The following is a 57,671-nucleotide window of genomic DNA, read 5'->3' as shown; positions in this document are numbered from 1 at the left end:
CTGCCAAGGGCGGCAAGGGTTCGCTATTGGCCTGGGCTTGCACGGGCGCCGAATCGTTGAGCAAGAAGCCCCAGGTGACAAGCCCCGCCACGCTGGCCAACACGGCGACAGCCTGGACCAGCGTGGCCGGAGCGAGGCGATGGAAATGGCGCATGAGCGGATCCTCCGTGACGTCCAGTGCTTCAGGCTACCAGCGCTTTCTCACGGTTTTATTGCAAATTCACCCCAGCGCAAGGCGTAGCGACCATGAATGAATGGCGACACCGACAACGCGGCTTCACGCTGATCGAATTGATGGTCGTGCTGGTGATCATCGGCATCGCCAGCGCCGCCATCAGCTTGAATATCCACACCGACGCGGCAAGCGGCCTGCGCGAAGATGCCAAGCGCCTGGCCTTGCTGCTGGAAACCGCCCAGGCCGAAGCGCGCAGCGATGGTCGTCGCATCGCCTGGGTCGCGGACAGCCAGGGTTACCGTTTCGTACGGCTGGACGCCGTCGGCGCACAGGATCGGGAGTTCATCAACGACCCGCAACTGCGCCCCAGGCACTGGAGCGCGGGACCGGTGCAGGTGCGCATCCACCCAGGAAAAACGCTGGTGCTCGATGCCGAATGGATTGCCGCGCCCCTGCAAGTCATTCTGTCCAGCAACCAGGCCAGCGTATCGGTGACGCGCACGGCGGCTGGCCGCATCGAGGTGCATTGATGGTCCGGCAGAACGGCTTCACGCTGATTGAAGTGATGGTCGCCATCCTGCTCATGACCATCGTCAGCCTGATCGCCTGGCGCGGGCTCGACGGTGTGACCCGCGCCGACGCCCACCTGCAGGACAGCGCCCAACAGCACGCGCAACTGATGCGCGCATTCAACCAGCTGCAGCGTGACTTCGCCCTGCGAGCCACCATTGAACTGGCCGAGCCGCCACCGCCCGATGAACCCGCCGCCACCCGCCCCCTGGCGCCTGCCGCGATCAGCATTCGCAGCAGCGACAGCGACCCTTTGCAGTTGGAATTGATACGCGCCGCGGCGGACCAGGACGGCAAGATGCAACGGGTGAGGTGGTGGATTGAAAACGGCACGCTTTTCCGGGCCTCGGGCGTCGCCCGGTCACGCTATCCCCTCCCCGCGCCCAAGGAGCGTGTCGCGGTGTTGAGTGAGCTTGAACGCGTTGATGTGCGGGTATGGCACACCGACCGGGGCTGGCGCCATCTGACGGGCAGCAAGGAGGAAAATCCCGCGGGTCTGGAAATCAGCTTCAGCCGTCGCACGGCACACGGCACCGAGCGCTACCGCCAGGTGTTGGCAGCGTTTCAATGACAGGCCGCTGGATGAAAACGCCTAGCTGACCAGCACCACGCCGCCCGGTAGCTCGGTGATGGTGGCGCCGTAGGCATCGCGAATCAGTACGGCGACATTCGCCAGTTGCGCCAGGCTGAAGCGCGCCTGCACCTTGCGTCGCCCGAGCTCGGCGTTCATCAGCACGATCATGCCGGGACGGTAGCGGTTGATCTCATCGATCACGCTCGCCAGGGGGGCATCGTTGAACACCAGCAACTGTTGACGCCAAGCCATGACTTGCTGGGTATCGAAGGGGGTGGGTTGGCCTTGTCGCTGCGCGGTATAGGTCAATTGTCGGCCCTGCTCCAGGCTCACGCGCCGCCCCTGATGCTTCAGTTGCAAGCGGCCCTCCAGGCACGTCACGCACACGCTACCCTCGGTGGCCCGCACATTGAACCGCGCGCCATCGGCGAACAATTCGCCATTGCCGGCGAGCACACGCAACGCCGTGCCGGCCTGGATTTCCACTTCACCGCTCAATATTTCGATGGCGGTGTCGCCAGGGGCGTCGCTGCGCTGGCTGATGCGCGTCTGGGTATTGAGTTCAAGCACCACGCCCTGCGTCAGGTCGACGTGGCGTTGCTCGCCGACACCGGTATGAAAATCCGCGCCCATGGGCCAGCCATCCAGCAGTGACGGACGCGCGACCAGCACCGCAACCGACGCGGCAATCGCGCCGCCGAGAAACGCTCGGCGCCCGAAACGCCGCGGGTGGTTGATGACCTTTGCCGCCTGCTCCTGCTGGAGCTTTTGCTCGGCGGGCGCCATGGCCTGCCACAACTGGCGGGCCAAGAAAAAGGCCCGGGCGTGCTCGGAACTTTGCGCACTCCAGCGCCGGAACGCCTCGGCGTCGGCGTGGGTGGCGTGACCTGAAGTCAAGCGCACCAGCCAATGGAACGCTTCTTCCCGGAGCTGGTTAGCCGTGGCAGTGGCCGATTTAGATGCGCTTATAGACATGTTTTTCAAACGTGAGATGACTCAAGAAGGTACGCGCGACAAGCGCCTCATCACCTAAGACTGTTTTCCCGCGCCGGGACCGAACCGCTGAATCACTTTTCTTTCCAGGCGATCGGCACAGTATTGCAGCGCAGCCTTGAGTTCCTTCTCGACCATCCGGGTGGAGATGCCGAATCGCTGGGCGATCTCCTGATGCGGTGTTTGCTCCATGCGTGATGCCATCAATATTTGCCGGCGCCGGGGTGCGAGCTCGGTCAGCGCCTGCATCAGCGCGCGAATTTCAATCTGGCCACCGACGATCACCGCCGGGTCCTGATGTTCGTCGGCGGTTTGCATCAGTTCTTCGATTTCCGTGCCGGTGAGCAAGCGCGCATCTTGCGCACGACGATCAGCAGCGATGTTCAGGGCCATGCGGAACAGGTAGGCGCCCGGCTTCTGCACATCCACCGGCTGTTCCATACGGTCTACCCGAAGATAGGTTTCGTGCAATACGTCGTTGGCCAGGTCATCGGAACCCAGACGCCGGCGCAAGCGTGCGCGAAACACATCATAGGAAGCCAGGAACACCTTGAGCAGGGTGCTCTGCTCCTTTTCCGTCATGGCTTTACCGCTCCTTCCCATGGGTTGCATTCCGTGCCTGCCGAAGCGGCGCCCGGCACCACCAGCACCGTCACCGGCTGCGGCAACGAAGACGGCGGGACACGGCCGATGTCCAATGTGCTCAGCCCCTCGATAATCGCCGCATCGCGCCGGGCGTCACCGGTGGACGCCAGCAAGCGACTGTGCCGCACCTCGCCCGATCCTCCGACCCACAGCTGTAGCGCCGCTCGATAATGGCCCGGGCGAGTCACCGTAGATCGACAAAGCGCCTGCTCCAACGCGGCCTGTAACGCACGGGCAAAATTGTCCTCGCGCACAGCAGGACCACCGTTGCGCGAAGACGCATCGGCGCGGCGGGTCAGCTTTGCCTCTTTCACGGTGAAAGCGTCTGCGCCGGTATAGAGCGCCGCCAAGCCGCTACCGGCCAGCAATTGCTCCAGCGCCTGGCGGGCATTCAGACGCCCGTGCACCGCAGTCGATCGGCGCCCATGCGCCAGTTGACGATCCACCAGGATCGCCATCCCGCTGGCCCTGCTGTACAGGTCCAGGGCGACGGTCATTTCCTGGGCGGGTATCGCAAACTCGACAGAACGCGCCAGCCTGTCGCCCGCCTCGTGGGGCGCAGGCGTGGCAGACCACGCGTCGCGTTGCGGCATCAATGCATGGAGCAACAAGAACAGTACCGTGGGCGCGAGGCAGCACCGGCTCAGCGCTTCTCTTGACATAGACATCTTCCGGCCCGAACGGCGTGTCGACGCCCTGCGTTGGCGCATCATGAGACGTGTACATGTCGTTTGTGTGACGGGCGTTGCAAAAAAAACATCGTCATACCTTGCCCCAATACGAGGTAGATTCAGGCTTCTACCGTTGGAAAAGGAGCTTCGCCATGGACTGTCGCGTATACGCACTGCTGCTTGTTGCCCTTCCCTTGTGGGCCCAAGCCGCCGAGCCGGCGAATGAGGGCTGCATCAATGTCGAGGTGAACGGATACAAGGCGCTGTCCTACGAATGCCTGAGCGAACAGATGGCCAACCCGAAGGGTACGGCCGCAGCGCGCAAGAACCAGGAGGCGTTGAACGTGCCGATAGACCAGCGAGCGCCGAACAAGCTGGGTCTGTACAACCAGTCGGCCACGCGGATTCGCATGGGCAATACGTTCGGCCACTCGGCGTTGCCGCAACGTCCGCCGCAGTAGGATGGACGTTTAATCCAGCGACAGAGTACCCGGTGTGTTTGCCCCCCTGATCGAATCGATCAACCAGGCCCTGAACGCCTCGACCTTTTTCGAGTGGGCTGCTTCGACGGGTGTCACCAGATAGAAACCGAGATCGGACTTCAGCTTCAGGTCAAACGGCGCGACCAGTCGACCCGCCTTCAGATCGTCGTCGACGTAGGTCGAGCGGCCGATGCAAACGCCCAAGCCGTCGATGGCCGCCTGCACGGCCATCATCGCCAGGTCGAAGGTCAACCGTGAGCCTTCGGCCAGGGCGCTCGGTTGGCCGGCGGCCCCCAGCCAGAGGCTCCAATCGTCCCGCGTCATGCCACTGACCTGCAACAGGGTGTGATGGGTCAGATCGCCGGGCGCCTTCAGGGCATTGGGCCCCACCAGCAGCTTCGGACTGCACACTGGAAAAACCTCATCGGCCATCAGCCAATCAGCGCGCAAGCCCTTCCAATGTCCGGTGCCGTAACGAATGGCCGCGTCGATGCCACCCTTGCGAAAATCCACCATGTCGGTGGAGGCCGAGACACGTACATCGATGTTGGGATAGGCCTCCTGGAACGAGGCCAAGCGAGGCAGCAGCCATTTGGACGCAAACGACACCAGGGTACTCACCGTCAGCGCACTGTTGTGGACCGAATCCAACAAGGTTTCCGTGCAATGACGCAACTCATGGAAAGCAGAACGAACGCCTGGGAAATAGGCGCGACCTTCATCGGTCAACGCCAGGCCGTCCTTGAGCCGCAAGAACAAGCGCACCCCCAGTTCCTCTTCCAGCCGCCGGATCTGATGACTGATCGCCGTTTGGGTGACATTCAATTCGAGGGCAGCCTGGGTGAAGCTCATGTGGCGGGCGGCTGATTCGAACGCCTTCAGGCCGTTGAGCGAGGGGATTTTGACGGCCATTGGAGGTCAACGCTGCTCATGAGATTTTGTCATACGCTAGCACTCGAAATGTCCTTTGAAAATCTTCCTGTTGGCGCCGATCCTCAGCGGCACTCAACGCCATCAGGAAAACCCCATGAAATTGTATTTCGCGCCCATGACCTGTTCATTGTCCCCACACATCGTGCTGCGAGAGCTGGACATTGCCTTCGAGCTGATCCGCGTCGACAACAAGACCAAGCGAACCGCCGACGGGTTGGATTTCCTCGCCATCAATCCCAAGGGCTACGTCGCGGCGCTGATGCTGGAAAATGGTGAAGTGCTCACCGAAGGTCCCGCCATCGTCCAGTACCTGGCCGATCAGGTTCCGGGCAATCACTTGGCACCGGCCAATGGCACCTGGGAGCGGGTTCGGTTGCAGGAATGGCTGAACTTCATCAGTTCTGAAATCCATGGCGGCTGTGCCCCGCTGTTCAACGCCGAGATTCCAGAAACGACCAAGGCCATCTTCAAGCAGAAGCTGTTCAAGCGTCTTGATTTCCTGGCCGGTGCTCTTGAACAACGCGGCTATTTGCAGGGGGATTTCGGCCTTGCCGACGCGTATTTGTTTACGGTGCTCAGATGGCTGCCGTTTTTCGCGATCGACATCCAGGACTGGCCGACGCTGGCGTCGTACATGGCTCGGATCGAGACGCGACCCAGCGTCATGGCCGCGATCGAAGCCGAGGCGAACGCCGGCCAAGGCTGATCATTGGGCCACGAATGGATAATGCTCGATACGACAAGGATGTTCGTTGCCGTCGCCTTTGCAGATGCCGTCCAGGTAGCGGTATTTGATCCGGATCGCCTGGCCTTTCGCAGGCCATTTGCGCCGGGCAAGCGTCGCCTGATAGTCAGCGGTTTCCGGGATGAAACTGATCACCGCACCCTCTTGCGGACATTCCACGCCGGGCGAGGCAGGGCTGGTTTTCAGAACCTGGGCGCGTAGACCAGGGAACGGCTGCTTCACCACCTCAATGACCCGCAACTGCATGTCGCAGATCTGCCACGTCGCGGCGTGAACCGGAGCGCATAGGGCAGCGAACGTCAGGAGGAATGGCACGGAGTGCGCGGGGAACAGGTTCATCTCAGTCCTTTTTGTCGAGGGTGGCTTCGCATGGGCCATCCTCTCACACCACGATACGCAAGGCGCGCCGGACAAAAAAAAGCCCCGCGACCGAATACGGTGCGGGGCAAGGGAATTGGTTGGTTGCGGCCAACCAAAGGAGCACGGAGAAAAGCGTTTACGGGCCGGTCAGATGCAATCCTGTGCGGCGCGCTCAAAATTCGAAGGCAGGAAGTTGGAAGCCAGCAAATGCCGCTCATAGACGAACACCTTGCCGCCGTTACCCGCCTTGTAGGCTTCCAGCACATTGTCCGCCGCCACTTTGCTCGGCACGACGATGCGGTAGCTGCGCTGGGTCTGTGAAACCATCGGATTCAGCGCGCTGCCCTGCAACTTCGGCACGACGCATTCGGCGTATTCGGCCGGCGTCTTGTTGGTCTGCAAGGTCAGGGTCGGATCGTTCGGAGCCGAGGCACATCCGGCCAGCAACAACGGTGACAAAGCCAGGGCAAGGAAAAATAAAGGGCGCATGATTCAGGTCCTGCAGTGTTGGGCTGCGTTTCGATGGGGCTGATTCTCCAATGATCGTGGGCAAAGCAGAACTTGCATTTCGTAATGGTCACTATTACTGATGGCAATAGTTGCAAGCCCTGAAAGACGGATGAGGCCTTTAATGAGAACGTTTGATCTGATTCGCGGTGCGGTGTTGCCCGACTTCCGGGAGCGGGTGGCGGAATATCTGATCCCGTACGAAACCGTACTATTGAGCACCACCGAAACCGACCCGCAACTCAAGCGGGACACGGCCAATCAACTGCGTGGTTATCTACGCGGCCTGAATACCACGCGGGTGTTGGGCATGGCGGATTGGGAGGAGCTGGATCGGCGGGTCGTGAATACGTGGTTATCAAGCTGAACGGCCTGGCCCTCGGCGGAGGGAATCCGTCACTGATTGGCAAAACCTCAAGCCAGGAAGCGGAGGATTGATGCCTCACAACCGCCTGTGACGAGCTAGCCTATCCCGCTCGGCCTGTGGCAGCTGTGTAGGAGCTGCCGAGCGAAGTGAGGCTGCGATCTTTGTAGGAGCTGCCGAGCGAAGTGAGGCTGCGATCTTTTCCCAGACACTTGAGTCCCAAAAGATCAAAAGATCAAAAGATCGCAGGCTTCGCCAGCTCCTACAGAGCCCAGCGGGAGCAAGCTCCCTCGCCGGTGCTGTTCGCTCGGCCATTTGTGCCCTGTTGGTACTCCCGAGGCGTACAACCGAACTCCCGACGAAACACCGTGAGCAGGTACCGCACCGACTCGGCCTATGGCAGCCGCGTAGGAGCTGTATACGAGCTGTGTAGGAGCTGCCGAGCGAAGCGAGGCTGCGATCTTTGTAGGAGCTGTCGAGCGAAGCGAGGCTGCGATCTTTTTCCAGACACTTGAGTCCCAAAAGATCAAAAGATCAAAAGATCAAAAGATCGCAGGCTTCGCCAGCTCCTACAGAGCCCAGCGGGAGCAAGCTCCCTCGCCGGTGCTGTTCGCTCATCCATTTGTGCCCTGTTGGTACTCCCGGGGCGTACAACCGAACTCCCGACGAAACACCGTATGCAGGTACTGCGCCGACTTGAAGCCACAATTACGGGCGATGTCGGCGATCGCCGAGTCAGTGTTTTCCAATCCATTGGCGGCCGCCGCCAGCTTGAAGCGCAGGATTTCGTCGTGAACGCTGCAGCCGCGTTCCTTGCGGAAATGCGCTTCCAGCGATGAACGCGACACACCGACATACGCCGCCACCTGGGCGGTCTTGATGCCCTGGCAGGCGTATTGGCGGATGAACAACAGGGCCTGCATGACATAAGGATTGCCCAGCGGCTGGTGCAAGCTCGACGCCTGGACGTTGATCGCCTCCGGCGGGATCAGCAGCTGCATGCCCGTGGACGGCATGCCATGCAGCATCTGGTGGAGCAGTCGCGCAGCGGTCCGGCCCATGGTTTCGGTGCCCTGCACCACCGAGCTCAGCGGCACCCGCGTCAGGCTGCGGGTCAGTGGATCGTTATCGATGCCGATCAGGGCCACCTGCTCCGGCACGGCAATGCCTGCGGTCAGGCAAGCTTGCAGCAGCTGCCGGGCCCGCGCGTCGCTGACGGCGATGATGCCGATGGGTTTAGGCAGGCTTTGCAGCCAGGCGATCTGCTGCTCGACGGCGCTGTCCCACAGCGGCGCACTGGTGCCCATGCCGCGATAGACCTCGGTTTGCAAGCCATCGCGCTGCATCAACCGGCGAAAGGCTTTCTCCCGTTCCTGGGCCCAGCGATTGGCTTGGGATTCCGGCAGGCTGAAGCAGGCGAAGCGCGTCAACCCGGCTTCGATCAGGTGCTCGTAAGCCAACTTGATCAGCGCATGGTTGTCCGTGGCGACATAGGGAATGCCCTTGGGATAGGCGCGCTCGTCCTGGTACGAGCCGCCCACCGCCACCACCGGCATCTTGATCCCGGCCAGCGCCTCGCCGATCAGCGGGTCGTCGAAATCGGCAATGATCCCGTCGCCCTGCCAACGCTCGATCCCCTTCAACCGACAGAGGAAATCTTCCTCGAGGAACAAGTCCCATGACGCGCGGGTGCTGCTCAGGTAGTTGCCGATGCCGCTGATGATGCCGCGGTCGTAGATCTTGCTGCCGTTGAACAACAGGGCGATGCGGTGGACGGGCGGGACGATTTTCATTATTTGAACCCTGGGCCGATGGACAGAGCCTAGGCGCGTCGGCGGCGAATCTCAATACTCAAAATCGAACTGTCCTTTGGTGATTTTCATAATCAGCAGGCCCAGGGCCGGCGTTAGTATCGGGACACCGCCAAGAATAAAAAGGAATCCGTCCATGCCGTACTTTCCCGATGTCCAGCCGATTCGCTTCGAGGGCCCAGGCAGCGACTCGCCGCTCGCCTTCCGCCATTACAATGCCGACAAGATCGTGCTCGGCAAACCCATGCGCGAACACCTGCGCATGGCTGTGTGCTACTGGCACACCTTCGTCTGGCCGGGGTCCGATGTGTTTGGCGCCGGGACCTTCAAGCGCCCGTGGCAGCATGCCGGCGATCCGCTGGTGTTGGCGATCGGCAAGGCCGAGGCGGCGTTCGAGTTTTTCTCCAAGCTGGGCATCGACTACTACTGCTTCCACGACACCGATGTCGCGCCGGAAGGCCAATCGCTCAAGGAGTACCGCAACCACTTCGCACAGATGGTCGATCACCTTGAGCGCCACCAGGAACAGACCGGGGTCAAGCTGCTCTGGGGCACCGCCAATTGCTTCAGCAACCCGCGTTTCGCCGCCGGCGCCGCCAGCAACCCGGACCCGCAGGTCTTCGCCTGTGCCGCCGCCCAGGTGTTCAGCGCCATGAACGCCACCCAGCGGCTCAAGGGCTCGAATTATGTGCTGTGGGGCGGTCGCGAAGGTTATGAAACCCTGCTCAATACCGACCTCAAGCGTGAGCGGGAACAGCTGGGCCGGTTCATGCGCATGGTGGTCGAGCACAAATACAAGATCGGCTTCAAGGGCGACCTGCTGATCGAGCCCAAGCCCCAGGAGCCGACCAAGCACCAATACGATTACGACACCGCCACGGTGTTCGGCTTCCTACAGCAGTTCGGCCTGGAGAAGGAGATCAAGGTCAACATCGAGGCCAACCACGCGACCCTCGCCGGGCACAGTTTCCACCATGAAATCGCCACCGCGGTCTCCCTGGGGATCTTCGGCAGCATCGACGCCAACCGGGGCGATCCGCAGAACGGCTGGGACACCGACCAGTTCCCCAACAGTGTTGAGGAAATGACCCTGGCCACCTACGAAATCCTCAAGGCCGGGGGCTTCGGCAACGGCGGTTTCAACTTCGATTCCAAGGTCCGTCGCCAGAGCGTGGACGGCGTCGATCTGTTCCACGGCCACGTTGCGGCCATGGACGTGCTCGCGCTCTCCCTGGAACGCGCGGCGGCCATGGTGCAGGACGACCAACTACAGAAATTCAAGGACCAGCGCTACGCCGGCTGGCAGCAACCGTTTGGCAAGGCGTTGCTCGCGGGTGACTACAGCCTCGAAACCCTGGCCGAGCACGCGTTCACCAACGACCTGAATCCGCAAGCCGTCAGCGGTCGCCAGGAGATGCTCGAAAACGTCGTCAACCGCTTCATTTACTCCTGACAGCGGACAACGTTGCGGGCGCGGCGAGGCTGTTACATTCGCGCGACAAATCTGTGCCCGCAACGCCAAGCAACGCTCTACAGTTCTACCGGCATCACGTTCATCGTCAGGCAGTGTCTTTCAAAAAACAATAAAAGGACGCACCACCATGAAAACATTCAAACGCACCCTGCTCGCCGGCGCCCTCGCCCTGCTATCGCTTCCCGTCATGGCCGACGCCGCCCACCCGAAAATCGGTTTCTCCATCGATGACCTGCGCCTGGAACGCTGGTCGCGGGACCGTGACTACTTCGTCGCGGCGGCGGAAAAACTCGACGCCAAGGTCTATGTCCAGTCCGCCGATGCCAACGAGCAGAAGCAGATTTCCCAGATCGAAAACCTGATTTCCCGTGGCGTCGACGTGATCGTCATCGTGCCGTTCAACGCCACCGTGCTGACCAACGCCGTCGCCGAAGCCAAGAAGGCCGGGATCAAGGTCGTGTCCTATGACCGGCTGATCCTCAACGCCGACATCGATGCCTACATTTCCTTCGATAACGAAAAAGTCGGCGAGATGCAGGCCGGCGGCGTATTGAAGGCAGCGCCCAAGGGCAACTATTTCCTGCTGGGCGGCGCACCGACCGACAACAACGCGAAGATCCTGCGCGAAGGCCAGATGAAGGTGCTGCAACCGGCCATCGACAAGGGCGACATCAAGATTGTCGGCCAGCAGTGGGTGAAGGAATGGAACCCCACCGAAGCCCTGAGCATCGTGGAGAACGCCCTGACCCGGAACAACAACAAGATCGACGGCATCGTCGCCTCCAACGACGCCACCGCCGGCGGCGCGATCCAGGCCCTGGCCGCGCAAAAAATGGCCGGCAAGGTGCCGATCTCCGGACAGGACGCCGACCTGGCGGCGGTCAAGCGGGTGATCGACGGCACCCAGACCATGACCGTCTACAAGCCGCTGAAACTGATCGCCTCCGAGGCCGCCAAACTCTCGGTGCAACTGGCGCGCAATGAGAAACCCACGTACAGCTCCCAATACAACAACGGCAACAAAAAGGTCGACACCATCCTGCTCACGCCTACCGCGCTGACCAAGGACAACATCGACCTGCTGGAAAAGGACGGGTTCTACACCAAGGCGCAGATCGCCGGGCAGTGACCTGACCAGGCAATCAAGGGAAAAACTGTGGGAGCGAGCTTGCTCGCGATGACGGTGGTTCAGTTTGCATCAATGCTGGATGTACTGCCGCTATCGCGAGCAAGCTCGCTCCCACAGGTTCAGTGATATCCGGAGCTTTTTTTACGAGCCCTCGCCATGTCCGAATACCTGCTGCAAATGAACGGCATCGTCAAGACCTTCGGCGGTGTCAAAGCCCTCAACGGCATCGACATCAAGGTCAGGCCGGGTGAATGCGTCGGCCTGTGCGGCGAGAACGGTGCCGGCAAATCCACCTTGATGAAAGTCCTCTCGGCGGTCTACCCCTTCGGCACCTGGGAAGGCGAGATCCTCTGGGAGGGCCAGCCGCTGAAGGCGCAATCGATCAGCGAAACCGAAGCCGCCGGCATCGTCATCATCCACCAGGAACTGACCCTGGTCCCCGACCTGTCCGTGGCCGAAAACATCTTCATGGGCCATGAGCTGACCCTGCCCGGCGGCCGCATGAATTACCCGGCGATGATCCACCGCGCCGAAGCCTTGATGCGCGAACTCAAGGTGCCGGACATGAACGTCTCGCTACCGGTCTCGCAGTACGGCGGCGGCTACCAGCAATTGGTGGAGATCGCCAAGGCCTTGAACAAACAGGCGCGCCTGCTGATCCTCGACGAGCCCTCCTCGGCCCTGACCCGCTCGGAAATCGAAGTGCTGCTGGACATCATCCGCGACCTCAAGGCCAAGGGCGTGGCGTGTGTCTACATCTCCCACAAGCTCGATGAAGTGGCCGCCGTGTGCGACACCATCTCCGTGATCCGAGACGGCAAACACATCGCGACCACGGCCATGGCCGACATGGACATTCCGAAGATCATCACGCAAATGGTCGGACGGGAAATGAGCAACCTCTACCCCACCGAACCCCATGAGATCGGCGAGGTGATTTTCGAGGCGCGCCACGTCACCTGCTACGACATCGATAACCCCAGGCGCAAACGGGTCGACGACATTTCGTTCGCGCTCAAGCGCGGTGAAATTCTGGGCATCGCCGGGCTGGTGGGCGCCGGCCGCACGGAGCTGGTGTCAGCGTTGTTCGGCGCCTACCCCGGTCGCTACGAAGGCGAAGTCTGGCTCAACGGCCAACAAATCGACACCCGCACGCCGCTCAAGTCGATCCGCGCCGGCTTGTGCATGGTTCCGGAAGACCGCAAGCGCCAAGGCATCATCCCGGACTTGGGCGTGGGCCAAAACATCACCCTGGCGGTGCTGGAAAATTTCTCGAAAATGACCCGCATCGACGCGGAGGCCGAGCTGGGCAGCATCGACCGGGAAATCTCGCGCATGCACCTCAAGACCGCGAGCCCGTTCCTGCCGATCACCAGCCTTTCCGGTGGCAACCAGCAGAAAGCCGTGTTGGCGAAGATGCTCCTGACCAAGCCCCGGGTATTGATTCTCGACGAGCCCACCCGAGGCGTGGACGTCGGCGCCAAGTATGAGATCTACAAGCTGATGGGCGCGCTCGCGGCCGAAGGCGTGTCGATCATCATGGTCTCCTCGGAATTGGCCGAAGTGCTGGGGGTGTCCGACCGCGTGCTGGTGATCGGCGAGGGGCAACTGCGCGGCGATTTCGTCAATCAGGAACTGACCCAGGAACAGGTGCTTGCCGCCGCGCTCAGCCATCCCGAAAGCAATAACAACAATGATCGGAAGTCCGCGTAGATGAATCAGGTCAAACAAGTCTTCACCCGCTACAAAATGCTCGCCCTGGTGATCGCCGTGGCGGTTATCTGGCTGTTCTTCAGTTGGCAGACCGAGGGCGGATTCCTGACCCCGCGCAACCTTTCCAACCTGCTGCGGCAGATGTCCATTACCGGCATTCTTGCCTGCGGCATGGTGCTGGTGATCATCAGCGGCGAGATCGATTTGTCGGTGGGCTCGTTGCTCGGTCTGCTGGGGGGACTGGCGGCGATACTGGATGTGGTCTATCACATTCCGCTGCTGGCAAACCTGAGCCTGGTCGTCCTGTGTGGACTGATGATCGGCCTGGCCAACGGCTATATGACCGCCTACCTGCGCATCCCCTCTTTCATCGTCGGCCTGGGCGGCATGCTGGCGTTTCGCGGGATCCTGCTGGGCATCACCGGCGGCACCACCATCGCCCCGGTGTCGCCGGAGCTGGTCTATGTCGGCCAGGGTTATTTACCCCACGCGGTCGGCACGGGCTTGGGGGTGTTGCTGTTCGCGCTGACGCTGTTCCTAACCTGGAAACAGCGCCGCAATCGCGCCCTCCACGGTCTGGCAGCCCATTCGCTGGTGCGTGACGTGGTGCGGGTGGTGTTGATCGCCGCGGTGTTGGCCGGGTTCGTCTACACGCTCAACAGCTACGACGGGATTCCGGTTCCGGTGCTGCTCCTGCTGGTCCTGCTGGGGGTGTTCAGCTACGTGACCAGCCAGACCGTGTTCGGCAGGCGCGTCTACTCGGTGGGCAGCAACATGGAAGCCACGCGCCTGTCCGGGATCAACGTGCAGGCGGTGAAACTCTGGATCTTCGGCATCATGGGCGTGATGTGCGCCCTCGCCGGCATGGTCAACACCGCGCGCCTGGCCGCCGGTTCGCCCTCGGCCGGCAACATGGGCGAACTGGACGCCATCGCCGCCTGCTTCATCGGCGGCACGTCCATGCGCGGTGGCTCGGGCACGGTCTACGGCGCGCTGCTGGGGGCGCTGGTCATCACCAGCCTGGACAACGGCATGTCGATGCTCGACGTCGACAGCTACTGGCAGATGATCGTCAAAGGCAGCATCCTGGTCCTGGCCGTGTGGGTGGACGTCAGCACCCGCACCGCCCGACGCTGATCCACGCTGTTTCGAGGCGGCCAAGGATGGGCCGCCCCGCTCGCCCGTCATGATTAATCACAATCCGTGTGCAACGCCTTCACTCCAGTGCGCTTGATGCGACGTCGGCAGTCAATATGCTGTGTGCAGACCCGCCTGGAATGAAGAAGAGCCTGCATGAACAGCCCCCGAACGCTTTATCAGAAGCACATCGACAGCCATACCGTATGCTCGCTGGATGACCAGGGCCACGTGCTGTTGTACATCGACCGCCAGGTCGCCAACGAATACACCAGTCCACAAGCCTTCAGCGGCCTGCGTGAAACCGACCGCAGCGTGTGGCGGCCGAGCGCGACGCTGGCGGTGGTCGACCACGTCAACCCGACGGCGCCCCAGCGTATCGCAGCCATGCCGGATGCCGGCGGCGCCCGGCAGGTGTCGTACTTTGCGCAGAACTGCCGCGACTTCGGCATCGAGCTGTTCGATGTCCTGGACAAACGCCAGGGCATCGAGCACGTCGTCGCCCCGGAGCAAGGCTTCATCCTGCCGGGCATGGTCGTCGCCGCAGGCGACAGCCACACCACCACCTACGGTGCCCTGGGGGCCTTGGGCTTCGGCATCGGCACGTCGGAAATCGAACATTTGCTGGCCACGCAGACGCTGGTCTACAAGCGCCTGAAAACCCTGCGCGTCACGGTCGATGGCACCCTCGGGGCAGGCGTCACCGCCAAGGACATCATCATGGCGCTGATTGTAAGAATCGGCGCCTCGGGTGCCACCGGTTATGCAATCGAGTTCACCGGCCCGGCGATCACCGCCCTGAGCGTCGAAGCCCGGATGACCATTTGCAACATGGCCGTCGAAGCCGGCGCCAGGGGTGCGTTCATGGCGCCGGATGACAAGGTCTTTGCCTACCTGAAAGACAAACCCCGTGCGCCCCAGGGCGAGCTGTGGGAACGGGCCGTGGCCAAATGGAGAATCCTGCACAGCGATGAAGGCGCGGTCTTCGACCGGGAAGTGACGCTCGATGTCGATGCGTTGGAGCCCATGGTCACCTGGGGCACCAGCCCTGACCAGGCTGCAGCGATCGGCAGTCGTGTACCTGACCCCACAAAAGAACCCGACTTGATCCTGCGCCAAGGCCTGCAGCGCGCGCTCGACTATATGGGCCTCAAGCCAGGCATGCCGCTCGCCGACGTGGTGATCAGCCATGCCTTCATCGGCTCGTGCACCAATGCGCGGATCGAGGACTTGCGCGATGCGGCACGTGTCGTACAGGGCAAGCACGTTGCCGCCCATGTGCGGGCGATGATCGTGCCCGGCTCGACCTTGGTGCGTGAGCAGGCCGAAGAAGAAGGCTTGGCGGCGATATTCCGCGACGCCGGTTTCGAATGGCGCCAATCCGGCTGTTCGATGTGCCTGGCGATGAACGATGACGTGCTGGCCCCCGGGGATCGCTGCGCCTCCAGCACCAATCGCAACTTCGAAGGACGCCAGGGCGCCGGCGCCCGCACCCACCTGATGAGCCCGGCCATGGTGGCCGCCGCCGCGATCGCCGGTCACTTGACCGATGTTCGTCCACTGCTGCCGGAGGCCTGAAGCATGCAACCTTTCACTACCGTAAGCGGCACCGCCGCCCCGCTGCTGGCCGCCAACATCGACACCGACGTGATCATGCCCAAGCAGTTCCTCAAGGGCATCGACCGCAACGGGCTGGACCGTGGCCTGTTCTTTGATCTGAAGTGGCTGGAAAATGGCGATCCCAATCCTGAATTTGTACTCAACAGGCCGGGCTGGCGCGGTGCAACGTTCCTGGTGGTGGGTGAGAATTTCGGCTGCGGCTCAAGCCGGGAACATGCTGTGTGGGGCTTGAAGCAAACGGGCATCAGGGCGTTGATTGGCAGCAGCTTCGCCGGAATCTTCTATGACAATTGCCAGCGCAACGGAGTCTTGGTGATTCAATTGCCTGAAGCGCAACTCAAGAGAATCGCCCAAACGGTCAGCCGCGCCGAAACCGCCAACCTCAGCGTCGATCTGCCCGCGCAACAGATCAGGTTGTCCGGTGGCGAGGTGATTGCCTTCGAGATCGATGAACTGCGCAAGCAATCCTTGCTGCTCGGGCTGGATGCCATTGGCACGACGCTTCAACGAGCGGAGCAGATTCGCCGCTTCGAAAGCCGGCACCTGGCGGAAAATCCTTGGCTGTAGCGCAAGGAAGACTGTGGGAGCGAGCCTGCTCGCGAAGAGGCCGGCACATCCAACATTGAAGTTGGCTGACAGACCGCTTTCGCGAGCAAGCTCGCTCCCACAGGGATCTGAGGTGGCCACACAATCCGTGGTCTTCCAGAAATCCTGTGTGGGAGCGAGCTTGCTCGCGAAGAGGCCGGTATATCCAACATTGAAGTTGGCTGACAGACCGCTTTCGCGAGCAAGCTCGCTCCCACAGGGGTTGCGGTGCCCATGCAACGCGTGGTCTGCCATAAACTCAATGTGGGAGCGAGCTTGCTCGCGAAGAGGCCGGTATATCCAACATTGAAGTTGGCTGACAGACCGCTTTCGCGAGCAAGCTCGCTCCCACAGGGATCTGAGGTGGCCACACAATTCGTGGTCTGCCAGAAATCCAGTGTGGGAGCGAGCCTGCTCGCGAAGAGGCCGGCATATCCAACATTGAAGTTGGCTGACAGACCGCTTTCGCGAGCAAGCTCGCTCCCACAGGGATCTGAGGTGGCCACACAATTCGTGGTCTTCCAGAAATCCTGTGTGGGAGCGAGCCTGCTCGCGAAGAGGCCGGCACATCCAACATTGAAGTTGGCTGACAGACCGCTTTCGCGAGCAAGCTCGCTCCTACAGGGATCTGAGGTGGCCACACAATTCGTGGTCTGCCAGAAATCCTGTGTGGGAGCGAGCCTGCTCGCGAAGAGGCCGGCATATCCAACATTGAAGTTGGCTGACAGACCGCTTTCGCGAGCAAGCTCGCACAGGGATCTGAGGTGGCCACACAATTCGTGGTCTGCCAGAAATCCTGTGTGGGAGCGAGCCTGCTCGCGAAGAGGCCGGCACATCCAACATTGAAGTTGGCTGACAGACCGCTTTCGCGAGCAAGCTCGCTCCTACAGGGATCTGAGGTGGCCACACAATTCGTGGTCTGCCAGAAATCCTGTGTGGGAGCGAGCCTGCTCGCGAAGAGGCCGGCATATCCAACATTGAAGTTGGCTGACAGACCGCTTTCGCGAGCAAGCTCGCTCCCACAGGGATCTGAGGTGGCCACACAATTCGTGGTCTTCCAGAAATCCTGTGTGGGAGCGAGCTTGCTCGCGAAGAGGCCGGCATATCCAACATTGAAGTTGGCTGACAGACCGCTTTCGCGAGCAAGCTCGCTCCCACAGGGGTTGCGGTGCCCATGCAACGCGTGGTCTGCCATAAATTCAATGTGGGAGCGAGCTTGCTCGCGATGGCGGTTTCACCATCGCCGCCCCCTACCCAGCCGACAAATCCCGAAAACACGCCTCAAGAAACTCGACACACACCCGCAGCTTCGCCGACTGGCTGAGTCGGGTCGGATACACCGCCCAGACATTGGCACTTTGCGAATACGCCGGCAGCACCTGAACCAGCCGCCCCTGTTCAAGCAGGGGCCCGGCGTCCCACATCGAGCGCAATAGGATCCCGCCACCGCTCAACGCCCACTCCAGGACAATCTCACCGTTGTTGGAAGACAACGGGCCTCCGACGCGCACCGTCTCCTCTTGTCCGCCCTTGCTCAGGGTCCAGATGCCGAAGGCGTTGTCGCGCTCCTTGAGCACCAGGCAATCATGGCTCTTGAGGTCTTCCAGCGACTGCGGCGTGCCGCGTCGTTGCAAATATTCGGGAGCCGCGCAGAGTACGCGCCGATTACTCACCAACTTGCGGCCCAGGTGCTGGCCCGGCAGGTCATCGCCCACGCGGATTTCCAGGTCGAAGCCCTCGCCGATGATATCGACGACGCGGTCGAACACATCCAGGCGGATGTCGAGGCCTGGGTACGCCTGTGACAGCTTGCCGATGGCCGGCGCGACATGATTGCGGCCGAAACCGAAACTGCTGCAGATGTTCAACGAGCCGGTGGGTTGATGACGTGCGTTGGCGATTTCGCCGACGAACTCTTCGAAATCCCCCAGCAGTCTTTCGGCCCAGACCCACACGCGCTCACCGTCGCCGGTCAACGCAATGCGCCGCGTCGTGCGATGCAGCAGCCGGGTGGACAACGTCGACTCCAAGACAGCAATGCGCTTGCTGACATAGGCCGGGGAATACCCCAGCGCCTCTGCGGCGTTGGCAAAGCCGTTTTTCCGAATGACGGCCACAAAGACCTTCAGGTCTTCCGGCGAGGGGAACTGGTGACGATTCGTGTTCATTGGTCCAATCTCGGTGCCATTCTTCACGGATTTCGCGAAGAATAGCACCGAACCGGCACGGCTCAACCGCCGTATTTACCGAGCAGTTTCAGCGTTACCCCGTTCGTCCAGCCGAAGCCGTCCTGCAATTCATATTCACCGCCTCCGCCGCCGCTGCCTTGTCCGGACACGTCGTATTTCTCCACCAGCTTGTCTTCCTTGCGATAGAGCGCCTGGACCTGTTGCAGGAAGCGGCTGCCAATCTCCCGGGCCAGGCCCGTTTGCCCGTAGCGCTCCAGTCCCTCGACGGCGACCCATTGCAGGGGCGCCCAGCCATTGGGTTCATCCCACTGCTGGCCGTTATTGACCTGGGTGGTGGCGATGCCGCCCGGACGCAGCAAGCCCTTGCGCACGGCGTCGGCGGTACGGTTGGCCCGTTCGCTGGAAGCCAGGCCGGTATAGAGCGGGAATAGCGTCGCTGCGGTGAGCGTCGGGCGCTGGCGGTTCTGCTGCCAATCATAATCCACGTAGTAGCCGCCATCGGCGTTCCACAGGTGTGTCTCGATCGCGCGCTGGCGTCGCTCGGCGCGTTGCCCGTAGGCTTGGGTGCACGGCGTGTTCTGCACCGTTTCACAAGCCTTGGCGATGGTGCGCTCCAGGTGATACATCAAGCTGTTCAGATCCACCGGCGCGATGGACGTCGTGCGGATGGTCGCCAGGTCCTTGCCATTCCCCAGCCAACGGGAACTGAAATCCCAGCCGCTTTCGGCACCGGCGCGCAAGTCACGCCACACTTCTTCCCTGGGGCGGTCGGCGGCCTGTTCAGCGGTCTTGACGTCCTGCAACCACGACTCCTGGCGAGGCGTCGGGCTGGCGTCCCAATAACGGTTGAGCACGCTGCCGTCGGCAAGCTTGACGACATGTCGCCCAGCCTCACCCGGCTTGAGGGTCTGCGCCCCTTCCATCCAGTAGGCGTATTCCTTTTGCAGTTGCCCAAGGTAGCGCCCGTAAGCCTGCTCGCCTTCGATGCGCGCCTGCAACTCCACCATGTAGGCGAAGAACGGCGGCTGCGATCGACTCAGGTAGTAGGTGCGATTGCCGTTGGGAATGTGCCCATAGGTGTCGATCATGTAGGCGAAATTGTCAGTCATCTGGCGAACCTGCGCCTTGTCACCGCTTTGCTCCAGACCCAGCATGGTGAAATACGAATCCCAGTAATACATCTCGCGAAAACGTCCGCCGGGCACCACGTACGGCTGCGGCAAGGGCAGCAGGCTGCTGTACTGCGGGACTTGGGTGTAGGTCCGGCTGAGCACCGGCCAGAGGTTATCGATGTGCTCGTCGATCGGCGCGCCGGGCTTCGGCGTCGGACTTTCCGCCTGGCCGGACTCGGTGAAATTGTCCTTTATGAAGGTTTCGAGATCGAAATCGGCGTTGCCCCGGCGGGCCAGGTAATCCGCGCGGATCCGCGAGGGGTCGCGCCTGGGCAGCGCGTCGACGAAATGCTTCTGGTCGGTAAACAATTGTTTGCCTTGTACCGCTTCAAACAGCTCGGGGTATGCCTGGTCGGGCGGCACCGGGGGGCGACTTCGCGCGTCCTCGTAACTCCAGGTTGCAGGCGGTTGGCTTGAACACGCGACGCAGAGCAGCGCGGTGAAGGACAGGCTGGCGAGGTAAACAGAACGCATCTCAGGCTCCTTGATGGGATGACTTCCTGAAAAAGTGACTGACGGGAACGAACCTCGGTTCACTCGGATTTCCTTTCCTCACTTCGATGGAACCCCGGTTTCACCCCCGCTCTCTATCGCAGAACCAACAGAGCGGAGGTGTTGATCATGATTTCCCCGGCAACCGGCATGAGGACGGGCGAGCGCTACGCCGTCGAAAGCGTCGAGCGAGCGCCGCATTTCCCCGGCTTCTTCCTCGATGGAAAGTATTACCTGGGCCCTGAACTGAACACGGCGGTGGGTTGGCTGGAAGGCCAGGCATTTGTCTACGACCAACTCGATCCCGAGGGCGAACCGGTGTACCCCAACAGGGTCGCCGGCACCATCGAGGACCTGACGCTGGTCATGGCTGACGGTGTGCGCCTGAAGCTGACGCGGTTGCAGCCCGAAATCGACCGGCCTGCGGTCGGCGCAGGCCCCGCCGGACAATCCAAGTCGTATCCCTTGGCCGAAAAGCTCGTGGTCATCACCGGCGCTTCCAGCGGCATCGGCCGCGCCACCGCGCAAGCGTTCGCCCGGCAGCGGGCGCGCCTGGTGCTGGCGGCACGCGACCGTGCGGCGCTCGATGAGGTCGTCGCGCTATGCCAGGCCCAGGGCGCCGCCGCGCTAGCGGTGTGCACCGACGTCACCAGCAGCGAGCAGATGCAGGCGCTGGCCGCCGAAGCCGCGACGTTCGGTGACGGTCGCATCGACATCTGGATCAACAATGCCGGCGTGGGCGCGGTGGGCGATTTCGAGCAAACGCCGCTGGAAGCCCATGAGCAGGTCTTGCAGACCGACTTGCTCGGTTACCTGCGTGGCGCCTACGTGGCCTGGCCGTATTTCAAGAAGCAAAAGCGCGGCATCCTGATCAATACGCTGTCGTTGGGCAGCTGGGTCGCCCAGCCTTATGCCGCTGCGTATTCGGCGAGCAAGTACGGACTGCGCGGTTTGTCCGAAGCCTTGCGCGGTGAGCTGGGGGAATACCGGGACATCCACGTCTGCGACATTTATCCCGCAGTCATGGATACGCCGGGCTTTCGCGATGGCGCCAATTTCACCGGCCATGCGCTCAAGCCACCACCACCGGTGTACGACCCGCATCGCGTCGCCGAGGCAATGGTCAGTTGTGCCCTCGACCCCAAGCCCACCACCACCGTCGGCAGTGCGGCGGTACTGGCGAGAGCGGCACACTTCCTGCTGCCGGGCTTCCCGCAACTCTCGGGCTGGCTGACGCGCTGGGGACTGAACCGCAGCCCGGCATCGGACGCGTCCTCGGGCAACCTGTTCGCCCCACCCAGCGGCCAGCGACGTGTCGAAGGCGGCTGGCGCAAGCCGGCGCGGCGCCCCGCCCCCTTGCTGGTGGCGGGTGCCGCGTTGTTGCTGGGCGGTTGCCTGGTGGCGTTGAGTCGCGAACGAGGTCGAGGCTGAATCAGCCCCTTTCGGGTCAGTCCAATCCCGAACGGAACGCTTCGACCTTGAGCCCGAATCGGCTCATCTTGTTGTACAAGCCGCCACGGGACACGTTCAACTGTCGGGCGGCCAGGCGGATATTGCCTCGCGTGTCCCTGAGGGCCGCGATGATCGCATTCATTTCATGGGTGCCAAGATCCACGGCCGCTCGTGGCGCGGGAGCGCAATGCCGCGCCAATGGCTGGCCTCCCTGCCTGATGTCCAGTGCAAGATCGGTCGCCTGGATCAGCTCGGTGGCGGCCAGGTTGGTCGCGCGCTCGATGACGTTTTCCAGTTCGCGGACATTGCCCGGCCAGTGGTACGCGCCCAAGCGTTCCAGCGCCTCGGCTGACAGGTCGCGCATGGGTTTTCGCAGCGACCGTGCGCAACGTGCCAGGAAATGCCTTGCCAGCATTGGAATGTCCTCGCGCCGCATCCGCAGGGGCGGCACCGTCAGGCCCAGCACGTTGAGTCGGTAGTAAAGGTCCTCGCGAAAGGCGCCTTCGGCCACCGCCTGGCTCAGGTTGCGGTGGGTGGCGGCGATGATGCGAACGTTGACCCGCAACGTTTTTTTTGCCCCTACGCGGGTGATTTCGCCTTCCTGCAACACGCGCAACAGGCTGACTTGGGCATCGAAGGACATGTCGCCGATTTCGTCGAGGAAAATCGTCCCGCCGTCCGCCAGTTCAAACTTGCCCGCCGAGCCGCCGCGCGCCGATCCGGTGAACGCACCTTCGACGTGGCCGAACAGTTCGCTCTGCACCAGGTCGCGCGGAATGGCGCCGCAATTCACTGCGACGAAAGGCCCGCCGCGACGCTCGCTGGCATTGTGGATGGCTTGGGCGAACAGCTCCTTGCCGGTGCCGCTCTCGCCGAGAATCAGCGTGGTCGAGTCGCTGCGGCTGGCGATTCGGCCCAGGTGCAACGCGTCCTGGATCGCGCGTGAGTGGCCCTGGATGGTTTCGAAGGTGTAACTGGCCTGGGTGCCGATGATGCGCCGGGTGATTTCGCGGATGCGCCGGTTCTCGCGCAACGAAACAACGCGACCGCCCTGCTCCAGGGGACAGACCGACACCAGGCAGGCGAGGTGGCTGCGATCGTGCAGCTCGAACGTGCAATCGAGGTCCCGCACCCCTTCCCCGGCGCTGCGCAGGATTTCACCGCTCAGCTCGGTCTGCCCAAGGCTCTGGAACGGCTTGCCCAGCCAGGCAGGGTCGACACGAAACAGCTGCCGGGCGTAATGGTTGAGGGCCTTGATGTCACCGTTTTTGTCCAGCACCACCAAGCCTTCGTTGAGCACTTCCAGGACCGTTTGTTGCTCTTCGAGCAACGCATGCAGCGTCATTTGCCGGGCGACGGCTTCGGCCGCGGCCTGGACGGTGCCCAAGGTGTGAAAGTGAAACCAACCGGGTTCGGCGGTCAAGGTCAACATCGCCAGGGTCCGACCGTGGGAGTCGCGGATCGGCGCGGCGGCGCAATGCATATGCCGCTGGCGCAGGCCGACGCCGAAGTTCTCGCCAGCCAGCACATACACCAGACGGTCTTCAACCAGCGCCAGTCCGGTGCAGTTGGTGCCCTGTACCGACTCCAGCAATCGACTGCCGATGGGCGTGAGGTCCAGGCCGCAGAAGTACAAGGTGGTGCCTTCGGCATCCGTCAGGTTGATATGCCCGTTGGGGTTGTAGGCAAGCAAGCCGCGCATGACCTGCGCCGCCGCGGCAATCAACAGTCGATTCGCCGCCAGCGTCGCCGTCAATTCGGCGGGCGCGACGAAACGGTACTCGCCGTCTTCCGGGTCGAGGCCGGCATCGACGCTGCGCCGCCAGGAGTTCCAGATCACCTGCCTGACACCCGCGGGACGCTCGGTGACGCCCTTCAGGCAGGCGCGCCAGGCCTCGTCCAGCGCCGGGCTAGATCCGCCATTCAACGACGCGGGGCCGAGGGCGGTCAGGTAGTCACGGTCCTCAACGTTCAAGGCCATCGGCTGTGTGTTCATTACGGGCTCTATGTTCATATTTTCGACATGTCAGTATAGACATGTCATTGAAATGAACATCCCTGCACATCAAGCACTCATAAAACCCTTGATTTTCAGACGCTTATAAACTGGCACAGCGCTTGCTCCCGACGATGTACCGACAACGAGTCGCGAACAACAATAAAAGGGAGTCATTCATGAGTACATCAAACACCCTCCGCCTCGGCCTTATCGGTGCGGGTCGCATGGGCAGCTTTCACGGCCTCACCGCCGCCCGACACATCCCCGGCGCATGCCTTGCCGCCATTGCCGACCCTACGCCGGGCCAGGCCGCGCGCCTGGCGGCGGAACTGGGCGTGCAGAAGGTCTACACCGATCCGAAGCAATTGCTGGACGACCCGGACATCGACGCCGTGCTGATCGCCGCGCCAGCCCGCAGCCACGCCGAACTGGTGATCAGCGCGGCGCAGGCCGGCAAAAGCGTGTTCTGCGAAAAACCCATGGCCATCACCCTGGAGGAAGCCGATCGTGCCATTGCCGCCGCTGCCGATGCGAGGGTGACGCTGCAAGTGGGCTTCAACCGGCGCTTCGCCAAGAGCTTCCGCACGGCCCACCTGGATGTGGTCGCTGGCCGGATCGGCACCCCACAATTGCTACGCTCGCTGACCCGCGATCCGGCGCTGAACAATCCCGCCGCCTCGCCGCAATGGGTGATCTTCCTGGAGACACTGATCCACGATTTCGACACCTTGCGTTATCTCAATCCGGGTGCCGAAGCGGTCGAGGTGTTTGTCATGGCCGACGCGCTGATTGCGCCGGATTTCAAACACAAAGGGTTCCTCGACACGGCAGTGGTCACGATCCGATTCGACAACGGCGCCATCGCCACCGCCGAAGCGAACTTCCAGGCCGTGTACGGCTACGACGTCCGCGGCGAAGTGTTCGGCAGCGCCGGCATGCTGACCATGGGCAGCGTCAACGACTCCGACTTGCTGCGCTACCTGGCCAGCGGCGTCCAGGCCGATACCCAGCGCATGGACACCGACTTGCTGCGTGATGCCTACGTGGCTGAGCTCAACCACTTCGTCAGTTGCGTGCGCAGCGGCGAAAAACCTCTCGCCAGCGGTGAAGACGCCCGAGCGGCGCTGGCGATTGCCCGCGCCTGCATCGAGTCTTTCCAGCAAGGCAAAGCGGTGCGTGTGCAAGGAGCGCTTTCATGAGTGTCATACCGTTCAAGCTGGCGGTCAGCGCCGAGATGGTCTTTCTCGACCTGCCCTTTGTCGAACGCGTCAAACGCATCCATGCGCTGGGCTTCAGCGTCGAGATCTGGAACTGGACGACCAAGGACCTCCAGGCCCTCGCCGCAACTGGCGCAGATTTCACCTCCATGACCGGCTACATCGCGGGCAACCTCACCGACCCCGAGGACATCCGGCAACTGCTCGACAGCGCCCGGGAATCCTTGGCCGTCGCCGCGCAATTGAATTGCCCGAGCCTGAACCTGCACGGCACCGGCCTGGGTGAACAGGGATTGCCGGTCAAGCCCGTCGCCCAGGCCACCGGCCGGATGTGGCTGAGCGCCTGCAAGACCCTGGAAAAAATCGCCCGCCTGGGGGAAGACGCCGGCCGGGTATTCCTGCTGGAAAACCTCAACACCGAAGTCGATCATCCCGGCACGCCTTTCGCCCGCGCCGACGACACGTTGGCGCTGATCGAGGCCGTGGGCAGCCCGCACTTGAAGATGAACCTGGACCTCTATCACGCGCAGATCGGCGAAGGAAACCTGATCGAGCTGATCCAGCGCGCCGGCGATGCCATCGGTGAAATCCAGGTCGCCGATGTGCCTGGCCGGATGGAACCGGGCACCGGTGAAATCAACTATCCGACGATTGCCAGGGCGTTGTCCGCCATGGGATATAGCGGTGTGGTCGGCCTCGAAGGCTGGGCCAGCGGCGACAGCGAACGGGCGCTCGAGCGCTTCAGGCAAGCCTTCACGCTGCGTGGGTAAGGCCCCAGCAGAACATTTCTTGATGACGTTCACTCATAACAACAAAAGGAAAACCATCATGCGTCGTTGCACACTGCTGTTCGCCACGCTGCTCCTGCTCTTCAGCCAATGGGCCGCCGCCGACTATCGCATCGGCGTCAGCATCGCCAGGGTCGACGATAACTTCATGACCTATGTGCGTAACGGCCTGGACGAGGCCGCCAAGAAGGACGGCGTCCAGATCCAGTTCGAGGACGCCCAGGGCGATGTGGTTCGCCAACTCAATCAGGTCCAGGGCTTCATCAACCAGAAAGTCGATGCTGTCATCGTCCTGCCAGTGGACACCTCCGCCACCGCCAACATCACCCGCGCCGCGGTCGAGGCGAAGACGCCGCTGGTCTACGTCAACCGTCACCCGGACGAACGTACGCTGCCCAAAGGCGTGGTCACGGTGGCGTCCAATGACATCGAGGCTGGCCAACTGCAGATGCGCTACCTGGCCGAAAAACTGGGGGGCAAGGGCAACCTCGCGATCATCATGGGCGACCTTGCGCAAAACGCCACCCACGACCGTACCGAAGGGGTCAAGCAAGTGCTCAAGGACTTTCCCGACATCAAGGTGGTCGAGCAGCAGAGTGCCGAGTGGCAGCGCAACAAAGGCATGGACCTGACCAGCAACTGGCTGCTCGCCGGCAGCCGTTTCGATGCCATCGTCGCCAACAATGACGAGATGGCCATCGGTGCGGCCATGGCCTTGCAACAATCCGGCAAGGCCAAGGGTGAGGTTGCGATCGTCGGCATCGACGGGTTGCCGGACGGCCTCGCGGCGATCAAGCGCGGAATGCTGATCGCCTCGGTGTTCCAGGACCCCAAGGCCCAGGCGACCAGCGCAGTGCAGGCCGCCCTCAAGATGATCAAGGGCGAGCCGGTCGAGGCCGAGGTGTGGGTACCGTTCCAGTTGATCAAGCCTGAGCAACTGGCGGTATTCGAGCAGCGTTACAAGTAGCGACCACGATGTTGTGCCTTGTAGGAGCTGCGTAGGAGCTGCGTAGGAGCTGCGTAGGAGCTGCGTAGGAGCTGCGTAGGAGCTGCCAAGCGAAGCGAGGCTGCGATCTTTCCCGGGCCACTTGAGTCGTGAGCGAAGATCAAGATCAAGATCAAGATCAAGATCAAGATCAAGATCAAGATCAAGATCAAGATCAAAAGATCGCAGGCTTCGCCAGCTCCTACAGTGCCCGGCGGGAGTGGTCGATTGTCTTGAGTGGACAGCGCCTGCTCAAGCGATGTGCAGCGCCCTGCCCTTGGTTTCGGCGAGGGCATTGTTCAATGCCACGCGGAACAGTTCGACCAGCACATCGATCTCTTCAGCCTGGATGATCAACGGCGGCAGGAATCGCACCACGGCACCGTGACGCCCGCCCAGCTCCAGGATCACACCCAGGCGCAGGCATTGACGCTGGATGGCCTGGGCCAATGCGGTGTCCGCTGCGGGCACACGGCTGTCGCTTGGCGTGTCGCCGACCACTTCCACGCCCACCATCAACCCGCGGCCGCGCACCTGGCCCAGGCAAGGGTATTCGCCCTGCAACTGGCGCAGTTGCTCCATCAGGCGCTGCCCCATGACCTCGGCGTGCCCAGGCAGGTCTTCGCTGATGATATGGCGCAACGTCGCGCCACCCGCAGCCATCGCCATCTGGTTGCCACGGAACGTGCCGGCATGGGAACCGGGTTTCCAGGTGTCCAGCTCTTCGCGGTAGACCATCACCGCCAGCGGCAGGCCGCCGCCGATGGCTTTGGAAAGCACCAGGATGTCCGGCTCGATGTCGGCATGCTGGAAAGCAAACAACTTGCCGGTACGACCAAGACCGGTCTGTACTTCGTCGATGATCAGCGCCACGCCATATTTGCGCGTCAATTGACGCAAGCCCTGCAGCCAGCGTACCGGCGCCGGGATCACCCCGCCCTCGCCCTGCACCACTTCCACGACCACCGCCGCCGGTGGCAACACGCCCGACTCCGGGTCGCTCAGCAGCTGTTCGATGAAGTGCAGCCCGGCATCGATGCCGGCTTCACCGCCGATGCCGAACGGGCAACGGTAGTCATACGGGTATGGCAGGAACTGCACGTCGGCCATCAGCGAGCCCAGCGCCTGCTTCGGTCCCAGGTTGCCCATCAGGCTCAACGTGCCCAAGGTCATGCCATGGTAGCCCCCGGAGAACGTCAGGATCGGCTTGCGCCCGGTGGCGATCCGCGCCAGCTTCAGCGCCGCCTCGATGCCATCGGCACCGGTCGGGCCGCAGAACTGGATGCGTGCGTGGCGCGCGAAGTTCTCCGGCAAGGCGTTGAACAGGTCCTCGACGAAGCGATCCTTGACCGGCGTCGTCAGGTCCAGGGTGTGCAAGGGCAAGCCGGAATCGAGCGTCTGACGCATGGCCGCAATGGCCACCGGGTGGTTATGGCCCAGCGCCAAGGTGCCCGCGCCGGCGAGACAATCCATAAACAATTGACCCTGGGTGTCGCGCACATAAAGGCCGTGGGCTTCTTGCAGGGCCAGCGGGATGCGTCGCGGATAGGAACGCGCATTCGATTCCCGGGCCGCCTGGCGTTGCAGGTACGGATTGGTATTCAGTTCACGCGGCGCCTGGTGGCGGAACTGCTCCAGCGTGAAGGTGGCGCTGGAGGATGAACGGGGCTGGACACTTTCCATTTTGACTCCCTGAAATGAGAACGCGGTCGTGGGCGATCAGCCCTGTCCTTGTGCCTGCATGGCCTGGCGCAGGCTCAGCGGGCGCATGTCGGTCCAGACCTTTTCGATGTAGGCCAGGCACTCTTCCTTGCTGCCCTGCATGTCCACGGTGCGCCAGCCATCAGGCACGCTGCGGTAGTCGGGCCAGATCGAGTACTGCTCCTCTTCGTTGACGACAACCAGAAACCGCGTATCCGGGCTATCCAAACTCATTGCTTGCTCCTTGACTGGCATGACGGGAAAGATCGCTACGATACAATACTAATGGTAGCGATTCTCATTAATATTTTAAAAAACTTACAGGGCTCGCCTATTTCAAGGTCGGCGAACAGTCGCAAGACGCTGGTGCGCTGTTTATACTCCGCCCCCTCTGGACGATAACCCCTCTCAACTCGCGGTCACGGAAGAGTCAATGATTCCCAGCCTTGCTCCGCTGTTCACCGGGCCACTCGCAGCCTTCGAAGAGAAGCTGCAGCTGCGCAGCCATCCGCAAACCGACCTGTCGGCGGACCTGTTCTTCCAGCCCGAGACGTTCAGCGCGTTCGTCGACGAACTGCTGGCGCGCTACAAGACCGATGAGCGCCTGGCCCTGGTGTCGCTGTGGTCCAAGTGGTATTTCAGCACCTTCCTCGCGCCGGTGATGGCCGCCAATCTGCTGCTGCAACGGGAGCTGCCGCTCGCCCTGCACGACGTCGGGTTGACACTTGGCGACGACGCCAGGCCCCAGGCCTTGCATCTGCGCGATGCCGGGCAGCCCCTGCCGGAATGCACGGCCTTCGAACGGTTCCGTACGCTGGTCGAGCAGCACCTGGAACCGGTCATTGAAACGCTGGCCAGCGTCAGCCGCGCATCGCCCCGCTTGTTCTGGAGCAACGCTGGCAACACCTTCGAGTTCGTCACCACGCGGATCGACCTACATCCCCTGGCCAATCCCGACAGCACCCTGCCCGCCCGGGAAATCCTCAGCGCCCGCCTGCGCCCCGATGGCCGGCGCAACCCGCTGTTCGCCCCCGTGCGTTATCACGACATCGGCGAAGACGAGCCCCAGCGCCTGCGGCGGATCTGCTGCATTCGCTATCGCCTTCCCGGCGTCGGCTATTGCAGCAGTTGCCCCCTCGATGAATGCAAGCGGCAGGATCAGGACGCCTGAGCGCGCCGATCATTTCGCCAACTGGAAGGGGTTCTCCGTCGCACGGTCGTAATCGACGAGGTGACCGTAGTCGAGACGATAGACTCGATCCGCGACGTCGAAATAACGGTCGTCATGGGTGATCGCAATGACCGTCTTGCCGGCCGCCTTCAGCTCGGGCAGCAACTCGTTGTAGAACACATGGCGGAACACCGGATCCTGGTCAGCCGCCCATTCGTCCAGCAGGAACACTTCACGGCCTTCCATCATCAGCAGCAGCAACGCCAGGCGTTTACGCTGGCCTTGGGACAACGCGGTGGTGGACAGGCGTCCGGCGGCGAATTCGACCTTGTGGGCCAGCCCCAGGCGCTCGAGATAATGATCCACCCGAGCCTCCAGCCCTTCATGGTCGCCCGCCTCGCCCAGCACGTCAGCGAACAGATAGAAGTCAGCGAAGATCGCGGCGAAGTGCTCGCGGTGCCATTCGCTGGTGCTGGCATCGAGCACCACGCCATTGAGTGATACCTCGCCCGCCGCAGGCACATAGAGCCCAGTCAACAGCTTGGCCAGGGTCGACTTGCCGCTGCCATTGCCACCGACGATGAAAATCAACTCGCCGCGCCGGATCGTCAGGTCGATCGGCCCCAGTTCAAAGGCAAATTCCTCGTTCTTGCCGGCATACCGGTAATGCACGTCCTTCAGGCGCAGCTCGCGAAACGGCTGCGCCGCTTGTGCGGGTGTCTTGAACTCCACCGTCTCGCCCAGTGCCAGGGCGTCGATAGCCTGCAAGGCGACATGGCCGCGAATAACCGCGGGAATGGCGTCGAGGATCATCGAGATCGGCGTGCGCAGGAACATGATCGCCAGGACGTAGCCGACCACCACCTGCTGGCTCAGCAACCCCAGCCCCTGGCCGAGGAAAAACAACGTGCCGATCAGCACGAACACCAGCAACGTCGTCCAATTCAGGTTCACCGCCCACAAGGTGTCGGCGCGTACCGATGCGTCCAGCGAGGCCCGGGCGATGGGTTCGAGCTTGCGTTGATAGAGCAGGTGCCGGCGCTCTCGGCTCAGGCCCAATTCGCAACGCCCCTGGATCGCGGCTTCGAACTGCTCGGTGAGTTGGTCGTCCTGCTGCCGGACGGCCTGCATCAAGGTCTTGACCTTGCGCCCGAGCAGCACGTCAAGGCCAACGCCCGCGGCGATCACTGCCAGCGTCAGGCCGAAGAACGGCAGGCTCAACCAGGCCATGTAGGCCAGCCCCGCCAACAACAGCAAGCCGTTGTACAAGGAAATCGGCAGTTGCTTGAATGCCGTGGCGACGGTGGTCACGTCCTTGGTCAAGGCGTTGTAGATGCGTGGGCTGCCCAACCGCTCGATGCGTTCCAGCGCCGTCCCCAGCACCTTGCCCACCAGCCGCAGGCGCAGCTGGTACACCAGCCGATGGCCGATCTGCACCAGCAACCATTGCGAAGTGACTCCGCTGATGAACAACAGCACCAGCAGGCCAGCGAACAGCAGCAAGCCCTGGCCGAGATTATCCAGGCCTTGTTCCAGGCAACGGTTGATGTAGCCGATCAGGCCGATACTGGTGGCCGCGCTCAAGGCACTGCTCAGCACCGCGAGGAAAATGCGCCACCGCGCGTTATGCAGCAGTTCTTTCAATAACATCATGGGACCAACACCACCTTGGCAGAGGTTTGCAACAGTAAAGGCAGCAGGTTTTCCGCCAGTCGCGGCTCGCCGAGCATTTCATGATGCCCAACGTCCAGCGTCCACTGGCTGACGGGTTGTCGCGCGTGGGCTTGCCATTGCGCGCGCAAGTCGCCATGGGCATTGCCGCGCCACAGCCAGACCGGCACGTCGACAATGGGCAAGGCCTGCTCATACAAACGGGTCTTGATCGCGCGATAGTGCGTCATCAGCGCAAGCAGTTCAGCATCCGCCGCTGCCCATTGCAGGTGCCCGCGCACCTGCTCATCGTCCAACAACCGAGCGACACCCTCGGCATAGTCAAGGCCGGCCAGCAGGCCAGTCAATCGCTCCCGTAGCGATTCTCCGATCGGCTGGCCGTGGCTGCGGCAATAAAACGCGAAATCGGCAATCAACTGACCCGCTTCGTCGCCCTCGCCGGCCAGGCTGCGCTGAGCATCATGATCGAGCACCACCAGGCCTTCGACGCGGAAGCCGCTGGCTTGCAGATGCGGCACCAGCAACAAGGCCAGGCGCGCCGCCAGGCTCCAGCCCAACAGCACCAGCGGACGCTCTTTGAGCTGAACCGGGACACTCGCCACGTAGTGTCGCAACAGCGCGTCCATATCGTCGTCGGCCCAGCCATTTTCCAGGGTGGCAAGGCCAAAGACTGAAACTTCGCCGCCCAGGTTGTCCACCAGCGGCTGGTACGCCTGCAGGTGCCCTTGCGCACCGTGCACCACCAGCAAGGCCGGGGCCTGCGGATCGGCATCGTTGAGGATCTTCCATGGACCGCTGCCCGTGTCGCCCAGGCCTTGGATGAGGTCACGCACCGTATGCCGCTCGAACAAGAGGTTGGTCGGCAGGCTGAGACCCAGCCGTTCGCGGATCAGCGACACCACTTTGATCGCCGCCAATGAATGCCCGCCGACGGTGAAGAAATTGTCGGTGACGCCCAGGTCATCGACACCCAGCACGTCGCACCAGATCGCGAGCACGGCGGTTTCCAGTTCGCCCACCGGCGCCACGCGGGTGTTCTGCAGGCGCTGCCGGGCGCGTTCGAGCAGGTGTTTGCGATCGAGCTTGCCGTTGCTGTTCAGCGGCATGGCCTTCAGCGCAAAGATGCCGCTGGGTAGCATGTAGTCCGGCAGTTGGCGAGCCAGGCTGGCGCGCAACGGTTCCGCCCCCTGGAACTGAACATCGTCCGTGACCACGAAGGCCAGCAACCGCCCGTGATCGCCTTCGCCATCCAACAGCACAGCGGCCTGCAGAACGCCCGGCTGGGCCAGCATCGCCTGCTCGACCTCCGCCAGTTCAAGGCGAAACCCGCGGATTTTCACTTGCTGGTCGTTGCGCCCCAGAATGCGCAGGGCTCCGTCGGCCTGGCGCAAGGCCAAGTCACCGGTGCGGTACAGGCGTTGACCGCTGGCGGGATCGACACCGAAGGCAGCGCCGCCGACACTGCCGACGTAACCCCTGCCGACACTGGCGCCACTGATGCACAACTCGCCGGCCTGACCGGATGGCACTGGCCGTTGCTGCTCGTCGAGCAAATGAACGCGGTTGTCCCCCAGCACCTGGCTCAACGCACAGCCATCCACGCCCTGCGCCAGATCAATGGCCCGCCACAGCACGCCGACGGTGGTCTCGGTCGGACCGTAGTGGTTATACAGCCGGCAAGTCGGTCCGGCTTGGGCCAAGCGTGTCAGCAACGCCTCGCCGATCGGTTCTCCGCCCAGCACCAGCACTTGGCGCGGAAGGACGTCGGCGGCCTGCTCGCCCATCAAGGCTGCGAGGTGCGACGGGACGATTTTCAGAACGTCGAGGGGATAACGCCGCAGCTCTTCAGCAAAGGCCTGGGCGTCGGTCACGGTCGATTGCGCCAGCACATGGACGCAACCGCCCTGCAGCCACGCTGGGAACAACACGGTGTTGCCCAGGTCCGCGAGCAGCGAGGACACCAGTCCGTAATGCCCGCCCTCGGGCAGCCGCAGCGCACGGGTCACTTGGGTGACGTAATGACGCAATTGTCCTTGTTCGATCTGCACCCCTTTGGGCTTGCCGCTGGTACCCGAGGTGTAGAGCACGTAGGCCAGGTCTTGCGCGGTGCCGCCGTGCGGCGTATCGAACAGCGGCCCGTTGCTCGCCAGGGACCAGCACAGCGTGCGCGCCGACGTTTCCGGCACCAGGTCCTCCAAGTGCAGCAGCAATGCCGGTTGAGCGTCGTCGAGTATCCCGGCCAGGCGCAGCGGCGGCTGCTGGGGATCCAGCGGCAGGTAGGCGGCGCCGACCTTGAAGCAGGCGAGCATCGCCACCAGCATTTGCGCGCCGCGTGGCAGATACAGCCCCACCACCGTTTCACGGCCCACGCCCGCCTGATCCAGGCTGCCCGCGACGCGGTCACTCAGCGCGTCCAATTCAGCATAGGAAAACAACTGGTCGGCATAACGCAGCGCCGGGCGATCCGGGTGTGACTGCGCATGCCGACGCAGGGCCGCGATGATGTCCAGGTCTGCTCCGAGGTCAGGACGCGCCGACGATGCCAGGGTCTCCTCGGGCAGACACGCATCGAAGCCATCGATAAGGCCATTGGGTGATTGCACCAATTGGCCGAGCCAGTGTTCGAGACGCTTGAGCAACGCCTGCATTTGCTCGTCTCGATACACCCCGCAATCATAGGCCAGCGCCAGCTCGCCATTGCCCTGGGCGTCGAGGGTCAGTTGCAGTTGCAGTTCGACCGGCGTGTCGAACGACAACCACTGCAACGCGCCCAGTTGCGGCACCTGCACAACCTGCAACCCGGCCTGGAAACTGGCCCGCCACTCCGGCAACAACTGCGCCTGGCCGACGTATTCCTGCCAGTCGACCGCACTCTCCAATTGCCGGGCCAGTTGCCGGGCCAGATTCACCAGGGTGCTGTGCTCGGACAGTTGCACCACCATCGGCAACGTCTGTTCGAACACCCCAAGCGCGCCAGTCAACTCCTCGTAGTTATCACGGGGGTCGTGCTGCACACCGAGCTGGCCCTGGCGTTGGCCGTTGAGCCTGCCGAGCAGCGATCCCCAAGCGGCGAGCACCAGTTGTTCGACGGCCACGCCTTCGCGATCGGCCAATGCCGCGAGCAGCGCCGGCAGGGTCTGGGCCAGTGGCTGGCGGAACACCGCGTGACGGCCGCCGGCAATACCGTAGCGCTCGACGAGGCGCATGCCCGGGACGTCCTGCAACGCCAGGTTGCGCCAGAACTGCGTGCCCTGCTCGGCATCTTCATCCAGTTGCAGGCCGTTGATCCATTCGACGTAGTCCGCGTACTGCATAGGTTCGTCATCGAACGACGCGGCGCGACCGAGCAAGTGCTCGCGCAACTGGACCAGGCTGCGCGCGTCCAACGAGTACACCGGGACCGCCAATAACAATTGATCATCGAGCAGCCAGGCCAGCACGTCGGGCTGTTCGGCCTGGCAACGACGCTGGGCCTCGTCCCACCATTTTTGCTCATCATGGCCGTCGACCGTGCGCCCCCGGCGCCAGTCCAGGCGCACTGCCTGAGGCTCGATCACCCGTTGGCGCAACCCGGTGGCGCCCAGCGGACGCTCGTAGCGCAGGCACAACGCCTGGTGCTGCGCCAGGCTGTCGCGCAAGCGGTGCTCGACGGTGCCTTCGGCAACGCCCGTCAATGACATGCGCACCCAGCGCCAGGCGTGCGGATTGGCCTGGGCCAGTTGTTTCTGCTGGGGTGAAAGCGTGAGTCCAAGGTCCATCATGGGGTCAACTCTTCAAGTGTTTCTTCGATCTGCGCCGGGGCGGCCATGACTTGGTGGCGGGCATAGATTTCACCCATGGCCACGACGATTTTGCGCTCGCCCTCGAACGGATCCCGGGCGTGCGCCGCCAGCATGTTATCGAGCATCACCACGTCGCCCTGTTGCCAGTCGAAGCGCACGGCACAACGATCGTAGGCGGCATTGATGGCGTCGATGGCCGCCGGTTCGAGTTCCGAGCCATCACCGTAGAACACTTGCCTCGGCATGGCCGACTCGCCGTCGCGCAGGAACTGTTCGCGGATATCCGCATCGAGAAAGGCCGGGTGGTACAGCTGGATCTGGTTGAAGAAGCTTTCTTCACCCGTCAACGGGTGCAAAATCACCGCCGGGCACACCTGGCGGGTGTGCAGGTCGTTGGCGCCGCGCCATTGGAACTCGATGTTGCTCTCGTGGCAGATCCGCTCGACCTCGGCCCGATCTTCGGTCTGGAAGAAGTGCTGCCAACTGACGTCCAGGCTGGTGCTGAAATTGCGCACATACCTCAGTTGTTTGCGCCGCAGGTTGGCCTGCAGCCAGGCCGGCAGTTCACGGTAGACCTGGCGGCTGTCGACGATCGGCGTCGCGCCACCGGACGTTGCCGGCGTCTCGCAGTAGAACCACTGCCGACGTGGCCAGCGGTGCTGGTGCGCACTCTCGTTATGGAACAGGATCATCCGATCCTTGGGATATGGCGTGGACTTGTAGATGTTCTTGCCGCCCTCTTTCTTCGGCAAGTCACCGTACTGCCCGTACAACTGCGGGCACAGCGCCTGGCAGAACGCCTCGAAATCCGCCGGGGTCGGCAGGTCAAAGCCACGGAACAGGATGCCGCCATGCTCACGCAACCAGTTCTCGACCTTGTCGCGGTTGGCTTCGGCCCAGATGGCCGGGGCCAGCTCGCGATCGCGCAGGGAAACCAGCAACGGAAATTTCGAGTCCTCTCGCAGCGGCCGGGCTTCGATGGGCTCACGGGTCGCCGCCGATCCGCTCTGGCGCATCTTGCCCAATTTGCTCATTTTGCGTTGCAGCGGATTGTCCATGGACATTGCAGCAGCTCCCTTTACAGTCGCAATCAAGGTATCGATGGGGGTGTCCGGCGCGCCGAGGGCCAGCTCCAGCAGCGACTCGAAGGCGCCGCGCAAGCGCTCGACGGTGGCCGGGCGGAACAGGCTGGTGCGGTACACCCAGCGCAAGCTGATCGCATCAGCGTCTTCGCTGGCGAACAGGGCCATGTCGAACTTGGAATGGTGTTGCTCGCCTGTCAGCGGCTCGACCTGCAGGTCGCCGAGTTGGCGCTGCTGGCGCGGCGTGTTGTCGAGCACGAACAGGGTTTGCAACAGCGGGTGCACATTGGCCACGCGCGGCAGCTCCAGGCATTCGACGACCTGTTCGAACGGCGTGTCCTGCCAGGCGAACGCTTGCAGGCACAGTTCGCGGACTTGCAAGGCTTGCTCACGGAAGCTCAATTCCGGTTGCACGCGGATACGCAAGGCCAGCAGGTTGACGAAGAAGCCGATCAGCGATTCGGTGGCTGGATGGTCGCGGTTCGCAACGTCCGTACCGATCACCAGGTCGCGGCCCTGCGTCTCGCGTTGCAGCACAGCGGCGTAGCACGTCAGCAGGACCATGAACGGCGAAGTGCCGCTGTCCTGGGCGAAGGTTTTCAATCGGCCCACCATGGCGGGCGACAATTGGAAATCCACCGCTGCCCCGGCGCCGCTGTCACGCTCCGGACGTGGGAAGTCGAACGGCAGTGGCACCTGCGCGGGGATGCCCGCCAGGGTCCGTCGCCAGAAATCCAGGCCTTCGCGCTGACGCAACCGGACCGCGGCCGAACCTTGCCAAACGGCGTAGTCGACGTATTGGATCGGCAGTGGTTCCTGGGTCGGCGGCACGCCGGTGCTGTAGGCCTCGTAGCCTTCGATCAACTCATCGACCAACACCGCGCCGGACCAACCGTCGGAGGCGATGTGGTGCATGACCATCTGCAACACATGATCCTCTTCGCCAAGGCGATACAGGACCACCCGCAGCGGCGCGTCGTTGCCGAGGTCGAATGGTCGCAACGCCATGTCCCCGGCGTCGACTGTCCACTGGTCTTGCTTCGACGCAACGGTTTCCAGGACCACCGTCGACTGCGGGTGGATGCGCTGGCGCAACTCGCCGCCACGGGAGTGATAGGTGGTGCGCAGGATGGCGTGGCGATTCACCAACCGTTGCAACGAACGCTCCAAAGCCTGGGCATCCAGTTGCCCGCGCAAACGGACGTTGCTGCTCATGTTGAAGCTGCTGTCGGCCAGATCCAGTTGTTGCATCAACCAGACCCGTTGTTGCGCCGAGGACAGTGGCTGTTCGACGCCTTGGTCAACCGCTGGGATCCTCAGCGAAGCCAGATCCTGCCCGGCGGCGAGTCCCTCGATTCGCTCGGCCAGTTGCGCCAGCAGAGGCGTTTCGAACAACCAGCGCAAGGGCACCTCGAAGCCCTGCTCACGCAGGCGGCCGCGCACCTGGGCGGCCATCAGCGAATGCCCGCCCAATTGGAAGAAATGTCCGTCGGCCGGCACGTCTTGCACGTTCAGCACCGAGGCCCAGATCTGCGCCAGCAAGGCCTCGCTGGCCGACAGCGCCCGCCCGGTCGCTGGCGCGCTGCCGACAACCGATTGCAAGCGCGGCAGTTGTTTGCGATCGACTTTGCCATTGCTGTTGAGCGGCAACCGGTCCAGCGCTTGCAGGTGCGTCGGCACCATGTAGACCGGCAAGCACGCCTGCAAATACTCGCGCACAGCCGCTTCATCAGGTGCAGCGTCCGGATCCGAGACCCAGAACGCGGCCAGGTGCTCGCCTTGCACAGCCACGACAGCTTGCAGCAACTGGGGATGGCTGAGCAGGACGGCCTCGATTTCCCCCAGCTCGATGCGATAGCCGCGCAACTTGATCTGATCGTCGGTGCGTCCCAGGTAGTACAGCTGGCCGTCGGGCTGCCAGCGCGCCAGATCGCCAGTGCGGTACAGGCGACTGCCGTTACCGAACGGGTCGGCAATGAAACGCTCGGCGGTCAGCCCCGGCTGCCCGGCGTAACCCCGGGCCAGGCCGTCCCCGGCGATATAGAGTTCACCGACGCAGCCTGGGGGCACTTCGCACAGGTGTTCATCGAGGACATGGCAGCGGGTATTGAGCAACGGCCGGCCTATCGAAGCCACCGGCAGCTTCAGCGCGTCGACGGGCGCCTGGGTCGACCATACCGTGGTCTCGGTCGGGCCGTAGACGTTGATCAATCGAGCCACGTGCTGCTTCAGTTCGCTGGCCAGTTCCGCCGAAACCGCCTCGCCGCCGGCCAGGGCCACTCGTCCTTCCAGCACTTGGCGATCACCTTGCAACAACATCGCCCAGGTGGCGGGCGTGGCCTGGATCAGGTCGACCGATTGTTCCTTGATCAAGCGTGCCAGCAGCTGCGGGTCCTGGCGCTCGTCTTCGTCTGCCAGCACCACGGCGCCGCCACGCACCAGCGGCAGGCACAGTTCCAGGCCGCAAATGTCGAAGGTAATGGTGGTCAAGGCCAGGTAACGCTGCACATTGTCCAACGGCAAGGCCTGCTCCATGGCCAGCAGGAAATTGGCGAAGTTGCCGCGGCTGATCTGCACGCCCTTGGGTTGCCCGGTTGATCCCGAGGTATAGAGCGTGTAGGCCAATTGCCCGAGGTGCGTCGGCCGTCCCGGCGCCTGCGCGGCGAATTGCGCCAACGGCAGGTCATCCCACAGGCAAACGCGCAGGTCGACAGGCCAATCGACCGTCGCCCAATCGCAAAGCAGCAAATGTGGCTGCGCCCGGTTGAGCACCTGGGCCTGGCGGGCCGGTGGATGGGCGCGATCGAGGGGCAAATAGGCGGCACCGGCCTTCTGGATGCCCAACATGCACACCAGCAAGCGTTCGTCCCGAGGCAGGCAGAAGGCAACCAACGATTCGGGCCCGACGCCCTGGGCCAGCAGCCAATGAGCCAAGCGGTTGGCTTGAGCCTCCAACGCGGCATAGCTCAGTTGACGGTCAGCGCAATACACGGCAATGCGCTCGGGATGCACGGTGGCTTGCACTTCGAAGCGCGTCACCCAATCCGCTTCTCTGTGCAATGGCAACGACTGCCCGGCAGTCGCCAAGGTCGCAACCGAGCGCAGCGGGATCTCCAGCACGCGCGCATCAAGATCCAGGCTCGCCAGGCTGGCGAGCAACGCCTGGTAATCCTCCACCAGCCGCTGGGTGATATCAGGACGCAACAATGCCGTCGCATATTCGACGATCAAACCGGTGCTCGCCTCGGCACCGCGACCTTGGGTGAACAGGTTGAACGTCAGGTCGAACTTCGCGCTCACCACGCCCCCCGGCAGCGCCAACGCCTGGGCACTGATGCCGGGCAGGTTCAGGCTGCGGGAATCCTGGTGATCGACCTGATAATTGAACATCGTCTGGAACAGCGGTGTGCGATCCAGGCTGCGCTCGACATCCAGCACTTCCAATAACCGCTCGAACGGCAGCGATTGATGGGCCAGGTCCTCATTCAGCGTGCTGTTCAGGGCCTGGAGGAACGCTTGCAAGCTCTGGCGGCCATCGATCTGCACACGGTGGGCCAGGGTGTTGACGAACAGCCCGACCAACGCCTGGCTCTCGACTGATTCACGCCCCGCCACCGGCAAGCCGACGGCGAAATCACTGCGCCCACCGTGGCGCCAGAGCAGCAACTGATAAGCCGCGAAATACAGCACGAACGGCGTGACGCCGAGCGCCCTCGCCCGTGCCTCGATTGCAGTGCTCAGCGAACCGGGCAGGACATATTCGTCCCGCGCGCCGGCGTACGCCTGCACCGCTGGGCGAGCGGATTGCTCGGGCAGCTCCAGCGGCTCGTTGCCCAGGCCTTCCAGGCGTTGTTGCCAATAGGCCAACAGTGCCTTGCCAGGCGCACCGTCCAGGTGTTGCCGCTGCGTCTTGATCAGCGGCAGCAAAGCGCTTGCCGCCGGCAGGGTCCTCTCTTGATAAAGCGCTGCCAGGTCCTGGACCAGCAAGCCCATGGACCAGCCGTCCACGGCGATGTGGTGCACGTTGAACAGCAGGCGGTACTCACCGGGTGCAATACAAAACACATCGATGGCCAGCAGCGCCCCCTGTGTGAGGTCGAACACCCGCTTGGCCGCGCTGGCAATGCTCGCTTCCTGTTCCGAGTCGCTCAGGCCGCCGAGGTCATGGACGTTGAAGATCGGCGCGGTCGTGTCGTCCAGGCGCTGCCAGACTTGCCCTTGTTCTTCGAAGAAACGGCAGCGCAACGCGTCATGACGGGCCACCAGCGCCTGACAGGCGCGTTGCAGGCGAGGCACATCCAGCTCGCCGCGCAATGCCAGCAACTGGGTGACGTTGTAGGCGGTTTCAGCCGGGTCGAACTGTTGCATGAACCACACCCGTTGCTGGGCATGGGACAGCGGTTGCGGTTGCCCCGCATCCCCGTTCGGCTCAACGGCTTCAGCGACCGGCACGGCGATCGGCGCGAGCACCTTGGCCAGTTGCCGAGGCGTCGGGTTTTCCAGCAGTTGCCGGGGCATCAGGCGCAGGTCGGCCTGACGCAAGCGCGCGATAAGCTGCAGGCTGAGGATCGAGTCGCCGCCCATGGCAAAGAAATCGGCGTCCGGCGCCAGGCCAGGTTGCCCGAGCAACTCGCGAAAAGCCGTCAGCACGGCAAGCAATGCCGGCTCGGCGCGGCAGTCGATGCACAAGGCCATGGCTGCGAGGGTCGGGCGCTGGAGGACATCCCGTGGTTGCAGCTTGAGGCCTTCCCGGGACGCCAGGCCGATCAATTGCAGGCTGAGGATCGAGTCGCCGCCGAGGGCGAAGAAATCGTCCGTGCGGCCGACCTGCGCGCACCCGAGGACCTGGCACCACAGTTGCGCCAGGCGCTGTTCGGTGGCGCCGCTCGGTTGCTCGGCGGCTTCGGCGGCCGGTTCATCGGTGGCCGGATCAGGCAATGCACGCCGATCCAACTTGCCGTTGGCCGTCAATGGCAGCGTGTCCAGTGCCAACCAATGGGCCGGCACCATGTGTTCCGGCAGTTGGCGCTTGGCTTCGGCTTGCAGTGCGGCCAAGCCTTCGGTGGTCATCGCAGGGCTGAGATACGCCACCAGTTGCGTCCGCCCTTTTATCTCACAGGCCAGCACCGCGCCTTCGCGAACCTGAGGCTGGCCATTGAGCCAGGCACTGATCTCGCCCGGTTCGACACGGAAACCGCGGATCTTCACTTGATCGTCCTGGCGCCCGAGGAACACCAGCCCCCCATGGCGATCCAGGCGAACCCGGTCACCGCTGCGATAAAAACGCTGGCCGTGGGCATTGGAGCCGAACGCACGCGCGGTCAATTGAGGCTGACCGAGGTAGCCTTGGGCAACCTGGGGACCACCGATCAGCAGCTCACCGGCGACACCGAGCGGCACCGACCGGTCGTGGCCATCGACGATACGCAACTCACAGCCGGACAGCGGCTGGCCCAACGGCAGGTACTGCCCCGCGTCGAACACGTCGGCGTCGAGGATTTCTCCGCAGACCACACCGACCGTGGTTTCCGACGGGCCATAGTGATTGAAAACGCGCAGTTGCGGCGCCAGCTCACGCACCTTGGCGAACAACGCCTGGTCGAAACCTTCGCCACCGAGGATCAGCAGGTCCTTGGGCAACACACGACGGGCGTCGTCCAGTGCCAGCAAGCCACGCAGGTGCGAAGGGGCGATCTTCAGGCAGTCCACCGGACGCTGGTCGAGAAAATCCGCCCAACCGGGCGGGTCGAAGGCCAACGATGCCGGTGGCAAGACCAGCGTGTCGCCTGCATTGAGCGCGGCGAAGACAGAGGTCAAGCCGAGGTCGGCGGCGACGGTTGCCAAGGTCGCCCAACGGCTGCCCGGTTTGGCTTGCAAGCGTTGGCCGACGGCATTGGCGTAATGCGTGAGGTTGGCATGAGTGACCTGCACGCCTTTCGGCTGGCCGGTGGAGCCCGAGGTGTAGATCAGGTACGCAGGCAATTGCGCCTGGCTGAGGCTTTGATCCTGGCCGATGTTCGCGTTGACCGACCAGTCGGCGGCGCTCAACACCAGGCGCGGAATGCCTACGCCGGTTTCAGGCGCTTGCGCCAGCGTCAGCCACAGGCTCGCGCCGCTGTCTTGCAGCAATTGTGCGAGTCGCCGGACCGGTTGCGCCGGGTCGAGGAACACGCACGTCGCGCCACGCTGCCAACACGCCAGGGTCGCCAGCAGTTGTTCGGCACAGCGCGGCATGCACAGCGCGACCACCTGCCCCGGCCCCACGCCCTGCCCGGCCAACCGTGCGGCCATCGAGCGACTGGCAGCGCCGAGCGTGGCGTAATCAATGCTCTGCTCCCCGCTGCACAACGCCATCGCGTTCGGCGTGTGCATGGCCCAATGCAGCACTTGCCGGTCCAAGGGCAATGCAGTCGTTTCCAGGACAGGACCGCGCAGTTCGCTCGGCGTGGAGACCAGTTGCAGGTCCGACAGGCGCCGCAGCGGATGAGCCGAGCCCTCGTGGAAAATCGCCAGCAAATCGTCGAGCATTTGCTCGACCGTGGCCGCGTCGAACAACTCGTCGCTGTATTCCAATTCGCAGCGCAGCTGTGCGTCGGCGGTACGGACCATGCGCAACGTCAGGTCGAAACGCGCGTGGCGTTGCGGCGGGTCGAGCACTTCGACCGCCACGCCGGGCAAGGCCAGGGTACGGCTTTCGGGCAGATCGACCTGGACGAACATGACCTGGAACAGCGGGTTCGAACGCGGGCGCTCAAGGCTTTCGAGGATGTTCTCGAAGGGTAACTGCTGATGGTCGAACGCCGCCGCAACAGTGTCGCGAGTGCGCAGCAACGCGCTGCTGAAGTCCGGGTTGTCGTGCAGGCGCTGGCGAATCACCAGGGTATTGAGCAACGGGCCGATCAACGGTGCGAGTTCCGGACGGTCGCGTTGCGCCGCCGAGGTGCCCAGGCACAGGTCGGTTTCGCCGCTGTAGCGCGACAGCAGGCAACTGAACGCCGTCAGACCGTAGATATACAGCGTCACCCCGTGGTTACGGATGGCCGTCTCGACCGCCGTGGTCAGTTGCGGCGGGAGTTCACGGGCCAGGACCGCGCCGCTGTGGCGGCGTTGCATGGGCACCGGGCGCGGACGGTCCAGTGGCAACGCCATCGGCGCAGGCGCATCGGCCAGTTGGTCTCGCCAGAAATCGAGGTGCTGCTGGCAGCTGTCGCTGTCCAGCCATTCACGCTCCCACGCAGCGTAATCGACGTATTGGATGGCCAACTCGGGTAGCGCGACTGGCTGGTTCGAGACGAACGCCCGGTAAGCCTCGGCCAATTCGAGGGTGAGTTGCTGGGCCGACCAGGCGTCATAGGCAACGTGGTGAATGGTGAAAAACAGCCAGGTGGAATGCTCCTGGGCATCACTGAAGGCATGCCAGCGCCAAGGCATCGATTGCGCAAGGTCAAAGGGTTCGGCGAGTTGGCGGGCGTATTCGTCAGCGCACCATTGCTCGTGTTCGGATGCAGCGATGGTCAAGCGTTCGACGCCCGGCAACTGTACCTGCTGTGGCTCGCAATGGGGCTGCAGCTGTCCGCTGGCGTCAGGCCGGTAGCGTGTGCGCAGGATCTGATGGCGATCGACCACCTGCTGCATCGCCTGCTGCAAACGCTCGGCGTCCAGGCGACCATCGAAGCGCAGCACCGAGCACAGGTTGTAGAGGGCCCGGCTGCTCAGCGCTTCAGCCGACAGGAAGCGCCGCTGCGCCTGCGCCAACGGCCTGTGTTCGCCCTCGCCGAGCACGGCGGGGACGATCGGCAGGCGCCAGCTGTCGATGCCCTTCTCGGCCAGGCGCTGGCGAAAGACCTTCTTCTTGTCCGCGGGCAAGGATGCCAGCCGCTGCGCAATCTCCAGGAAAGCTTGTTGCGTCATCGTACTCATCCTTACATTTCCATCTCGGCCAACAGGCGCTGCATTTCGTCCAGGGCTTCGTCGGTTGACGGCCCCTGGGGCTTTTCTATCTGTTCGGCGAGCGCGGCGATCGTCGGGTTCTGGAACAGGCTGCGAAGTTCGAGCTTGACGCCGAAACGGCTCTCGACTTGCGTCATCAAGCGCATGGCCAACAACGAATGGCCGCCCAGTTCGAAGAAGCTGTTGAACACCCCGACCTGCGGCAGCGCCAGCAGGTCCTGCCAGATGTCCGCCAGTTGCTGCTCCAGCTCGCTGCGCGGCGCCACGCCCTGGATCGCCACCGGCTGCGGTGCCGGCAAGGCCTTGCGGTCGATCTTGCCGTTGGCGTTAAGGGCCAGGCGCGGCTGTTCGATGAAGCCGGCCGGAATCATGTAGCCCGGTAACACGCTTTCCAGATACCGACGCAGCGCCGCCTGATCGACCGGGCTCGGTGCCTGTAACCAGGCAAACAGACTCTGGCTGCGGGCATCGATCATCACCACCGCCTCCTCCACGCCTGGGTAACGGCGCAGCAGCGACTCGATTTCACCGGGCTCGATGCGGAAACCGCGCACCTTGACCTGGAAGTCCGCGCGACCGACATAGGCCAGACGCCCGTCGTTGCGGCGGCGTACCAGGTCGCCGGTGCGGTACATGCGGCTACCGGGGTCGCCGGCATAGGGGTCCGGCAGATACGCCGCCGCCGTGGTGGCCGGCGCGTGCTGGTACCCCCGGGTGACGCCGGAGCCGGCGATATACAGCTCGCCCGTCGCACCCAGCGGCACCGGGCGGAGCATGTCGTCGAGCACGTAACAGAGGGTGTTGAGCAACGGCGCGCCGATGTCGGCGACGCCGGACGGCACGTCCTGCAATGCCTGGGTGGTCGACCAGACGGTGGTTTCCGTCGGGCCGTAGGCGTTGATCAGCGCCACGCCACGGCCACGCAGTTCGTTCACCAGCTCACCGGGCACCGCCTCGCCACCGATCAGGCCACGCAGCGGCGGCCAATCGGCCTGGCCGGTTTCCAGCAGGATCTGCCAACCCGCAGGGGTGGCCTGGAATACCGTGGCCCGGCGCAGCAGCGCGAACAGCTGGTGCCCATCGACCACCTGCTCGCGGCGCGCCAGCAGGATGGCCGCGCCGTTGACCAGCGGCAGGAACAGCTCCGGCTTGCACATATCGAAGGCGTACGTGGTGCTGGCGAGCCAGACATCCTTGGCGCCGAGCGGCAGCAGCCGATCGAGGCCGGCCAGCAAGTTGCTCAGGTTGCCGCGGCTGACCTGCACGCCTTTCGGGGTCCCGGTGGAGCCCGAGGTGTAGATCACGTAGGCGCGCTGCTGCGCATCGATCGGCAGCGCAAGGTTGGCGTCGCTGCTGATGTCCAGCGGCAACCGGTCGAGCAGGACGTGATCGACGTCGCCCAAGGCCTCGGCGCACGGGCTTTCGCTGAGCACCAGGGCCGGGCGCGCATGGCCGATGATGAAGCCCAGGCGCTCGCTCGGGTGCTGCGGATCCAGCGGCAAGTACGCCGCGCCGGCCTTGTGGATCGCCAGCAGGGTTGGCAGCAGCCATGGGCCGCGACTCAGGCAGACCGCAACCAGGTCATCGGTGCCAACATTTTGCCCGCGCAGCCAATGGGCCAGGCGATTGCTGATGGCGTTGAGTTGCGCGTAGGTCAGCTGCTGGTCCTGGCAATCCACCGCCAGCGCTTCAGGCGACAGGACGACCTGCTGTTCAAAACGGGCGATGACGTCCACCACCGGCGCCAAGGATTGCGCAGGTCGATTCCAGGGGCGCTGGGCCAAGGCGTGATCGGCGTTGGCCAGGTCGATGTCCCAGAGGCGCGCCTCCGGTTGTTGCAACATGCCTTCGAGCAGGTAGCGGAACTCATCGGCATAACGTTGCGCGGTGTGTGCCAGGAACAGATCGGTGTTGTATTCCAACACGCACTGCCAATCCTCGCCCTGCTGTTCGATGTGCAGGCCGATGTCCACCAGGGCACTGTCGCTTTCGACGTTGAGCCGCTGTGCCGGCAAGCCGGCGAAATGCTGTTCGAGCGAGGCGTTGCCATCGCGCTGGATCAGGTTGAACAACGCCTGGAACAGCGGCGTGTGGCTGAGATCGCGGCGCACTTGCAAGGCGTCCACCAAGCGCTCGAACGGCACGTCGGCATGCTGTTGCGCCGCCAGGTGCGTGGTTTGCAACTGCTGCCAGAACTGTTCGACCGATTGCCGGGGATCGAGGTGGCTGCGCAGGACCTGGGTGGTGGCGAAATAGCCGATCAGGTTGTCGGTGTGGGCCTGATGACGATGGGCGACCGGTAGGCCGATCCAGATGTCCCGTTGGCCCGAGTGCCTGGCCAACAAGGTTTTCCAGGCGGCCAGCAACGGTGCAAAAGCGGTCAGGCCATGGCGCTGCGCCGTCTCGCGCAGGTGCTTGACCAGGGTCGCCGGCAGGTTGAAGCGCAGGCGCTGGCCCTTGTAGCCCTGCTCGGCGGGCCGCGGCATGTCGGTCGGCAGGTTCAGCACCGGCGGCTCGCCCGCCAAGGTACGGCGCCAGTAGTCAAGCTGCGACTCGATCCGCGCCTGCCCCGCGGGGCTTTGCCAACTGGCCGCGATATCGGAAAACTGCAGCGGCAAGGCTGGCAGGCAAGCGTCGCGCTCCTCCAGCAAAGCCTGGTAGATCACTTGCAATTCACTGAAGAGAATCTCCAGCGAGCGCGCATCGGCAATGATGTGATGCAAGGTCACTTGCAGCACACTTCGGCCCGAACCTTGGTACACCCGCACCCGCCACAGCGGCGGCGCGGTGAGGTCGAACGGACGCTGCGCCTCCTGGCTGAGCTTCTGGGTGAAGCCGCTGGAATATTCGTCGATTTCCAACGGCTCGAAGCTCAGCGGCATCGCGCCGAGGTCTTCGACATGCTGGCGTGCGCCCTCGGCGGTGTCGCTGAACACCGTCCGCAGGCTGTATTGGCGAACCACCAGTTGCGCCAGCGCCTGCTCCAGCAATGCCGGTTGCAGGAGGCCGTCCAGGCGCAAGGCCAGGGACAAGTGATAGGCCTGGGTATCGCCCTGCAAACGGTCGAGGAACCACAAGCGTTGCTGAGTGAAATGCAACGGCGCCAAGGGCTCTTCAAACGGACGCAGGATGCCGTCGGCCTCGGTGCTGGCCTCGGCCAACGTCGCGGCGAGGTCGCGCAGCACCGGTTGTTCAAAGACGCTGCGCAATGGCAGGCGCCGACCATGCTGTTCGGCGATTCGTGCCACCAGGCGCGCCGCCAACAGCGAGTGCCCACCCAGGGCAAAGAAGTTATCGTCCGCGCCAACGTCGGTGCATCCCAGCAGCTCTTGCCAGAGGCCGGCCAGGGTTTGCTCCCACTCACCCGACAATCCGCCCTGCTGGCCGTCACGCTGCTGCGGTGCTGGCAGGGCCTTGCGGTCGACCTTGCCGCTGGGGCTCAACGGCAAGGTGTCGAGGCGAACGAATTGGCTGGGCAGCATGTAGTCCGGCAACTGTGCGCCGAGGCTGGCACGCAGCGTCGTTTCGTCCAGCGCATCGCCAGCGTAATAACCCACCAGCCGCGCCGATTCACCGCTGCCAAGCAAAACGACAGCTGCCTCGCGGACCCCGGAAATACGGGACAGCAGCGCTTCGATTTCGCCCAATTCGATACGGAAACCCCGCAGCTTGACCTGGAAATCCAGGCGCCCGAGGTAATCCAGGCTGCCATTGCTATTGCGGCGCACCCGGTCGCCAGTACGGTACATACGCGCGCCGGCCACGAAAGGATCCGGCAGGAACGCCGCGGCAGTCAGGCGCGCGGCAGCGAAATAGCCGCGCCCCAGGTTGGCCCCGGCCAGGTACAGCTCACCGGGCACGCCGACGGCGACCGGTTGCAGGTCGGCGTCGAGCACGTACGCGGAGGTATTGGCCACCGGTTGCCCGATCGGCACCTCAACAGCGCTTTCGTGGCCACTGCGCACTTCGAAGGTGCTGTAGACGGTCGCTTCCGTCGGCCCGTAGCCGTTGATGACCTTGGCGCCCCTGCCCTCGATGGCTTCGGCCAGCGCGCACGGCAGGGCTTCGCCACCGGAGATGGCACGCACGCCCTGCCAACTGCGCGAGGTATGCGCCACCAACATCCGCCAAGTGGCCGGCGTGGCCTGCATGACGGTGGGTTGTCCGGTCAACAACAATTGATCGATCGCTTGAGGATCCCGCGCCTGCTCCCGATCAGCCAGGAGGATGCTGGCGCCACGGGCCAAGGGCAGGAGCAACTCGACGATGGCAATGTCGAACGTCGCGGTGGTCAAGGCCAGGACCCGGTCCCGGGCCGTCATCGGCAAGACCTGCTCGACGGCGAGCATCAGGTTCATCAGGTTGCCACGGCTGATCGCCACGCCTTTGGGCTGGCCGGTGGAACCCGAGGTGTACAGCACGTAGGCGAGTTGACCGGCGATGCAAGCCACAGGCTTGCGCATGTTGGTCGAGCCGCTGGCATCAATGTCCAGCAACGGCAGCCCGGTGTTCCACTGCGCCAACACGCCAAGGCTCGCGGCGGTGCCCAGGCATAACGTGGGCTGCGCCGCTTCGAGAATGTAGCGGCCACGCTCCGGCGGCGTGTCCTCGGCCAGCGGCACATACGCCGCACCGGCCTTGAGCACCGCCAGCATGGCCGTGGGCAGGCGTGCATCGCGGGGCAGACTCAACGCCACGCGGTCTTCGATGCCGACACCATGGGCCTGCAACGTCGCCGCGAGCGCCTCGGCGGCCTGATCCAGTTCCGCATAGGTCAGTTGCCGGTTGCCGGCCACGACGGCAATCGCCTCGGGCTGGCGGGCAACCTGGAGCGCGAAGGCTTCGAGGATATCCTGCTGACCGGCCACCGCGCGGCCATCAATCCGTGCCAACGCCCGCTCGGCGGGCTGCCATGCCAGTTCACCCAGCGGCAGGGCGGCTTGTTCGATCAGCGCATCGAGCAAGGCCAAGTACTGCTCGGCCATGCCTTGCACGGTATGCTCGCGGAACAGATCGCTGCTGTATTGCAAGCTCAGGCTGATGCCGTGTTCGCTGTCACGCACGTCCAGGTGCAGGTCGCACAGGGCGCTGTCCGGGCGGTTGTCCAGCGGTTCGGCGATGACGTCGGTGAGTTCGAAACGCTCCAGGGCGTTGCCTGGGAAGTAGTTGAACATCACTTGGAACAGCGGGTTGTAGCTCACCTGCCGGACCACGCCCAGTTGTTCGATCAAGTAGTCGAACGGCAAATCCTGGTGGGACTGGACCGACACGGACAAGGCCTGCAATTCGTTCATCAGTTGCAACGGGCTGCGTTCGCCGGAAAGCTTCTTGCGATACACCAAGGTGTTGACGAAACACCCCACCAGCGGCTGCAACACCGCATGGTGCCGGTTGGCCGCCGGCACACCGACGAGGATGTCGTCTTCACCGCTGCGACTGCGCAACATCAGTTGGAATGCCGTCAGCATCGGGATGAAGTTGCTCCAACCATGACGCGCGCTGAAGGCCCTGAGTCGTGCCGCCAGGTCCTCGGATAAGCGACACTCGACGCGTCCACCGGCCTGGCTGGCCTGGGCGGGACGAGGGAAATCGGCTGCCAGGTCGAGCACTGGCAGCTCGCCGGCCAGCTGCTCGCGCCAGTAGGCCAGCTCTTGCTCACACGCCTTGCTGCCCATCCACTGGCGCTGCCACACGGCGTAGTCGGCGTATTGCATTGCCGGGGCGGGCCGTGGGGTTGCCACGCCCTTGCGACGATTGCGGTACTGCTCGCAGAGGCCGTCGATGATCAGTTGCAGGGACCAACCATCGGCAACGATGTGGTGGCAATTCAACGACAAGACGAACGCCTCCGGCGCCAGGCGATACAGCCTGGCGCGCAGCAGCGGCGCCGCGTCGAGGGCGAACGGTGTCATGGCGTCGCGGCGCAGTCGTTCGTGCAACGCGTCTTCGCTCGCCACATCGATGACCGGCAATTCAAGTTCGCTGTGCGCCAGGACAACCTGGCTCGGCCCTTGAGCCGCGCCGATGAACCCGGTGCGCAGCACCTCGTGCTGGTCGAGGACCGCTTGCAAGGCCGCGTGCAGGTCAGCGACGTGCAGCTCGCCGGTCAGGCGCACGGCACCGGCCAGGTTGTACGCCGGGCTGTCGGGGTCGAGTTGTTGCAAGAACCACAGCCGTTGCTGGGCAAACGAGAGCGGCAGCGTTTCGGGACGCGGCAGCAAGGTCGGCGATGGTTTTACCGCGCCAGCCTGGTTCTCCAGCCAATCGGCCATGGCGATAATGGTGGGACGTTCGAAGACCACGCGCAACGGCAGGTCCTTGCCGCTGAGCTTGCCGATCAGGCCGATCAGTTGGGTTGCCAGCAGCGAATGGCCGCCCAGCTCGAAGAAATTGTCCTCGACACCCACCTGGCCCAGGCCGAGCACGCTTTGCCAGGCTTCGACCAACTGGCCTTGCAGCTCGCTGCTCGGCGCCACGTAGCGGGCCTGGCTTTGCGCGGCAAAATCCGGGGCGGGCAAGGACTTGCGGTCGATCTTGCCATTGCCATTGAGCGGGAAACGCTCCAGGAACACGAATGCGCTCGGGATCATGTAGGCCGGGAGATTGCCCAGCACATGCTCGCGCAACGCCTCGATGCTGCAGGCGCCATCGGCCACGACGTAAGCCACCAGCACCTTGGCGCGCTGCTGGTCGTCACGGGCCACGACCACGGCTTCGCGCACGCCGGGGTAACGGGTCAGGCAAGCCTCGATCTCGTCCAGCTCGATGCGGTGGCCACGAATCTTGACTTGGTGGTCAGTGCGTCCGACGTACTCCAGATCGCCGTTGGGCAGGAAGCGCGCCAGGTCACCGGTGCGGTACAGGCGCGAACCGTCGTTGGCAATCGGATCCGGCAGGAAGACTGCCGCCGTGCGCGCCGGGTCGGCCATGTAGCCGCGCCCGACGCCGACGCCGGCGACATAGATTTCGCCGACCGCGCCGACCGGTATCGGCTGAAGATCGGCGTTGAGCAGGTACAAGCGATTGTTCAGCGTGGCGCGGCCGATTGGCACGTTGATGCGTTCATCCGGCAAGCGTTCGAGCAGCGGATGAAACGCTACGTCATCGGAGCATTCCGCTGGCCCGTAGGCATTCATCAGCGGGATCGCCGGGTAGCGCTCGAACCAACGACGCGCCAACGCCGGCGGCAAGGCCTCGCCCGTGGCGAGCACCCAGCGCAGGGAGGACCTTTCCAAGCCCGCATCCAGCAGGCTTTGCATCAGGGACGGCACCGCTTCGAGGAGGCTGATGCCGTGGCGTCCGATGGCCGAGGCCAATGCCTCGGGATCCTGCACGACGCAATCGCCAAGGATCACGGTGCGTGCCCCGAGCACCAGGCCCGCGAGGGTTTGCCAGACGGAAATGTCGAAGCACTGCGGCGCGGTCTGGGCGATCACGTCGTTCGCATCGAGCCCCAACCCCGGCAGTTTGCCGAGAATGTTGTTGAGCATGCCCGCCTGCGCCACCATCGCGCCCTTCGGCGTGCCGGTGGAGCCGGAGGTGAAGATGCAATAGGCCAGCGACGTGTCGTGCACGGTGATGTTCAGGTCATCGTCGCTGTAGCTGCCCAGTACCGAAGGGTCGTAGCGCACGGCCTTGGGGCGCTGGTCGAGCAGGTCGAGGGCCTGCATCGCCAGTTCGCCCTGCCCTGCGCTATGAATCAGCAACGGCGTGCGGCTCTGGCGCAGCACCTGGGCCAGGCGCTGGGCCGGGTTGCGCGGATCGAGCGGCAGCCAACCGGCACCGGCCTTGAGCGTGGCGACGATCATCACCACCAGGTCCAGGCCCCGCTCGTCGAACACCGCGATCAGGTCGTCACTGCCCACACCCTGGGCGCGCAAGTGCCGGGCCAGTCGGTTGGCGGCGCGGTTCAACTGATCGAACGTCAGGCTTTGCTCGCCATGGACCATGGCGATGCGCTCTGGGGTCTGGCGAACCTGTTCCTGGAAACGCTCGACGTACAATGGTTGCAGCAGCTGCTCGTCGGGCTCCAGCCCTCCACCGGCCCAAACCTTGTGCTGGTGGGTGATTTCACTTTCATCCAGCATCGCCAGTTGATGCAACGGCGTGCCGGCGTTTGCGCCGAGGGCTTCGCCCATGTTCAACAACAAGGTGCGGAAATGCCGCAGCATCTGCTCGACTTCCTCACGCAAGAACCAGTCGGTTTGGTAGGTCAACTGCAGGTGCAGGCGCTCGCCCGGCACGATCACCACCGTGATCGGGTAGTTGGTGTGGGTGCGGTTGGCCATGTCGCTGATCAGGTAGTCCAACTGCCCCTGGCGCAGGTCGGCGGCAATGGGCGCGTTCTCGAACACGAACAGGCTCTGGAACAGGTCCTGGCGCTGCACGTCGCTCCAGCGCTGGATGTCCGCCAGGGAAACACTCTCGTGCTCGCGCAGGCTCAGGTTCTCGGTCTGCAGGGCTTTCAGCCACGAACCAAGCCCATCCTCCGGGCCACAACTCCAGCGCAGCGGCAAGCTGTTGATGAACAGGCCGACGATGCTTTCCATGCCTTGCAGGTGCACCGGGCGGCCGGCGACGGTGATGCCGAACACCAAGTCGCGATCGCCGCTGTAGCGCGCCAGCAACAAAGCCCAGGCGCCTTGCACCAGGGTGTTGAGGGTCAGGCCATGCCGGGCCGCGACGTTCTGCAATGCCTGGGTCTGCCCGGGCTCCAGGAATTCGACACAGTCCTCGACCGGTTCGGCAGCGCCTTGGACACGGCCGACGTGACCGAAGCCAAACTCGTTGGGCGTGTCGAACCCCGCCAAGCGCTGTTGCCAGAATGCTTGGTGGTCTTCCGGTTTCTGGGTTTCCAGCCAGCGAATGAAGTCGCGATACGGGCGCGGTGTCGGCAGGTTCAATCGACGACCTTCCCGGGCGGCGCGGTAGCCGTTGAGGAAGTCCATCATGATGATCGAGAAGCACCACGCATCCATGAGGATGTGGTGGTAGCTGCGCACGAACTGGTAGGTGTCGGGCGCCAGCTTGTACAACCTGACGCGCATCAGTGGCGCCTTGGTGAAATCCAGGCCTTCGGCGCGTTCTTCGCTGAGCAACTGCTCGAGGCGATCCTGCTGCTCGCCTTCGCTCAGGTGCGACCAATCCTCGTAGGTGATTGGCAGTTCGACCTGTTTGTGCACCACCTGCATCGGGCGCTTCTGCTGCTTCCAGACGAACGAGGTGCGCAGCAGTTCATGGCGCTCCACCACCTGCGCCCAGGCCTGGCGGAAGGCCGCGAGGTCGAGGTCCGGCATGACCATGACATGACGATATTGCAGCAGATACATGCCCTTGCCGGGGTGCATCAGGCTGTGGAACAGCAATCCTTGCTGCATGGGAGCCAGCGGGTAGATCGCTTCGATGTTGCGCGAAAGAGCCTTGACCTTGTCGTTCATGCTGACGGTATCCGAACCTGTAATGTTTGGGACGCGGGGGCTCATTGCTCGAGTTGTTCGAGCAGCCCCAGGAATTCATCGTCGGACAGGCCTGAGTCGGCGAAATCCGAAGCCGTGGCGCGGCCCACAGAGGGGGCCTGGCAGTGTTCCAGCAGGGCGCTGATCCGCTGCTGGAACTGGCGCGCCAGTTCGTTCACCAACACCGGGTCGTGGACCTGCGGTGCGTAACGCCACTCGATATGCAGTTGGCCTTCGTTGACCAGCGCCGTCACATCCAGCCAGTGCGTGCGGCGGGTGCTCTCGGCGCGCATGCCGGGGCACATCGGCCGCGCCAGGCGCCAGAGGCTCGATGCGCCGATCCATTGGTCGACCCGCCCCAGGTAGTTGAAGGTCAACAGCGAGGCGGCCCCCAGGCCGTGGACCGGATCCTGGCGCAACAGGCCGTAGCCAATGCCTTGTTCGGGGACGCGGCGCAGGGCCTCCTTGGCCGCAATGATCGAGGACTCCAAGTTCCAGGAAGTGTCGACGGCCAGCGGGTAGCGGCTGGTGTGCCAACCGATCGAGCGCGACAGCTCGGGGGCTTGTTCCCAGCCGCTGCGGCCATGGCTTTCCAGCTCAAGGGTGACGCGCTCGCGGCCCTGCCATTGGCCGATGACGCCAGCCAATGCGGCCACCAGCAAATCCTGCACCTGGGTGCCGTAGGCCGCGTGGCAATCGCCGAGCAGTAATTGCGTTTGCTCCACCGACAGTTGCATGTCCAGTGTCCGGCTTTCGCCGTATGCATTGGGCTGTTGAAGAACGTTATGTTCGGCGGCCAACTGCTCATGCCAATAGCCGACCTGGGCCAGGACGGCGGGCTCCAGGCGATGTTGCTGCAAGGCCTCGCTCCACACATGGAAACCCGCCGACACCGCAGGCAACGCCACGCTTGGTTGCAGGTAGAGGCTTTCCAGCTCTTCCAGCAGCACCTGCCAGGAAACGGCATCGACAAGCAGGTGGTGCGCCGTGCACAACAAGGCCTGGCTCTGGGAGAAATACACCCAGCGAATCAACGGCGCCTTGCCCAGCTCGAAGCCTTGTTGCCAGCGCTGCAACAGCGCGTCGTCCAGCGGTTGGTCCTCGACCTCGAACAACCCGTCGAGCAGGCTCGGGGAAAATGCCTGGTAGCGTTGCTGCCAGCCTTGTGGCGACGTTTCGAAGACCAGGCGCAAGCTCGCGTGACGTTGCAGCAGCGCGCCGACGGCCTGGATAAATCGCGGCTTTTCCAATGGCGCGTTCAAGGCCAGCAGCAAGGATTGGTTCCAGTGCCCGGGCTCGGTTTGCTCCTGGGCGAAGAACCATTGCTGGATCGGCGTCAGTGCAAATGCGGTGGCAGGTTCGAGCACGGCCGGGGTTGCGCCCGCCTTCGACGCGCCAAGATCAACCACCTGCTCGGCCCAACCGCGCACGGTCGGGAACTCGAAAATCTGCTTGGGCTTGAGTTGCAGCCCCTGCTGCTTGGCCCGGGCGATGATCTGCAAACTCAGGATCGAGTCGCCACCGACACTGAAGAAATTATCGTCGACCCGTAGATCAGGGTTATTGAGAATCTCGCGAGCGATGTCGAGCAGACGCTGTTCAAGGCTGCGCTGTGGCGTCTGCACCACTCGGGCCAAGGCGCGTACGGTCTGTTCGGCGAACAGTTGCTTGGGCGTCATCAGGATATTTTGCTGGCGCGCCAGGGCAATGATCTGCAGGCCGAGGATCGAGTCGCCGCCCAAGGCAAAGAAGTTGTCATCGGGCCCCAGGTCGGGATTGCCGAGCAGCCCGCGCCAGATCCCCAGCAACGCGCTTTCGACCGCGTCCAAAGGCTCCACGGTTGGAGACATTGCCTGCGCGGTGACCGGCACTTGCTCCGCCAACTGCAGCAATGCCTTGCGATCCACCTTGCCATTGGGCAACAAGGCAAACCCATCGAGGCAATGCCACTGGGCCGGTTGCATGTAGTCCGGCAGTTGCGCTTGCAGGGCAGCTTGAATCTCCGGCAGCGCAGCCGATGACGCGACCAGGAACGCCACCAGGCGGTTGCCCGTCAACGGCGACGGGCTGTTCAGCACCTGTACGTCACTGACCTGCGGCATCGCCCGCAGCCGTGCCGCGACTTCCGCCGGTTCTACCCGGTAGCCACGGATCTTGACCTGCTCATCGAGCCGGCCGAGAAACTCCACCTGGCCCAGATGATTGAGCCGCACCCGGTCGCCGGTGCGATAGCCATGGGCTCCGAAGCGGGCATTGTCTGCATCGCTGGCGCTGAGATAACCCTGCGCAACGGTCTTGCCCTGCACGCAGAGCTCGCCGCTGACACCGATCGGCAACAGACGGCCGTCGGGCGAACGCACGCTGACCTGGACATTGGGCAGCGGTCGACCCAACGGCGCCGCGCCATCGATATCGACCTCATGGGTCAACACCCCGACGGTGGTTTCACTGGGTCCGTAGTGGTTGACGATACGCAGGTCCGGCTTCAATGCCCGCAAGCGCGAGACCCGTTCATGGCCCAAGGCTTCGCCACCGGTGACCAGGCATTGGCGCGGCAGCAAGCGTTGCGGATCGTTGGCGACCAGCAAGGCGTTGAGGTGTGAAGGCACGATTTTCAGCAGGTCCACGGGCTCGCGCTCAAGCACGGCCGCCAGCTCCTCGGCGTCGAACGCCAGTTCCTCGGCCAACAGTCGCAGGCGACGACCGCTGAGCAACGCACCGAACAAGGCCGTGTGCCCCAAGTCGGTGGCGCAACTGGCAAGGCTCGCCAGGCTGGCATCGGCTGGCAGGGCCAGGCGTTCGAGGCAGCCCGCCACGTAATGGATCAGGTTGCCCTGGCTGACCGCCACGCCTTTCGGCCGGCCGGTGGAGCCGGAGGTGTAGACGACGTAGGCTGGAAGGTCTGCAGCCAGGGATGCGCGCAACGGCGATCCACTCGACAACCCGGCACTGGGCAACGACAGCCAGCGCACCGCTTCCGGCAGCCATTCCGGTCGCAGGCCCTCGCCGACCCAGACCTTGGGCGCAGCGTCCTGGCAGATGTCCTGCAAACGCGACTGCGGCCATTGCGGATCGAGGGCCAGGTACGTGGCGCCGCACTGCCAGGCCGCGAGCATGTGCATCACCAGCTCGCGGCTGCGGGGCAAGCACAAGGCAATGCGCGCGCCCTCCAGGCTCGCGCCCACTTGCAGGCGCTCGCCACGGGCCGCCACCGCCCGGCCCAGCTCGCCATAGCTGAGCGTGCCTTGCTCGTCTTGCAGGGCAATCGACTCCGGCTTGTGGGCGCACTGCTGGGCGAATGCCTGCCAAGCGTTGCTGACCGGGACCGACAGGTCCTCGCCGCTGAGGAACGATTGCTGCGCCGGTGCCAACCAGTCGAGCTGGGCAAACGGTGCGTCCGGCTGTTCGATGACCGCGTGGACCAAGGCAACGAATTGTTCGCAAAAGCGCTCGACCGTTTCATGGCGATACAGCGCCTTGCTGTAGCGCCACCGGCAAAGGAAGCCCTCCTCCTCGTCGATCACCACCATGTTCAGCTCATGGGCCGCGCCGCGCTGCTCCGACAGCAGGCGGTCGACATACTGCTCGAACGGCGCGATGCGTTCCTTGTTAAGGGTGAACATATGCTGGAACAGCGGCGCCCTGCCCATCTGCCGTGGCAGGTCCAGCTGCTTGACCAGGCGCGAGAACGGATAGTGGCGGTGCTGCAAGGCCTGCTTGACGGTGGCGTCCACCTGCCTGGCCCAATCGCCGCTGGACAGCTCGCGTTCCAAGCGGCAACGGATCGGCAACGGGTTGACCAGATACCCCGGCAGATTGACGTGCTCGCGGCGCAAGCGCCAGCCGCTGGGCGTGCCCAGGACAAAATCATCCTGCCCGGACAGCACGCCGAGGAACTGCTGGAATAAGGAGAACCAGCAGATATAAGGCGTCACACCCCATTGACGGGCCACGGCACGAATCCGCGCCGCAGTGGCCGGGTCGAAACGAACCGACAACTCTCCGCCCTGGAACGCCTGGTTGCTGCCGTAGTGAAAATCAGTCGGCAATTCCAGTGCCGGGGCATCGGCCAGTTGC

34 protein-coding genes (2 of these 34 cut by a window edge) are annotated in these 57,671 nt (G+C 63.5%); 16 read left to right on the top strand and 18 right to left on the bottom strand.

Annotated elements, in window-relative coordinates:
* Positions 1-154: the start of a type II secretion system protein N gene (locus M8Q45_RS09835; protein WP_249874552.1), read on the bottom strand. 275 nt of this gene lie to the left of the window's left edge; 154 of the gene's 429 nt are visible here — the first part of the coding sequence; its start codon is at positions 152-154; its stop codon lies off the left edge, out of view.
* Positions 155-246: 92 nt separating this feature from the next.
* Here M8Q45_RS09835 and gspH point away from each other — a divergent pair, with 92 nt between their 5' ends.
* Both gspH and M8Q45_RS09825 read left to right on the top strand, forming a co-directional pair.
* Positions 247-705 (top strand): type II secretion system minor pseudopilin GspH, encoded by a 459-nt coding sequence (gspH, locus tag M8Q45_RS09830; RefSeq protein ID WP_249874551.1) that lies wholly within the window; start codon positions 247-249, stop codon positions 703-705.
* Positions 705-1,316, top strand: coding sequence for a type II secretion system protein GspJ (locus M8Q45_RS09825; protein WP_249874550.1), 612 nt, complete (start codon positions 705-707; stop codon positions 1,314-1,316). Before gspH ends, M8Q45_RS09825 begins: the two co-directional genes overlap by 1 nt.
* Before the next feature lie 21 nt (positions 1,317-1,337).
* On the opposite strand, the gene M8Q45_RS09820 is transcribed toward M8Q45_RS09825, so the two are convergent.
* From M8Q45_RS09820 to M8Q45_RS09810, 3 genes are read right to left on the bottom strand one after another with little or no spacing between them, the layout of a single operon-like run.
* On the bottom strand, positions 1,338-2,294 hold the full coding sequence (locus tag M8Q45_RS09820) for a FecR family protein (protein WP_249874549.1): 957 nt from the start codon (positions 2,292-2,294) through the stop codon (positions 1,338-1,340).
* Positions 2,295-2,348: 54 nt separating this feature from the next.
* Complete coding sequence (locus M8Q45_RS09815) at positions 2,349-2,894, bottom strand: RNA polymerase sigma factor (protein WP_249874548.1); 546 nt, start codon at positions 2,892-2,894, stop codon at positions 2,349-2,351.
* Positions 2,891-3,619, bottom strand: coding sequence for an STN domain-containing protein (locus tag M8Q45_RS09810; protein WP_249874547.1), 729 nt, complete (start codon positions 3,617-3,619; stop codon positions 2,891-2,893). Before M8Q45_RS09810 ends, M8Q45_RS09815 begins: the two co-directional genes overlap by 4 nt.
* Positions 3,620-3,780: 161 nt before the next feature.
* On the opposite strand from M8Q45_RS09810, the gene M8Q45_RS09805 reads away from it, so the two are divergent.
* The gene (locus tag M8Q45_RS09805) at positions 3,781-4,089 is read left to right on the top strand and encodes a hypothetical protein (RefSeq protein WP_249874546.1); all 309 of its coding nucleotides are present in this window, start codon (positions 3,781-3,783) and stop codon (positions 4,087-4,089) included.
* 9 nt (positions 4,090-4,098) lie between these two features.
* Here M8Q45_RS09805 and M8Q45_RS09800 read toward each other — a convergent pair whose 3' ends face one another.
* Positions 4,099-5,022, bottom strand: coding sequence for a transcriptional regulator GcvA (locus M8Q45_RS09800; RefSeq protein ID WP_249874545.1), 924 nt, complete (start codon positions 5,020-5,022; stop codon positions 4,099-4,101).
* Between the two features lie 115 nt (positions 5,023-5,137).
* On the opposite strand from M8Q45_RS09800, the gene gstA reads away from it, so the two are divergent.
* On the top strand, positions 5,138-5,749 hold the full coding sequence (gene gstA / locus M8Q45_RS09795) for a glutathione transferase GstA (protein WP_249874544.1): 612 nt from the start codon (positions 5,138-5,140) through the stop codon (positions 5,747-5,749).
* Here gstA and M8Q45_RS09790 read toward each other — a convergent pair whose 3' ends face one another.
* Positions 5,750-6,127 carry a hypothetical protein gene (locus M8Q45_RS09790; RefSeq protein ID WP_249874543.1) on the bottom strand — a complete coding sequence of 126 codons (378 nt, stop codon included), beginning with the start codon at positions 6,125-6,127 and terminating at the stop codon, positions 5,750-5,752.
* Between the two features lie 168 nt (positions 6,128-6,295).
* Complete coding sequence (locus M8Q45_RS09785) at positions 6,296-6,637, bottom strand: hypothetical protein (RefSeq protein WP_249874542.1); 342 nt, start codon at positions 6,635-6,637, stop codon at positions 6,296-6,298.
* 142 nt (positions 6,638-6,779) lie between these two features.
* Here M8Q45_RS09785 and M8Q45_RS09780 point away from each other — a divergent pair, with 142 nt between their 5' ends.
* Entirely contained in the window at positions 6,780-7,022 is a 243-nt protein-coding gene (locus tag M8Q45_RS09780; RefSeq protein ID WP_249874541.1) for a hypothetical protein, read from the top strand.
* 611 nt (positions 7,023-7,633) lie between these two features.
* Here the strand turns inward: M8Q45_RS09780 and M8Q45_RS09775 are convergent.
* Positions 7,634-8,812: a XylR family transcriptional regulator gene (locus tag M8Q45_RS09775; RefSeq protein ID WP_249874540.1), complete on the bottom strand. Its 1,179-nt coding sequence runs from the start codon at positions 8,810-8,812 to the stop codon at positions 7,634-7,636.
* A gap of 154 nt (positions 8,813-8,966) precedes the next feature.
* Here M8Q45_RS09775 and xylA point away from each other — a divergent pair, with 154 nt between their 5' ends.
* The 6 genes from xylA (at position 8,967) to leuD (ending at position 16,470) form a co-directional block, all read left to right on the top strand.
* On the top strand, positions 8,967-10,283 hold the full coding sequence (gene xylA / locus M8Q45_RS09770) for a xylose isomerase (protein WP_249874539.1): 1,317 nt from the start codon (positions 8,967-8,969) through the stop codon (positions 10,281-10,283).
* Between the two features lie 148 nt (positions 10,284-10,431).
* The gene (gene xylF / locus M8Q45_RS09765; RefSeq protein ID WP_249874538.1) at positions 10,432-11,433 is read left to right on the top strand and encodes a D-xylose ABC transporter substrate-binding protein; all 1,002 of its coding nucleotides are present in this window, start codon (positions 10,432-10,434) and stop codon (positions 11,431-11,433) included.
* A gap of 156 nt (positions 11,434-11,589) precedes the next feature.
* On the top strand, positions 11,590-13,146 hold the full coding sequence (gene xylG, locus M8Q45_RS09760; RefSeq protein ID WP_249874537.1) for a D-xylose ABC transporter ATP-binding protein: 1,557 nt from the start codon (positions 11,590-11,592) through the stop codon (positions 13,144-13,146).
* On the top strand, positions 13,147-14,283 hold the full coding sequence (locus tag M8Q45_RS09755; protein ID WP_249874536.1) for a sugar ABC transporter permease: 1,137 nt from the start codon (positions 13,147-13,149) through the stop codon (positions 14,281-14,283).
* Positions 14,284-14,439: 156 nt separating this feature from the next.
* Positions 14,440-15,861 (top strand): 3-isopropylmalate dehydratase large subunit, encoded by a 1,422-nt coding sequence (gene leuC / locus M8Q45_RS09750; RefSeq protein ID WP_249874535.1) that lies wholly within the window; start codon positions 14,440-14,442, stop codon positions 15,859-15,861.
* 3 nt (positions 15,862-15,864) lie between these two features.
* A complete protein-coding gene (gene leuD, locus M8Q45_RS09745) occupies positions 15,865-16,470 on the top strand; it encodes a 3-isopropylmalate dehydratase small subunit (RefSeq protein ID WP_249874534.1) in 606 nt (201 codons plus the stop codon).
* 1,268 nt (positions 16,471-17,738) lie between these two features.
* On the opposite strand, the gene M8Q45_RS09740 is transcribed toward leuD, so the two are convergent.
* Positions 17,739-18,656: a LysR substrate-binding domain-containing protein gene (locus M8Q45_RS09740; RefSeq protein ID WP_249874533.1), complete on the bottom strand. Its 918-nt coding sequence runs from the start codon at positions 18,654-18,656 to the stop codon at positions 17,739-17,741.
* Between the two features lie 62 nt (positions 18,657-18,718).
* Positions 18,719-20,323 (bottom strand): alpha,alpha-trehalase TreA, encoded by a 1,605-nt coding sequence (treA, locus tag M8Q45_RS09735; RefSeq protein ID WP_249874532.1) that lies wholly within the window; start codon positions 20,321-20,323, stop codon positions 18,719-18,721.
* A 147-nt stretch (positions 20,324-20,470) separates the two neighbouring features.
* On the opposite strand from treA, the gene M8Q45_RS09730 reads away from it, so the two are divergent.
* Entirely contained in the window at positions 20,471-21,772 is a 1,302-nt protein-coding gene (locus tag M8Q45_RS09730; RefSeq protein WP_249874531.1) for an SDR family oxidoreductase, read from the top strand.
* Positions 21,773-21,788: 16 nt separating this feature from the next.
* Here the strand turns inward: M8Q45_RS09730 and M8Q45_RS09725 are convergent, their stop codons facing one another.
* Positions 21,789-23,789, bottom strand: a complete 2,001-nt coding sequence (locus M8Q45_RS09725) for a sigma-54 interaction domain-containing protein (RefSeq protein ID WP_249874530.1) — start codon at positions 23,787-23,789, stop codon at positions 21,789-21,791.
* A 179-nt stretch (positions 23,790-23,968) separates the two neighbouring features.
* On the opposite strand from M8Q45_RS09725, the gene M8Q45_RS09720 reads away from it, so the two are divergent.
* From M8Q45_RS09720 to M8Q45_RS09710, 3 genes are read left to right on the top strand one after another with little or no spacing between them, the layout of a single operon-like run.
* Positions 23,969-24,991: a Gfo/Idh/MocA family oxidoreductase gene (locus M8Q45_RS09720; RefSeq protein WP_249874529.1), complete on the top strand. Its 1,023-nt coding sequence runs from the start codon at positions 23,969-23,971 to the stop codon at positions 24,989-24,991.
* Entirely contained in the window at positions 24,988-25,779 is a 792-nt protein-coding gene (locus M8Q45_RS09715) for a TIM barrel protein (protein WP_249874528.1), read from the top strand. Before M8Q45_RS09720 ends, M8Q45_RS09715 begins: the two co-directional genes overlap by 4 nt.
* 58 nt (positions 25,780-25,837) lie before the next feature.
* A complete protein-coding gene (locus M8Q45_RS09710) occupies positions 25,838-26,764 on the top strand; it encodes a sugar ABC transporter substrate-binding protein (protein ID WP_249874527.1) in 927 nt (308 codons plus the stop codon).
* Between the two features lie 270 nt (positions 26,765-27,034).
* On the opposite strand, the gene M8Q45_RS09705 is transcribed toward M8Q45_RS09710, so the two are convergent.
* A complete protein-coding gene (locus M8Q45_RS09705; RefSeq protein WP_249874526.1) occupies positions 27,035-28,465 on the bottom strand; it encodes a diaminobutyrate--2-oxoglutarate transaminase in 1,431 nt (476 codons plus the stop codon).
* A 36-nt stretch (positions 28,466-28,501) separates the two neighbouring features.
* Positions 28,502-28,717, bottom strand: a complete 216-nt coding sequence (locus M8Q45_RS09700) for an MbtH family protein (protein ID WP_249874525.1) — start codon at positions 28,715-28,717, stop codon at positions 28,502-28,504.
* A 199-nt stretch (positions 28,718-28,916) separates the two neighbouring features.
* Between M8Q45_RS09700 and fhuF the strand changes: the two genes are divergently transcribed.
* The gene (gene fhuF, locus M8Q45_RS09695; RefSeq protein ID WP_249874524.1) at positions 28,917-29,654 is read left to right on the top strand and encodes a siderophore-iron reductase FhuF; all 738 of its coding nucleotides are present in this window, start codon (positions 28,917-28,919) and stop codon (positions 29,652-29,654) included.
* Between the two features lie 9 nt (positions 29,655-29,663).
* On the opposite strand, the gene M8Q45_RS09690 is transcribed toward fhuF, so the two are convergent.
* The 5 genes in view from M8Q45_RS09690 to M8Q45_RS09670 are tightly spaced (at most 41 nt apart) and all read right to left on the bottom strand, a layout consistent with a single transcriptional unit that may run on beyond the window.
* The gene (locus M8Q45_RS09690; RefSeq protein ID WP_249874523.1) at positions 29,664-31,307 is read right to left on the bottom strand and encodes a cyclic peptide export ABC transporter; all 1,644 of its coding nucleotides are present in this window, start codon (positions 31,305-31,307) and stop codon (positions 29,664-29,666) included.
* Positions 31,304-35,086, bottom strand: a complete 3,783-nt coding sequence (locus M8Q45_RS09685; protein ID WP_249874522.1) for a non-ribosomal peptide synthetase — start codon at positions 35,084-35,086, stop codon at positions 31,304-31,306. The genes M8Q45_RS09690 and M8Q45_RS09685 overlap by 4 nt, the downstream gene beginning before the upstream one ends.
* Positions 35,083-44,100, bottom strand: coding sequence for a non-ribosomal peptide synthetase (locus tag M8Q45_RS09680; protein WP_249874521.1), 9,018 nt, complete (start codon positions 44,098-44,100; stop codon positions 35,083-35,085). Before M8Q45_RS09680 ends, M8Q45_RS09685 begins: the two co-directional genes overlap by 4 nt.
* A gap of 11 nt (positions 44,101-44,111) precedes the next feature.
* Entirely contained in the window at positions 44,112-53,576 is a 9,465-nt protein-coding gene (locus M8Q45_RS09675) for a non-ribosomal peptide synthetase (RefSeq protein ID WP_249874520.1), read from the bottom strand.
* Between the two features lie 41 nt (positions 53,577-53,617).
* A protein-coding gene (locus tag M8Q45_RS09670; RefSeq protein WP_249874519.1) for a non-ribosomal peptide synthetase crosses the window boundary here: on the bottom strand, positions 53,618-57,671 show its 3' portion. The gene runs 761 nt beyond the window's last position; the window shows 4,054 of its 4,815 coding nt (coding positions 762-4,815); the start codon falls outside the window, past its right edge; its stop codon occupies positions 53,618-53,620.

The sequence above is a fragment of the Pseudomonas sp. T1.Ur genome, from assembly GCF_023516725.1.
GTDB classification, from domain to species: domain Bacteria; phylum Pseudomonadota; class Gammaproteobacteria; order Pseudomonadales; family Pseudomonadaceae; genus Aquipseudomonas; species Aquipseudomonas alvandae.
Note: the sequence above shows the minus strand (reverse complement) of the source record. Positions and strands in the feature narration are given on the sequence as shown.

Bases quoted from the DNA above. Each gene is read 5' to 3' on its own strand.
- M8Q45_RS09740 (WP_249874533.1), bottom strand. From the start codon at position 18,656: ATGAACACGAATCGTCACCAGTTCCCCTCGCCGGAAGACCTGAAGGTC.
- M8Q45_RS09690 (WP_249874523.1), bottom strand. From the start codon at position 31,307: ATGATGTTATTGAAAGAACTGCTGCATAACGCGCGGTGGCGCATTTTC.
- M8Q45_RS09680 (WP_249874521.1), bottom strand. From the start codon at position 44,100: ATGACGCAACAAGCTTTCCTGGAGATTGCGCAGCGGCTGGCATCCTTG.
- xylF (WP_249874538.1), top strand. From the start codon at position 10,432: ATGAAAACATTCAAACGCACCCTGCTCGCCGGCGCCCTCGCCCTGCTA.
- M8Q45_RS09775 (WP_249874540.1), bottom strand. From the start codon at position 8,812: ATGAAAATCGTCCCGCCCGTCCACCGCATCGCCCTGTTGTTCAACGGC.
- M8Q45_RS09820 (WP_249874549.1), bottom strand. From the start codon at position 2,294: ATGTCTATAAGCGCATCTAAATCGGCCACTGCCACGGCTAACCAGCTC.
- gstA (WP_249874544.1), top strand. From the start codon at position 5,138: ATGAAATTGTATTTCGCGCCCATGACCTGTTCATTGTCCCCACACATC.
- M8Q45_RS09730 (WP_249874531.1), top strand. From the start codon at position 20,471: ATGATTTCCCCGGCAACCGGCATGAGGACGGGCGAGCGCTACGCCGTC.
- gspH (WP_249874551.1), top strand. From the start codon at position 247: ATGAATGAATGGCGACACCGACAACGCGGCTTCACGCTGATCGAATTG.
- M8Q45_RS09700 (WP_249874525.1), bottom strand. From the start codon at position 28,717: ATGAGTTTGGATAGCCCGGATACGCGGTTTCTGGTTGTCGTCAACGAA.
- M8Q45_RS09725 (WP_249874530.1), bottom strand. From the start codon at position 23,789: ATGAACACACAGCCGATGGCCTTGAACGTTGAGGACCGTGACTACCTG.
- M8Q45_RS09675 (WP_249874520.1), bottom strand. From the start codon at position 53,576: ATGAACGACAAGGTCAAGGCTCTTTCGCGCAACATCGAAGCGATCTAC.
- M8Q45_RS09710 (WP_249874527.1), top strand. From the start codon at position 25,838: ATGCGTCGTTGCACACTGCTGTTCGCCACGCTGCTCCTGCTCTTCAGC.
- M8Q45_RS09810 (WP_249874547.1), bottom strand. From the start codon at position 3,619: ATGTCAAGAGAAGCGCTGAGCCGGTGCTGCCTCGCGCCCACGGTACTG.
- M8Q45_RS09755 (WP_249874536.1), top strand. From the start codon at position 13,147: ATGAATCAGGTCAAACAAGTCTTCACCCGCTACAAAATGCTCGCCCTG.
- xylG (WP_249874537.1), top strand. From the start codon at position 11,590: ATGTCCGAATACCTGCTGCAAATGAACGGCATCGTCAAGACCTTCGGC.
- M8Q45_RS09800 (WP_249874545.1), bottom strand. From the start codon at position 5,022: ATGGCCGTCAAAATCCCCTCGCTCAACGGCCTGAAGGCGTTCGAATCA.
- M8Q45_RS09805 (WP_249874546.1), top strand. From the start codon at position 3,781: ATGGACTGTCGCGTATACGCACTGCTGCTTGTTGCCCTTCCCTTGTGG.
- leuD (WP_249874534.1), top strand. From the start codon at position 15,865: ATGCAACCTTTCACTACCGTAAGCGGCACCGCCGCCCCGCTGCTGGCC.
- xylA (WP_249874539.1), top strand. From the start codon at position 8,967: ATGCCGTACTTTCCCGATGTCCAGCCGATTCGCTTCGAGGGCCCAGGC.
- M8Q45_RS09780 (WP_249874541.1), top strand. From the start codon at position 6,780: ATGAGAACGTTTGATCTGATTCGCGGTGCGGTGTTGCCCGACTTCCGG.
- leuC (WP_249874535.1), top strand. From the start codon at position 14,440: ATGAACAGCCCCCGAACGCTTTATCAGAAGCACATCGACAGCCATACC.
- M8Q45_RS09685 (WP_249874522.1), bottom strand. From the start codon at position 35,086: ATGATGGACCTTGGACTCACGCTTTCACCCCAGCAGAAACAACTGGCC.
- treA (WP_249874532.1), bottom strand. From the start codon at position 20,323: ATGCGTTCTGTTTACCTCGCCAGCCTGTCCTTCACCGCGCTGCTCTGC.
- M8Q45_RS09785 (WP_249874542.1), bottom strand. From the start codon at position 6,637: ATGCGCCCTTTATTTTTCCTTGCCCTGGCTTTGTCACCGTTGTTGCTG.
- M8Q45_RS09715 (WP_249874528.1), top strand. From the start codon at position 24,988: ATGAGTGTCATACCGTTCAAGCTGGCGGTCAGCGCCGAGATGGTCTTT.
- fhuF (WP_249874524.1), top strand. From the start codon at position 28,917: ATGATTCCCAGCCTTGCTCCGCTGTTCACCGGGCCACTCGCAGCCTTC.
- M8Q45_RS09815 (WP_249874548.1), bottom strand. From the start codon at position 2,894: ATGACGGAAAAGGAGCAGAGCACCCTGCTCAAGGTGTTCCTGGCTTCC.
- M8Q45_RS09720 (WP_249874529.1), top strand. From the start codon at position 23,969: ATGAGTACATCAAACACCCTCCGCCTCGGCCTTATCGGTGCGGGTCGC.
- M8Q45_RS09790 (WP_249874543.1), bottom strand. From the start codon at position 6,127: ATGAACCTGTTCCCCGCGCACTCCGTGCCATTCCTCCTGACGTTCGCT.
- M8Q45_RS09705 (WP_249874526.1), bottom strand. From the start codon at position 28,465: ATGGAAAGTGTCCAGCCCCGTTCATCCTCCAGCGCCACCTTCACGCTG.
- M8Q45_RS09825 (WP_249874550.1), top strand. From the start codon at position 705: ATGGTCCGGCAGAACGGCTTCACGCTGATTGAAGTGATGGTCGCCATC.